This is a genomic window from Pseudomonas sp. SAR267 (genome assembly GCF_052077595.1).
Taxonomy (GTDB): Bacteria; Pseudomonadota; Gammaproteobacteria; order Pseudomonadales; family Pseudomonadaceae; genus Aquipseudomonas; species Aquipseudomonas vlassakiae.
Genome location: NZ_JBQIHU010000001.1, coordinates 548,642 through 603,430, shown reverse-complemented (window position 1 = coordinate 603,430; position 54,789 = coordinate 548,642). Strand labels below are relative to the sequence as shown.

The following is a 54,789-nucleotide window of genomic DNA, read 5'->3' as shown; positions in this document are numbered from 1 at the left end:
GCGGCAACGTGCTTGGCCGGCAGATGGGCGGCACTACGGGCAGCATGATCGGTGCAGCAGCCGGTGGCGGCGTCGGCGGTGCCCTGGGTAACCACATGGGCCGCGAATACGATGATGAAAGTGGTCATCGCGGCGGTGGTCGCGACTATGACGATGATGACGACGACCGTGGCTGGCGCCGTCACCACCACGACCGTGGTAATCACTATGGCTGGCGCAAACATCACCGCGACTGGCGCGACGACGACTGATCGGCGCCGAGGTTGGCGCGCCGTTCAAGGCGCGCCGAACAGCATCGTCCAGTACACCCCCTCATCACTGCTCGCATTCGCGACACAGGCCGCGCCAGCCTGGGTGAACATCGGGTTCATCAGGTTGGCACAATGCCCGGGGCTGGCCAGCCAGCCTGCCATCGCCTTGCTCGTGGACCCTTGGCCGGCGACAATATTCTCACCGATCTGACGCCCCCGGTAGCCGGCATCCCACGCCCGGTCTGCGGGCAAATCGCCGTTGGGGTCGCGGTGCGCGCCTGGATACCGGTTCACGAACACTGGAGAAAAATCTGGCGGTAGAAGCAGCATTGACGATGACGATCAATTGACCATGGTCGCCGGGGGGCATCTTCGATGGCCTGCTGACGGCTTTTGCAACTGAGGAATCGCAAGATGGTTGATACGCCCTCAGCAATAAGCGAGCAGCTGCCATCGCAAGCGACTCGGCAGCCGATCGGCCTGTATGAAGCCTTCCTGTTCTGGCTCAAGTTAGGCTTCATCAGCTTTGGCGGGCCTGCGGGGCAGATCTCGATCATGCACCAGGAGTTGGTCGAACGTAGGCGCTGGATCAGCGAGAAGCGCTTTCTGCACGCGCTGAACTACTGCATGTTGTTGCCCGGCCCCGAGGCCCAGCAGCTCGCCACCTATATCGGTTGGCTCATGCACCGCAGCTGGGGCGGGGTGATTGCCGGCGCATTGTTCGTGCTGCCTTCGCTGTTCATCTTGATCGGCCTGTCCTGGGTCTACGTTGCCTTTGGCGAGGTGCCGGTCGTCGCAGGGATCTTCTATGGCATCAAGCCCGCGGTCACCGCGATTGTCGTCCATGCCGCTCACCGGATTGGTTCACGAGCCCTTAAGAATGGCTGGCTGTGGGCAATAGCCGGCGCCTCGTTCGCGGCGATCTTCGCGCTCAACGTGCCGTTCCCGCTGATCGTGCTGGCGGCCGCCATCATCGGCTATGTGGGCGGTCGCGTCGTACCAGGCACATTCGTGATCGGTGGCGGTCATGGTGCGGCAAAATCCAGTTATGGCCCAGCCCTGATCGATGACGACACCCCAACCCCAGAACATGCGCGTTTCAGATGGGGTCACCTGGTACGCCTGCTGCTGGTCGGCGCAGGCCTGTGGGTGCTGCCCATGGGGTTGCTGACGCTGTCGTTTGGCTGGGACGGCACCCTGACGCAGATGGGCTGGTTCTTCACCAAGGCCGCACTGCTGACCTTTGGCGGTGCCTACGCGGTGCTGCCCTATGTTTATCAGGGAGCGGTTGGGCATTACGGCTGGTTGACCCCCACCCAGATGATCGATGGCCTCGCCTTGGGAGAAACGACGCCAGGGCCACTGATCATGGTGGTTGCCTTCGTCGGATTCATAGGCGGGTACGTGCATCCGATGTTCGGTGACCAGCACCCGTTCCTTGCCGGTGCAGTCGCGGCGAGCCTCGTCACCTGGTTCACCTTCCTGCCGTCGTTCATCTTCATCCTTGCCGGAGGCCCGGTGGTGGAATCGACCCACAACGAGATGAAATTCACCGCACCGCTGACCGGCATCACTGCGGCTGTGGTGGGGGTGATCTTCAACCTAGCCTTGTTCTTCGGCTACCACGTGCTTTGGCCGACGGGCTTCAATGGGGCGTTCGACTGGCCGTCCGCAGTGATTGCGCTCAGCGCTGCGATTGCTTTGTTCAGGTTCAAGCGCGGTGTGATTCAGGTGCTGTTCGCCTGTGCACTGGCAGGGCTGGCGGTGCACCTGTTGCGCTCATGAAGGCAGAGGCAACTTGTGCCCAGCAACCTTAGTCCGGATTTTCAATTGCCGGCGGCTGGCTGCCGGTTTCAGCCGATGTGCACACCATTGCGGCCTGCACCTTTGGCCTGGTACAGCGCCTGGTCGGCGCGCACCAGCAGGTCGTGGTAGCAGTGCAGTTCACCACCCTGGGTGCAGGCAATGCCAATGCTAACGGTGACCCGGGCAAAAGGGCTTTGCTGGTGGGCGATAGGCGCTTTGCTCAGGCATTCGAGCATTGCCTGGGCAACAATGGCCGCGCCAGCGCTGTCGGTGCCGGGCAGGATCGCCGCGAGTTCCTCGCCGCCATAACGGGCCAGCAGATCGGGCGGGCGACGCATGCAGGCCGCCAGCCGTTTGGCCACCTGTTGCAGACAGGCATCACCCGCCGGGTGGCCGTAGGTGTCGTTGTAGCGCTTGAAGTGGTCGATATCGATCATCAGCAGGCTCAGCACACCAGCGCTGCGCTGGGCCCTACCTGCCTCCTCGGCCAGGGCCTGGTCGAAACTGCGGCGGTTGGCCAGCCCGGTCAATGGGTCGTGCATGGCCAGGCGTTCAAGCTGCTGGTTACTGTCGAGCAGCTGTTGCTGGGCCACCCGCAGATCATCCTCGGCCAGGTTGCGCCGGCGCATGGCGCGGATCAGCAGCCAGCCGATGGCGCCGGTCAGGCCAAGCAGCGCGCACACCACCAGCACCGACAGTTGTGCCTCCATCCGCCAGGCTGCCAGTGCTTCATGCTGACCCAGGGCGACGGTGGTCACCAGCGGCAGCTGGTCGCTCTTGCGAAACGCATACAGGCGCTCGACACCGTCCAGGCTGGAGGTGAACGAGGCGGTACCGACCGTTTTTTCGACCAGGTACTTGGTGTAGATCGGCGACTGGGAGAAATTGCGCCCCATGTCCTGCTCGCGAAACGGGTAGCGCACCAGCAATGTGCCGTCGGTATAGGTCAGCCCGATGGCGCCATCCCGGCCGACGTCGATCTGACCGAACAGGTGCAGAAAAGTCTCGATCCCCAGGGTGACCGCCACCACGCCGGCGAAATCGCCGTTGGCATCATTGAAGCGACGACTGATTGTAATGACCCACTCCTGGTTGGCGCGGCTGCGGATGGGCGGACCGATGAACGACTCGCGCGAAGGGTCGTCGCGGTGATGGATGAAGTAGGCCCGGTCACTGCTGTTGGCGCCGACCGGGAACGGGCGATTGGACGACATCAGCCAGCGCCCGTCCCGAGCGTAGATGGTGATGCCGCTCAACTGAGGCATCAGCGGTTGTTGCCGGTTGATCAGCTGGCTCAGCCGTTCGATCTGTGCCGGCCCGCTGCCTTCGGTTTCCAGGCGTTCCACCAGGCCGAGCAGGAACATCGAACTTTGCCGCACGATGCCTTCGGAATAGGTGGAAAGCGCCTGGGTGAGGTTCAGGCCATGGGTGTTGATGTCTTCCAGTGCTTGTTCACGAGAAGCCATGACCTTCCATAGCGTCAACGAAGCGAGCGAGCAACCAATGACCGTTAGCAAAAGGACAACGAGGTGAATGTCACGCTTCACGTTAGTACCTGAAAGAAGTCCGGATTTCGACGTTGGCGCTCAATGGCGGAAGGCCATGGCACAAAGCCATTCCTGGCATGGTGCAAGAATACCGTGGAGTCGAAGTGAACCGCAGCAGTTAAACAACGTGTTGGTGCATCTCGTTGGGCTGGCTAAGGCTCGAGCCACTGCCCATAGAGTCTGGGCCATTGCTCCGGTGATACCGCCGCATGTCGAATACGATCTGACGCCTTCTGGCGAGAAAGCGGCGACCGATCGCGATCGCTCATCTCCTCAACCAGCCTGCGCCGCCAGGCTGTTACTGACCTTGCGCCCCAGCACCCATACCGTGACGAACCCGCAGCCCACCAGTGCCGTGGCCAGGCTCAGCAGCACCGAGCTGCCCAGCTGGTCGACGATGCGCCCACCGAAGAACGAGCCAAGGGCGATGATGACCTGGAACATGGCCACGAACAGCGGCATGCCGCGCTCGACGTCCTTGGGCGCCACGACGAACATCCAGATGCTGGCGCAGGCAGGGAACGCCCCAAAGGCGAAGCCCCAGAGGGCGATCAGCATCGCCGCGCCGGTGAGGCCGGTGGCGAAGTAGGGGAACAGCGCGGTGCTGACGCCAATCATCACCGCCACCAGCAACAGCGTGTGGCGCACGCTCTGGTTGGCAGCGTAGCCGGCGAACAGGTTGCCGATCACACCGGCCGCGCCGTAGAGCAGCAGCAGGGAACCGATGGTCGAGCCATCGAAGCCGGAACTCTGCTTGAAGAACGGTGCAACATAGGTGTATGCGGCAAAGTGCGCCAGGCCGATCAGCAGCACGGCGATCAAACCGACCCGGGCTTGCGGATTGATGAACAGCGCCGGCAGGTCACTTATGCGGATGGCCTTGTCCGGGTTGAGCCGCGGCAGCAGCAACAGCTGCGCCAACAGTACCGGCACGCCAAGCAGCGCGGTGGCCAGGAAGGTCATGCGCCAGCCCATCAGGCCGCTCAGCCAGGTGCCCACGGGGACCCCCAGCACGGTGGCCAGGGTTACACCGGCCATGATGATCGAAGTGGCGCGGGCCACGCTCACCCCCTTGGGCGCGAGGCGGCCGCTGAGGGCAATGGCGGTGGCCCAGAAGCCACCGATGCTGATGCCCAGCAGTACGCGACCGAACAGCAGCAGGCTGAAGTCGCTGGCGTAGGCCACCACCGAGTTGGCGATGATCATGATCAGCGTCAGGCCAATCAGCAAGTAGCGCCGGTCCATGGCGCCAATGCCGACCGACAGCAGCGGCGCGGCCAGGGCCGCCATGATGCCGGGCAGGGTCACCATCAGCCCGGCGTGGCCGGCGCTGATGCCCAGGTCGCTGGCCACATCGTTGAGCACGCCCACCGGCAGAAACTCGCTGGTGACCAGGGCGAAGGCGCCCACGGCGACCGAGAGAATCGCCAGCCACTGCTGTTTGACGCTTTGTTGATCATGTTCGGGACGGCCGTGAGAGGCCTGACTGACGCTTGGCATGTTCCTGATTCCAAGGTGAGGTCGCCTGTTGCAGGCGAAGGGGGGAGGGAAAATTGAAGGCGATTATAAAAGTCGGCAGTGGGACGTCGACAGGCGAGCCGCTCGATAGTATTCATCATCGTGATCGATGGGGCGCGCCGGGTAGAGCGCTCGCGCTGTGCTCAATGTCGAGACGTTTCGTTGAACAGTGCGCCGGTTTGTAGCTCCAGCGTATCCAGGGCTAATACAGCAAGCCGGGCTAGCGAGTGGATTTGGCAGTCTACCCTGTGGGAGCGGCTTCAGCCGCGAAGCAGCCACCGCGGTGGATGGCACCGGCTGTGCCGGTGTTCGCGGCTGAAGCCGCTCCCACAGGGTTTGCATCAGCCTTCAGACGAGTAGGACAGTACGTGGCTATTCCAGCGCCTCGGCTACCCCCTGATCCTCCCCCAGGAAACCCCCGCTCTGGTGCTGCCACAGTCGCGCATAGGTACCGTTATTCGCCAGCAATTCACTGTGCGTACCTTGCTCGATGATGCGCCCTTCATCCATGACAATCAGCCGGTCCATGGCGGCAATGGTGGACAGCCGGTGGGCGATGGCGATCACGGTCTTGCCCTGCATCATCTCGTCGAGGCTTTCCTGAATCGCCACCTCGACTTCCGAGTCCAGGGCACTGGTGGCTTCGTCCAGCAGCAGGATCGGCGCGTTCTTGAGCATCACCCGGGCAATGGCGATGCGTTGGCGCTGGCCGCCTGAAAGCTTGATACCGCGCTCACCGACCAGGGTGTCGTAACCACTGTGGCCGTCGCGGTCGCTTAGCTGGCGGATGAAGCCATCGGCCTGGGCGTTGATGGCGGCGCTCTGGATCTGCGCCTCGGTGGCGTCCGGGCGGCCGTAGGCGATGTTGTCGCGGATCGAACGGTGCAGCAGCGAGGTGTCCTGGGTGACCATGCCAATGGCGCTGCGCAGGCTGTCCTGGGTGACGTGGGCGATGTTCTGCCCGTCGATGCGGATCTCGCCGCTGTCCACATCATAGAAGCGCAGCAGCAGGTTGATCAGCGTCGACTTGCCCGCGCCGGAGCGGCCCACCAGGCCGACTTTTTCGCCAGCGCGGATGCTCAGGCTCAGGCCATCGAGCACCTGGCGTTCGCCGTTGTAGTTGAAGCGCACGTTGTCGAAGGTCACCGCGCCGCCCCGGGTTTCCAGCACGGTGGCATTCGGCACGTCCTGCACCTTGGGCCCACGGGTGAGAGTGGCCATGCCGTCCTGCACGGTGCCGATGTTTTCGAACAGCGAGGTCATTTGCCACATGATCCAGTGCGACATGCCGTTGACGCGCAGGGCCATGGCCGTGATCGCGGCCACCGCACCGGTACCGACCTGGCCCTGGTGCCACAGCCACAGGGCGTAGCCGCCCGCGCCGAAGATCAGCCCGACCACCAGCGCCTGGTTGACGATCTCGAACTGGCTGACCAGGCGCATCTGGCGGAAGCCGGTCTGCTTGAAGTCTTCCATCGCCGCCCGGGCGAAGTGCGCCTCGCGCTTGGAGTGGGAAAACAGCTTCACGGTGGTGATGTTGGTGTAGGCGTCGGACACCCGCCCGGTCATCGACGAGCGCGCATGGGCCTGTTCCTGGCCGACCTTGCCCAGGCGCGGCACGAAATACAGCATGGCCAGGCCGAACAGCACCAGCCAGGCAATGAACGGCAGCATCAGCTTGGCGGCAAAGCCACCGGCCAGGGCGATGATGGCGATGAAGTACACACCGATGCCCGGCACGATCTCGATCAGGGTAAACAGCACTTCACGCACTGCCAGCGCGGTCTGCATCACCTTGGTGGTGACCCGCCCGGAAAACTCGTCGGAGAAGAACGACAGGCTCTGGCGCAGCATCAGCCGGTGGAAGTCCCAGCGCAGGCGCAGCGGCAGGTTGATCGCCAGCACCTGGTGCTGCATCAATGTGCGCAAGGCCACCAGCACGATGCTGGCGATCAGCAGCAGGCCGACGCCCCACAGCACACGGCTTTCTTCCGGGCTCACTTCACCGCCAGCCTGCCAGTTGGAGAGCAAGTCCACCACCTGGCCGAGGAAGGAGAACAGCCAGGCTTCGTAGATCGAGACCCCGGCACTGAACAGTGCCAGCGCCAGGATATAGCCGCGTGCGCCGCGGGTGCAGGCCCACAGGAAGCGCAGCAGGCCGACCGGGGGTGGCGGCACCTCGTCGGGGGGGAAGGGGTCGAGCCAGCGTTCAAAGGCACGGAACATGAAGGTCTCCGGAGTTACTCGTTTGCGACAACCATACAGCACATTTTGGAAGGGGGCATGGCGGGCAGGGCTGTGGGGTCTGCTTGTCTTGGGATTGTGTGGAGGCCGCCAAGTGCCTGCCGGGAGATTTGCAGCGCCTGTGAGACCGAGCGCCGCCCGCGCGGCGCTCGGTCTCACAGGCGCTGCAAATCTCAAGGCGACCCCCCTGATTTTTTACGCTCTTTTTACGACTCTCCCAATGGACTGAAGGGATACTTGTCGCGCGATGCTCAAGGATGGCATGCACTTCTACCCGCCAGTCCAGAGAAGCCCTTTCGTGAGCCAGTCCGCCGTCGCAGCAAACCCTCCCCATTCCCGCAAGCCCGCTGCCATCGGCATGCTCGTCGCTGCCGTCGGCGTGGTCTATGGCGACATCGGCACCAGCCCGCTGTACACCCTCAAGGAAGTCTTCGCCGGGCACTACGGCGTCCAGGCCAATACCGCCGGTGTTCTCGGCGTCCTGTCATTGGTGTTCTGGTCGTTGCTGTGGGTGGTGTCGTTCAAGTACGTGCTGTTCATCCTGCGCGCCGATAACCAGGGCGAGGGCGGCATCATGGCCCTGACCGCGCTGGCACACCGGGCGGCGGCGCCCTACAAGCGGCTGAGCAGGATGCTGGTGCTGCTCGGCCTGTTCGGCGCTGCGCTGTTCTACGGCGACAGCATGATCACCCCGGCGGTTTCGGTGCTGTCAGCCGTCGAGGGGCTGCAACTGGCCTTCGACGGCATCGAGCATTGGGTCGTGCCACTGGCAGTCCTGTTGCTGGTGGCGCTGTTCCTGATCCAGAAGCACGGCACCGCGCGCATCGGCATTCTGTTCGGGCCGATCATGGTGCTGTGGTTCGTGGCGATCGGTGCGTTGGGCGTGCACGGCATCGTGCAGCGCCCGGAGGTCCTGCAGGCGCTCAACCCGGCCTGGGCGGTGAAGTTCTTCGTCTACCACCCAGGCATGGGCGTGGCCATTCTCGGTGCCGTAGTGCTGGCGCTGACCGGCGCCGAAGCGCTGTACGCCGACATGGGGCATTTCGGCCGCAAGCCGATTGCCCGCGCCTGGTTCCTGCTGGTGCTGCCGGGGCTGGTGCTGAACTACTTCGGCCAGGGTGCGTTGATCCTCGGCAACCCGGAGGCGGTGCGCAACCCGTTCTACCTGCTGGCGCCGGACTGGGCCCTGCTGCCCATGGTCGGGCTGGCCACGCTGGCGACCATCATCGCCTCCCAGGCGGTGATATCCGGCGCATTCTCCCTGACCCGCCAGGCCATCCAGCTGGGCTATGTGCCGCGCATGTTCATCCAGCACACCTCCAGTGAGGAGCAGGGGCAGATCTACATCGGTATGGTCAACTGGGCACTGATGGTCGGCGTGGTGCTGCTGGTGGTCGGCTTCGAGTCGTCCGGAGCACTGGCGGCGGCCTATGGTGTGGCGGTGACCGGCACCATGCTGATCACCACCTTGCTGGCTTCGGCGGTGGTGCTGTTGCTGTGGAAGGCACCCCGCTGGCTGGCAGTGCCGATGTTGCTGGCGTTTTTGCTGGTGGACAGCCTGTACTTCGCTGCCAACGCCCCGAAGATCTTCCAGGGCGGTGCTTTCCCGGTGGTTGCCGGGGTCGCGCTGTTCATGCTGATGACCACCTGGAAGCGCGGGCGCACGATCATCGTCGAGCGGCTGGACGAGAGCGCGTTGCCGCTGGAGCTGTTCATTGCCAGCCTGCAGGCGCAACCGCCATACCGGGTGAACGGCACGGCAGTGTTCCTGTCCGCCCGGCCTGAAGCCGTGCCCCACGCGCTGCTGCACAACCTGCTGCACAACCAGGTGCTGCATGAGCAGGTGGTGCTGCTGACCGTGGTGTTCGAGGACGAGCCGCGGGTCACTGCCGGCAAGCGCTTTGCAGTCGAGGCCTTCGGCGATGGCTTCTACCGGGTGAGCCTGCACTTCGGTTTCATGGAAGAGCCAAACGTGCCGCTGGCCTTGAGCCGTTGCCCGTACCCGGACCTGGCGTTCGGCCCGATGCGCACTACCTACTTCCTCAGCCGCGAGACGGTCATCGCCGGCAAGCAGAAGGGCATGGCCCGCTGGCGCGAGCACCTGTTCGCCTTCTTGCTGCGCAACGCCAACAGCAACCTCAAGTACTTCCAGCTGCCGCTGAACCGGGTGATCGAACTGGGTACTCAGGTCGAGATGTGAGACCGTTACAACCATCTGCAACGGCCCTTGCGTTCAAACCACCGCTTCGCGGCGATAGGCATAGGTTTCGGCAAAGCGCGACAGCATGTAGGCGCTGCACGACACTGCCGGGTACCTGGCCGGGTTGTCCGCGCTGGAGCAGTTGGGCAGGCAGCTGATCTCGGTGTCCGGGTGCGGTTCGGCGAAGAACGGCATCGAGTAGCGGTCCACGCCCAGCGGGCTGATCACCCGGTGCGGTGTGGAGGTGTAACGGTCGTTGCTCCAGCGCGCCATCATGTCGCCGATGTTCACGACATAGGTCCCTTCGATGGGCGGGGCGTCGATCCATTCGCCGTTCACGTTCTGCACCTGCAGGCCGCCGGCGTCGTCCTGGTACAGCAAGGTCACGCAGCCGTAGTCGGTGTGTGCTCCGGCGCCTTGCTGGTCGGCGCTGCTGGCGGTCTGGCGTGGCGGGTAGTGGATCATGCGGAACACGCTGATCGGCTCGGCAAAGCGTTGGTCGAAAAAGTCCTCTTCAATGCCCAGCGCCTCGGCCATGGCCCGCAGCAGGGTCAGGGACAGGGCGTGCATGTCCTGGTAATGCTGTTGCAGCAGCGCTTCCCAACCGGGGATGGCCGGGTGGCGGTTGGGGCCGCGCAGCGGTTTGCCCGCCAATACCTCAGGGTGTTCGGCGCTCATGTGCAAACCCATGTCGAAGGTTTCCTTGAGGTCACTCGGCCGGCTCGGGTCGAGCTGCTCGGTGGCGATGGCGCCATAACCGCGGTGGTGCGTGCTGCGGGTGATGTCGATGCGCAGCTTTTCCTCGATCGGGCGGGCAAAGAAATCTTCGGCGGCGGCCTTCAGTGCCGCGATGCGCGCCGCCGGGATCGGGTGCCCTTTGATGTAGTAGAAGCCCCATTGGCGGCAAGCGGCGTCGATCTGCCGGGCCACCGCCAGGCGGGCGGCGGCGTCGTGCTGGTACAGCGGGGCGATGTCGATGATGGGCAGTGTGTTCATCAGGGCTCCGGAATACGGAAGTTATGTGAGGTCACCAGGACGAAATGACTTTCAAGCGCTGGCGCGACCCTGTGGGAGCAACTGTCGTGCTCAGATGTTAAAAGCTGGCGCGATTCCTGTGGGAGCGGGCTTGCCCGCGAACACGGGCGCAGCCCGTGCCATCCACTACGTTGCCTGCTTCGCGGGTGAACCCGCTCCCACATGGGGCCGCGTTATGCCAACAGGGCCTTACTTGGGCAGTTGCGCAGTGATGCCCTTGACGTAGTAGTTCATGCCCGCCAGTTCGGCATTGCTGGCCACGGCGCCTTCGGCGATCTTCAGCGCACCGCTCTGGTCGTAAATCGGCCCGGTGAACGGGTGGAACGCGCCATCCTTGATGCTGGCGATGATCTGCTCGGCGCCGCTTTTCACGTCGGCCGGCACCAGCTCGCTGATCGGCAGTTCGACGGTGCCGTCAGCCAGGCCACCCCAGTAGTCCTGCGGCTTCCAGCTGCCATCCATGACCGCCTGGGTGCTCTTGATGTAATGCGGGCCCCAGTTGTTGACGATCGAGGTCAGCACGGCCTTGGGCCCGAAGTGGGCCATGTCCGAGGCGTAGCCCACCGCGTAGATGCCACGGCGCTCGGCGGTCTGGATTGGCGCCGGGCTGTCGGTGTGCTGGAACAGCACGTCGACGCCCTGGTCGATCAGGGCGTTGGCCGCATCGGCTTCCTTGCCCGGGTCGAACCAGGAGTTGACCCACACCACCTTGATCTCGGTGCCGGGGTTGTATTTGTCCAGCGCCAGCTGGATGGCGTTGATGTCACGCAGCACTTCCGGGATCGGGAAGGAGGCGACGTAGCCGATCTTCTTGCTCTTGGTCATCTTCGCGGCAAGGTAACCGCCGACGTAACGGCCTTCGTAGGAGGTTGCCAGGTAGGTGCCGAGGTTCTTGTCCTGCTTGTAGCCGGTGGCGTGCTCGAAGGTGACCTTGGGGAATTGTCTGGCGACCTTGGCAGTCGGGTTCATGTAGCCGAACGAGGTGGCGAAGACCAGGTCGTAGCCGCCCTTGGCCATGTTGCGGATGACCCGCTCGGCGTCGGCGCCTTCCGGTACGTTCTCGACGAAGCGGGTGTCGACCTTGTCGCCGAACTGCTTGATCAGCGCCTGGCGGCCCTGTTCGTGCTGGTAGGTCCAGCCGTGGTCGCCGATCGGGCCGATGTAGACGAAGCCGACCTTCAGCGGGTCGGCAGCGGCGGCAGAGAGCGCCGTGCTGAGGCCGAGCGCGGCGGCCAGGGTGCGTAGCAGCGTATTGCTTTTCTTCTGATGCATCGAGGGTTCACTCCTGTGGGGCTTGTGTTTTTTTGGGTTTATCGGCGCGTCGTCAGCGTCCCGCTTGCCAGGGCTGGCCGAGTGAAACCGGTGCATACAAGCGGGTCTTGATCGCATCGCGCGAGAGCACCACCAGCACCAGGATCGTTGCCACATAGGGCAGCATCGCCAGCAGGTTTGCCGGGACGCTCACACCGACGCCCTGGGCCACCAGGTGCAGGATGCTGGCCAGGCCGAACAGGTAGGCGCCGAGCAGCACGCGCTGCACCCGCCAGCTGGCGAACACCACCAGCGCCAGGGCGATCCAGCCACGGCCGGCGGTCATGTTTTCGGCCCACATCGGGGTGTAGGCCAAGGACAGATAGGCGCCGGCAAGGCCCGCCATGGCGCCGCCGAACAGCACCGCCAGGGTGCGCACGCGCAGCACCGGCAGGCCCATGGCGCTGGCGGCATCGGGGTTCTCCCCGACGGCCTGGAGAATCAGGCCGGTACGGCTTTGCAACAGCACCCAGGCGACCAGGGCGAAGAGGGCGAAGAACAGGTAGACCAGCACGTCCTGGTTGAACAGCATGTGGCCGATGATCGGCAGGTCGGCCAGCAGCGGAATCGCCAGCGGTTCGAAGCCGCTCAGCGGCTTGCCGACCCAGGCGCTGCCGATGGACGCCGACAGACCGACACCGAAGATGGTCAGGGCCAGGCCGGTCGCCACCTGGTTGGCCTGGCAGCCCAAGGCCACCAGGGCGAACAGCGAGGCCAGCAACATGCCGGCCAGGCACGCCAGCAGCACGCCAAGCCACAGGCTGCCGCTGGCAAAGGCTGCGATGAAGCCCACCACCGCGCCGAACAGCATCATGCCTTCCTGGCCGAGGTTGAGCACGCCGCTCTTCTCGCACACCAGTTCGCCCAGGGCCACCAGCAGCAGCGGGGTACCGCAACGCACCATGGCGTAGAGAATGTTGCCAAGCAGATCGAGATCCATAGTCGAAGCCTCAGGTCAAAGAAGGTCAGGCACTGGCCGTTTCGGCCATCGGCGTACGCCGCCGCCACTTCAGCGTCAGCCGCGGCCGGTAGAGGATCAGCACGTCGCAGGCGAGCAGGTAGAACAGCATCATTCCCTGGAACAGCCCGGTCAGCGCCTGGGGCAGGTTGAGGGTCATCTGCGCGTTCTCGCCGCCCAGATAGAGCAGGGCCATCAGCAGGCCGGCAATCAGGATGCCGAACGGGTTGAGCCGCCCCAGAAAGGCCACGGTGATCGCCGCATAGCCGTAGCCCGGCGACACCTGCGGCACCAGTTGGCCGATCGGCCCGCTGACTTCACTGACCCCGGCCAGGCCCGCCAGGCCACCGCTGATCAACAACGCCAGCCACACCAGGCGCTGTTCGCGAAAGCCGACGAAACCGGCGGCCCGCTGGTCGAGGCCGAGCACCTTGATCTGGAAACCCAGGAAGCTCTTGTGCAGCAGCACCCACGCCGCCACCAGCGCCAGCAGCACGAAGTACAGGCCCACATGCAGGCGGCCATCGTCCAGCAGCGCCGGCAGGCGGCTGGCATCGCCGAACATCGCCGACTGCGGGAAGCTGAAGCCTTGCGGGTCCTTGAGCGGGCCATGCACGAAGTACAACAGCAGGTTCAGGGCGATGTAGTTGAGCATGATGGTGGTGAGGATCTCGTTGGCATTGAAGTGCGTGCGCAGCCACGCCGCCAGTGCGCCCCACAATGCGCCAGCGAGGGTGCCGGCCAGCAGCACCCAGAGCAGGGCCCAGCGGCTTTCCCAGTCGATGAGCTGAATCGCCACGGCACTGCCGGCCAGGGCACCGATCAGCAATTGGCCTTCGGCGCCGATGTTCCAGATGCGCGCCTGGTAGGCCACCGCCAGGCCCAGGGCACAGAGCAGAATCGGCAGGGCCTTGAGCAGCAGCTCGCTGAGGCCATAGAGGTCGCTGACCGGTTCGATCAGCAACGTGTGCAAGGTCAGCAGCGGGTCATGGCCCAGGGCGCTGAACAGGATCGCCCCGCTGACAAGCGTCAGCAGCCCGGCCAGCAGCGGTGACAGCACCAGCATGGCCCGCGACTGCTGGCTACGGGGTTCGAGGGATAGCAACATGGCGGGTTCTCCTCAGGTGGCGGTGTGCGCGGTATCGAACTGGCCGGCCATCCAGCTGCCGACCTCCACGCTGTGGGTGTCGGCAGTGGCCTTGAGCGGCGACAGGCGCCCGCTGCACAGGGCGCCGATGCGGTCGCTGATCTGCAACAGTTCATCGAGGTCTTCGGAAATCACCAGGATCGCCGCGCCAGCATCGCGCAGGGCGATCAGGGCGCGGTGGATCGCTGCGGCGGCCCCGACGTCGACGCCCCAGGTCGGGTGGGCGGCGACCAGCAGCCTGGGGTTCTGCAGGATTTCCCGGCCAAGGATGAACTTCTGCAAGTTGCCGCCAGACAGGCTGCGTGCCGTTGCCTGCGCATCCGGCGCCTTGACTGCGAAGCGCTGGATGATCTGCTCGGCCAGCGCCTGCACTTTGCTCGAGCGGACCAGGCCACGTTCGACCAGGCCCTGCTGGAAGGCGGTAAGCAGGGCATTGTCGGCCAGGCTCATGTCCGGCACCGCGCCGTGGCCCAGGCGCTCGGCCGGGACGAAAGCCAGGCCCAAGGCGCGACGGGCATCCGGATGCAGGTTGGCCATGGGCTGGTTGTCGAGACTGATGCGTTCACGCTCGCTGGCGTTCAGGCGGGTTTCGCCGCTGAGCAAGGCCAGCAATTCCTCCTGGCCGTTGCCGGCAACTCCGGCGATACCGACGATTTCACCGCTGCGTACTTCCAGGCGCAGGTGCTCGAACGAGGTGCCGAACGGGTCCTGGTTGCGCCAGCTGAGGTCGTCTATCCGCAAGCGTGGCAGGCCACCGGCGCGCTTCGGGTAGCTGGCTTCGAGCCCTTCGGCATCGCCGACCATCAGCCGCGCCAGCTGCAGGTCGCTGCAGTCGGCAGGTACGCAGGCGCCGGCAACCCGGCCCGCACGCAGCACGGTGGCGCTGTGGCAAAGGGCACGCACTTCATTGAGCTTGTGGCTGATGAACAGGATGCTGCAGCCTTCGCTGGCCAGCGTACGCAGGGTGACGAACAGTTGCTCGACTTCCTGGGGCGTCAGCACCGAGGTCGGTTCATCGAGGATCAGCAATTTGATGTCCTGCATCAGGCAGCGCACGATCTCCACCCGCTGGCGCTCGCCGATCGACAGGCTGTGCACCAGGCGCTCCGGCTCCAGCGCCATGCCATAACGCTGCGAGACCTCACGGATGCGCGGCGCCAGCTGCTTCGGCGAGCCCGCCTCGCGGCCCAGTGCCAAGGCGATGTTCTGCGCCACGGTCAGGGTCTCGAACAGCGAAAAATGCTGGAACACCATGCCGATTCCCAGCTTGCGGGCCTGGCCCGGCTCATCCACTTGCACAGGCCGACCTTCCCACCACAGCTGGCCGGCGTCCGGCCGGGTGACGCCGTAGATGATCTTCATCAGGGTGCTCTTGCCCGCGCCGTTCTCGCCCAGCAGGGCATGGATCTCACCGGCGGCGATGCGCAGGTCGACGCGGTCGTTGGCCAGCGTACCCGGGTAGCGCTTGCTGATGGCACGTAGCTCGAGGCGCAGGTGCGCAGGGGTTTCGGACATGGGCTGCTCGACGTGGTGGAGGTGAGCAGCTTGCAAAGCAAAAACATGGCCAAGTGGTCAGATTCCCGTTCGACGGCCGTTGCATACGGGCCTACGGCCAGTCAGGGCAGGTTGCCGGGCAGGTGCAGCGGTAGGCGGGATGTGTGGTTTTGGGGCGTTGCGGGCGCCAAAGTGGGGCGAAATTCAAGCATGAGCTGCCTTGATGCATTCACATAATGCGACTAATACTAAAGAGCTGCCGAGAAGAGGGATGGTCATGCAGACGCGCTTCGTTGTGGTACCCGCGCTACCGCTGGAAAAGGAATACCTACCGAGAGGGGCGGGCTTCCCCACGTCCTTGGGCAGGGGCTACGACCTCTACGACACGCGCGACAAGCTCAGGCTGACGCTAAATTTTCCGACGCGGGCTGAAGCGGACTACGCCTGTGCCTGCCGTAACGGCCTGCTGAGCGCGCCAGATGAAGACGCCTGCGGCGGGCACTCAGGGTGGTGTGCCGCCGAAACCTGACGCGCCAAGGCAGCTTCGCCACCTTGGCGTAGCCACACTTTCCTCGCCGCTTTGCTGCACCACCCGCTGCTCAACCGCAGCCATGGGTGGGTCGAGCACGATTCCCGCTGATGCTGCACGAGACCTCACGCCTGAGCATGGCGCAGGTCGACGAAGAGGCCGCCGACCACGTTGCGGTTGAACGTTGCCAGGGTGCAGTGCTCATACATGCAAAGGGCACAGCGAGGAGTGTCACCCATGAGCATCGAACGCAGCATCCCCGAGCTTGAGGCCTGGTACGCCCAGTACGATGACATCAGCTACCGCCGCGAGTCGCCGGATGCCTACTATCATGAACTGGTTCGCACAGCGGAGGCCTTGCGCGACGATGGTGCCATCGACTGGGATGACTGGCTGGCACTCAAAGCGCTGGCTGATGACGCCCATGTCCATGCCCTGGCAGATGCCGTGCAGGCCCACGTGAGCGACCCGGACGCATGAAAGCGCTGAAGATTGCCACCTTCAACATCAACGGCATCCGCAGCCGCTTGCCGGCGCTGCTGGCCTGGCTGGAACGGGAGCAGCCAGATATCGCCTGCCTGCAGGAACTCAAGGCGCCTGACGTGCAGTTCCCTCGTCAGGAGCTGGAGGCAGCAGGGTACGGCTGCCTTTACCAGGGGCAGCCGTCCTGGAACGGCGTGGCGATCCTGGCCCGTGGCAGCGAACCGCTGGAGGTCCGCCGCGGCTTGCCTGGCATGGAGGATGACAGCCAGAGCCGCTATCTGGAGGCAGCGGTGCATGGCGTGCTGGTGGCCTGCCTGTACCTGCCCAACGGCAACCCGCAGCCGGGGCCGAAGTTCGACTACAAGCTGCGCTGGTTCGAATGCCTGATCAAGCATGCCAAAGGGCTGTACGCAAGCGGCCACCCGACGCTGCTGGCCGGTGATTTCAACGTGGTGCCGACCGACCTGGACATCTACAGCCCCCGCTCGTGGCTGAAGGATGCGCTGCTGCAGCCCGAGTCCCGCGCGTGCTATCAGCAGTTGCTGGACCAAGGCTGGGTCGATGCCATTCGCCACCTGCACCCGGACGAGCGCGTGTACACCTTCTGGGATTACTTCCGTAATCACTGGGCACGCAACGCCGGGCTGCGCATCGACCACCTGCTGCTCAACCCGGACCTTGCGCCTTACCTGAAACGGGCCGGGGTCGACGCCTGGGTGCGTAACGAAGCCAAGGCCAGTGACCACGCGCCGGTGTGGATCGAGGTGGGTGGGCGCAAACGATAGCTCACAGCAGCGTGTCCAGGGTGATCGGAAACGCCCTGATGCGCTTGCCCGTGGCGTGGTAGACCGCATTGGCGACTGCCGCCGCCACCCCGACCACGCCGATTTCACCCACGCCTTTGGAACCCAGCTCGTTGACGATGTCGTCCTGCTCATCGACAAATATCACCTCGACATCGGCGACGTCGGCGTTGACCGGAATGTGATACTCGGCCAGGTTGTGGTTGAGTATCCGGCCCAGCGCGTGGTCAGTCTGGCTCTGTTCCTGCAGGGCCATGCCAAGCCCCCACACGACACCGCCCAGGATCTGGCTGCGAGCGGTTTTCGGGTTGACCACACGCCCGGCCGCGATGGCACTGACCACGCGCCTGACCTTGATCGTGCCCAGCGCCTCATCTACCTGGACTTCAACGAACACTGCCGAGTGCGTTGCGGTGGAAAACGCGTCACGCTTGGTGCTCGGCTCTGCATCGATCTGTATCTCGAAACAGCCTTTTTCCGCAGTGGCGGCAATGTCCGCAAGCGCGATGCGCTGGTTGCCGAAATGCAGGTGGCCATCGGCGAAGCGGACGTCCTCCGCGGGTAGGCTGGCCAGTGCAGGGTAGGCCATGCGTGCGTGCTCCAGCACCTTGCTGCGCAGGACCTGGCAGGCTTGCAGGACTGCCGCACCGACGGACGAGACGGTGAACGAGCCGCCCTGCAAGGGCGCGGTGGGCAGTGAGGAGTCGCCCAGCACGAAGGTCACGTCCGCGACCGGCAGGCCCACCGCGTCGGCGGCGATCTGGGTCATGACCGTGTAGGTGCCAGTACCGATATCGGTGGTCGCGCTGCTGACCGTCAAGTGGCCTTGAGCGTCCAGCCGCGCCTTGGCGCTGGCCTTCATCTGCATGGCTTCCCACACGCCGCCCGCCATGCCCCAACCGATCAGTTGCCGGCCTTCTCGCATACTACGTGGTACGGCAGTACGGCTGCTCCAGCCGAAGCGCCTGGCGCCTTGGTCATAGCAGGCCAGCAATGCCTTGCTGGAGTACGGTTTGCCTTCGTTGCCGTTATGGTCGGCGAAGTTGACCCGCCGCAATTGCACCGGGTCGATGTCGAGCGCACAGGCCAGTTCATCCATCGCGCATTCCAGGGCAAGGACACCGGAGCCTGCACCGGGCGCACGCATGTCCAGGGGGGTGTACACGTCGAGCGGGGTCAGGCGATAGCTCAGGGCAACGTTATCGCAGCGGTACAGCATGCCGCTCCATTCCACCAGGTGCTCGGTGAAGTCTTCGAAGCGAGACGTCTGGCCAGTCGCGTCATGGGCAACCGCCAGCAACCGGCCGTCGGTATTGGCCCCCAGGCGCAGGCGCTGCAGCGTGCGAGGCCGGTAGCCGAAGGTGAACATCTGTTGGCGGGTGAGGGTGACCCTGACCGACCGTTTCAGTTGCAGTGCGGCCATGACCGCAAGCGGTAACTGGTACTGCGGACGCAACCCTGAGCCGAACGCCCCACCGACATACGCGGCCAGCACCCGGACGTTGTCCTTGGGCAACCCGAACACCTTGTGCAGGTAGTCCTGGCAGTTCTGCGTGCCTTGGGTCTTGTCGTGTATCTCGAGCTGATCGCCGGGTTTGTAGAAGACCGTCGAGGCATGCGGTTCCATGGGGTTGTGATGCTCGTTGGCGGTCTGGTAGGTCGCATCGACCTTGACCGGCGCATGGGCGAACTGCCCGGCGAAGTCGCCACGCGGCGCGGGCGTCTCGGCCGGGGCCGGGTGGCTGTGATCGAGGACGGCCAGCAAGTCGGTCTGGTGCGCCTCCTGGCTGTACTCGATGCTGATCAGCGAGCCTGCGTAGCGGGCCAGCTCGAGGTTTTCCGCCACCACCAGGGCCAGCGGCTGCCCGCTGTACAGCACGCGGTCATTGAACAATGGGCGAAAGGGCGCGCCTTCGGCCGAGTCTGCGTCGCTGTAGTCATCGTCGTAACTGGAAACCCGAGGACGGTGGGCATGGTCCAGCACGGCGATGACGCCGGGTACCTTGAGCGCCTCGCTGCTGTCGATGCGAAGCACCCGGCCACGGGCGATGGTGCTGCAGACGACGCTGCCATGCAGCAGGCCGGTGTCGGGGTATTCGCCGGCATAGCGAGCCTGCCCGGTGACCTTTGCCAGGCCATCGACACGGTCTATGGGCTGGCCGACAACGGGGGTAATGCCATTCATGGGGTGGCTCCTGGGTAGGTTTTACCAAAGGCGGCTTCACTCAGCGCACGGACGATGGCCCGCTGTGCGAGGGGGACCTTGAAACCGTTGTGGTTCAGCGGCCTGGCACCTTGCAGCAAGAGGTGGGCGGCTTGCGTGAACAGTGCCTCGGAAGGCGCCTGGCCCAGCAATGCCTGTTCAGCGGTGGCTTCGCGCCAAGGCTTGTGCGCTACACCGCCGAGCGCCAGGCGGGCCTGCTCAATAAGGCCGCCCTTGATACTCAGGCCCGCCGCGACCGATACCAAGGCAAAGGCATACGATGCCCGGTCGCGGATCTTCAGGTAGCTGCAATGCGCCGCGAAGTGTGGCGGGGGCAGCTCGATGGCGACGACCAGTTCATCATCGCTCAGGTGATTGTCGCGCTCGGGTGCGTTCCCCGGCAGGCGGTGGAACTGGGCGAAGGCGATCTGGCGCTCACCGCCCGTACCCTGCACATGTACCACCGCGTCCAGGGCGGCCAGGGCGACGCACATGTCAGAGGGATGGGTGGCGACACAGGCGGCGCTGGCACCGAGGATCGCGTGCATCCGGTTCAGCCCGCTGCGCGCCGGGCAGCCGCTGCCGGGCTCGCGTTTGTTGCACGGCGTGCCGGTGTCGTAGAAGTAAGCGCAGCGTGTGCGTTGCAGCAGGTTGCCACCGGTGGTCGCCATGTTTCGCAACTGCGGCGAGGCGCCTGCCAGGATGGCCTGGGACAGCAGTGGATAGCCTTGCTCGACCCGTGGGTCCCAGGCCAGTTCGGCATTGCTGACCAGTGCGCCGATGCGCAAGCCACCGTTTGCAGTGGCTTCGATTTCCCTGAGCGGCAGGCCCGAGATGTCGATCAGGCGCTCAGGCCGTATGACGTTTTCCTTCATCAGGTCGACCAGGTTGGTGCCGCCGGCAATGAACCGGGACGACAGGCTGGCGAGGTGGATGGCTTCGTTGACGGAGGCAGGTTTGTGGTAGCTGAAGGGGTTCATTTGCCTGCCTCCTGCATCAGCGGCAGGGCTTCTTCAACGGCCGCGACAATGTTGCTGTAGGCGCCGCAACGGCACAGGTTGCCGCTCATCTGCTCGCGTATGGCTTCGCGGTTGTCAGCCCGCCCTTCGCGGGCCAGGCCGACAGCCGAGCAGATCTGCCCGGGGGTGCAATAGCCGCACTGGAAAGCGTCATGGGTGATGAACGCGCGTTGCATGGGGTGCAACTGGTCGCCAGTGGCAAGACCTTCGATGGTGACCAATTCGGCGCCGTCGCACATGACCGCCAGAGTCAGGCAGGCATTCACCCGCCGGCCGTCACGCAACACGGTGCAAGCGCCGCACTGGCCGTGATCACAGCCTTTCTTGGTGCCGGTCAGGTCCAGCTGTTCACGCAGCAGATCCAGCAGCGTCGTCCATGGCAGGACCTGCAGCGAGCGGGCCTGCCCGTTCAGTGTCAGGCTGATGGGGTGCGCCTGGGCGTCTTCGGGAGTGATTGCACGCATGGGAGGTCCTCACGGTAGGTCATTTCTTGCCCGGCAATACCGAGCTGAGCACTTGTTTGGCCGTCTGCACGATGACGCCGGCCTGGTCCGGGTCGCCCTGCAGCAGGGTGCTGGCGAACTTCTTCGCTTGTTCCAGCTTGATATGCGGCGGCAGCGGCGGCACGTCGGGGTCGGTCTTGAATTCGATCAATACCGGCCGGTCGGCGGCCAGGGCCCGCTCCCAGGCGCCGGCGATGTCTTCTTCGCGCTCGACGTAGATGCCTTGCAGGCCGATGGAGATGGCGAACAGGTGGTAGGGCACGTCGGGTATCGATTGCGACGCCTCGAACTTCGGGTCGCCCTCCATCACCCGCTGCTCCCAGGTGACCTGGTTGAGGTCTTCGTTGTTGAACACGGCGCAGATCCATTGCGGGTTGTCCCACTGCTGCCAGTACTTGGCCACGGTGATCAGCTCGGCCAGGTTACTCATCTGCATCGCGCCATCACCGACCAGGGCGACCACGGCGCGCTCTGGCCGAGCGAACTTGGCGGCGATCGCGTAGGGCACGGCCGCGCCCATGCTGGCCAGGCCGCCGGACAACGAGCACTGCATGCCCTGGCGGATTTGCAGGTCGCGGGCGAACCAGTTGGCGCAGGAGCCGGAATCGCTGGTGATGATCGCGTTGTCGGGCAGGCGTGGAGAAAGCTCGTGCACCACGCGTTGCGGGTTGATCGGCTCGGCCTTGACCAGTGCGCGTTTTTCCAGGGTCTGGTCCCAGTGCGCCCGCCAGCTTTCGACCTTGTCACGCCAGCGCCGGTCCGCCTTGTGCTCCAGCAGTGGCAACAGCGCGTGCAGGGTTTGCGCGGCGTCGCCCACCAGGTTCACCTCCATCGGGTAGCGCAGGCTGAGCATGTCGGGTTGCAGGTCGATCTGCACGCCACGGGCCTGGCCTTCCTTGGGCAGGAATTCGGAATACGGGAAGCCCGAGCCGATCATCAGCAGGGTGTCGCACTCGCTCATCAGCCGGTAGCTGGGTTCGGTGCCGAGCAGGCCGATGGAACCGGTGACCCACGGCAGATCATCGGGCAACACAGCCTTGCCCAGCAGCGCCTTGGCCACCCCTGCGCCGAGTTTTTCCGCAGTCGCAATGACCTGCTCGGTGGCTTGCAGCGCGCCGGCCCCAACCAGTATCGCCACCTTGCGCCCAGCGTTGAGCACGTCGGCGGCGCGCTGCAGGTCCTCGTCGAAGGGGACTACCTTCGGCTTGCTGTAGCCAATGCCGGAATGCACCGTGCCATGGGCTCTGGGCGGCTCGTTGTAGGGCAGGTCCTGCAGATCGTTGGGCAGGATGATGGCGGTGACCCGGCGCTCACCGACCGCGGTGCGCACAGCGCGGTCGAGCAGGTGGCGGACCTGTTCCGGCGTGGATGCTTGCTGGACGAAGGCACCGGCCACATCCTTGAACATCGACAGCAGGTCGAGCTCTTGCTGGTAGTGCCCGCCAAGCGCGGCGCGCGCCTGCTGACCGACGATGGCCAGCACCGGCTGGTGGTCCATGCGCGCATCGTACAGGCCGGTGAGCAGGTGCGAGGCACCCGGGCCGGAGGTAGCGATGCACACGCCCAGTTCGCCGGTGAACTTGGCGTGGGCGCTGGCCATGAACGCGGCCATTTCTTCGTGGCGGGCCTGGATGAACTCGATCTTGCCGTTGGCCCGCCTCAGGGCACCGAACACGCCATTGATGCCATCGCCGGGGTAGCCAAAGATGCGCCGCACCCCCCATTGATACAAGCGCTCAACCAGAAAGTCGCCTACCGTGCCAGTCATCGTCTTCTCCCGGAATGTCCTCGATAGGGGTCTGGACTTGGCCGGCTTCGGGAAAGTTTCACCCGTGTTCACGTCTGTCGGCTGACCGGAACCTCGTCGTCCTCGCAGGCTTCCCAGGCACATCGACCCACTGATCAGGACCCATGCAGATGAGCGCTATCGACACTACCAGCGGCAACTTGCAGACCCTGCTTTTCGACGATGACGGGGCCACACCCAACAACCGTTTTCCGGTACTGCTGTACCGGTTTCAGCTCGACCCTGCAGAGGACAATGCCAGTGCGTTCGAGGCGCTGTTCTCGGCCCACCAGTGGGCACCGCTATGGCGTGCCGGCATCTTCGACTACCACCATTTTCACCCCAACGCCCACGAGGCCCTGGGCGTCGCCAGGGGCCATGCCCAGGTCACCCTTGGCGGCGAAGCGGGGCAGACGCTGAGTGTCAAAGTGGGGGATGTGCTGGTGTTGCCGGCGGGTACCGGTCACCGTTGCGTAGAAGCCAGCGATGACTTTCTGGTGGTCGGCGCCTATCCGCACGGGCAGGAGCAGTACGACATCCAGCGTCCCGATCGGGCAAGGCACCAACAGGCGTTGGCGCGTATCGCTGCCGTGCCCGTCCCCGCGCAGGATCCGGCTACAGGCATGCAGATGACCCACTGGCATAACCGAACCTCAAACGCTGAGTAGCCTTTGCGCCCATCAATGCGAAAGCCGTCGCCTTCGGTCACCAGGCGTGTGTTGCAGCCAGCCTGGGGCGAGCGTTCCTGTGTGGATCGCCGCCAACTGTTGGCCGGCTGTTGCCTGCGCAACAGTGTCAGGCGTTGTTGCGCAGGGCTGCCACCAGTTCGGCCTTGGTCATGGTCGAGCGACCTTTGATGTCCTTGCTGCGCGCCTCCTTGAGCAGGCTTGCCTTGGTCTGGCTTTCCAGCGAGCTGCCGGATGCGCGGGCGTGCCCTTCGCGTGACTTCGCTGCACGCCTGGAAGAGTCCGAACGGGCAGTCTTCTTCTCGCCAGCGGAGGTCTTGCTGCCAGAACCGCCTGACTTCTCGCCACCCCCGGACTGCTTGTTGACGGTGGCCCAGGCGCGCGCCTCGGCTTCATTCTTCGACACGCCCTTGTGCTCGTAGCTCTCTTCGATATGCTCGGCCTTGCGCTTCTGCTTGTCGGTGTATTTGTCCTTGTCGCCGCGTGGCATGGCATTCACTCCTGCGTGGTGTACCTGAACGGTTGAAGGCCTGGGGGCGCCCGGAGTGCCATTGAATGGACGGACGGTGCGCTCAGGGTTCGCTCATCTGCGACAGCGGCCTGGCCACCTGCTCGAGCAAACACCGCTCGGCCGCCACGCCCCATAGCGCCTGGGTCAGGCCGGCAATGATCATCAGCGCCGCGCCGATCAGGTAGCCGTACAGCACGTAGGCGCGTTCACCGGTTTCGATCAGCGCACCGAACAGGGTCGGCCCGACCAGGCCGCCCAGACCGGTGCCGAAGGCATAGAACACCGCAATCGCCAGGGCACGGATTTCCAGCGGGAAGGTCTCCGCCACGGTGAGGTAGGCGGAACTGGCCGCCGCCGAAGCGAAGAAGAAGATCACCATCCAGGCCAGGGTCTGCTGGGTCACGTCGAGCAGCTCTCGCTGGAACATGTAGCCGCTGATGGCCAGCAGCACCCCCGACAGCAGATAGGTCGAACTGATCATCATGCGCCTGCCGACCACGTCGAACAGCCTGCCCAGCAACAGCGGGCCGCAGAAGTTGCCCAGCGCGAACGGCAGGATATACCAGCCCACCTTGGCCGCCGGCACCTGGTAGAAGTCGGTCAGCACCAGCGCATAGGTGAAGAAGATCGCGTTATAGAAGAATGCTTGTGCGCTGAGCAAGGTCAGGCCTACCAGGGCACGACGCCGATGCTCGACGAACAAGCTCTGGAACACCTCGCGCAAAGGCGTATGGTCGCGCGCGCGCAGCTTCAGCGGAGGGTCTTGAAGCGGTGGGATCGCGATCCCGCGTTCGTGGTAATGCCGCTCGATATCGGCGACGATGCGCTCGGCGTGTTGCGGCTGGTTGTGGATCATCAGCCAGCGCGGGCTTTCCGGGACCCACAGGCGCATCAGCATGATCAGCAGGCCCAGCACTGCGCCGATGCCGAAACACAGGCGCCAACCAAGGTCACCACCGGCAATCGCCGGGTCGAGCAAAAACACCGCACCGGCCGCGCCGAGCGCTGCGCCGATCCAGAAAGTGCCGTTGATGGTCAGGTCGACCCAGCCGCGGTAGCGCGCCGGGGTGAATTCCTGGATGGTCGAGTTGATGGCCGTGTACTCGCCGCCGATGCCGGCACCGGTGAGAAAGCGGAACAGCAGGAAGCTCCACAGGCTCCATGAGAATGCCGTGGCTGCTGTGGCGCCGATGTACAGGAACAAGGTGATGAAGAACAGCCTGCGCCGCCCCAGGCGGTCGGTCAGCCAGCCGAAGAACAGCGCACCGATGACCGCACCGGCGATGTACGTAGCGCCTGCCAGGCCGATGTCGGTGTTGCTCAGGTGCAGCGCAGGGCTGGCCCTGAGCGCGCCCGCCACCGAGCCCGCCAGGGTGACTTCCAGGCCATCGAGCAGCCAGGTGATGCCCAGCGCCAGCACCAGCAAGGTATGAAAGCGCGTCCACGGCAGGCGGTCGAGGCGGGCAGGGATGTCGGTGCTGTACACGGGGGCAGCACCGCGCTCCTGCAAGGCTTGGCTCGTCACTGCAATGCCGTCACTCAGCCGTCCGATTGCTCTTCTGGCGGCACCTGCCCTTCAGGCCAGTCTGGAGCCTCCTGTTGCGGTTCGGGTCGCGGCTTGGGTACGGGCTCGCCCGGATTGTGCGGTACCTCGTCGACATACGGGTCAGGGTGGTTGGGGTCGATCATGGCCTGTCTCCTGAAAGCATGGTTACCTTCCGTTAGGGCGCGCAGGGGCGTTGCTGTTCAATCCGATTCGCCAGTGGCTGCCAGGGAGTCTGCCCGGGCGCGAATGGATCAAACTTTTGCGTGCCGCAGGGCTCTTCTTAAAAGACACCACTGCCCCGAGGAGCAACCCATGAAGCACACCGACGGCAAGACCGGCGACAAAGTCCCCCGGCCGATTTCCTCTGAGGAGGCGCAGCGCGGCGAGAAGGCGCCGGACCCGGTGCTTGAAAATCCGGACCCTGATACCGAAGCCGTGGACAAGGTGATTACGCCGACATCGGTCAAGGAGCAGGAAGCGCTGACCCGCGCGACCAGGAAGCGCTTGGCTGAGGTTGATGAGAAAGCTCGGCACTGAACCTGGCGTCCAGCGAGGTTTGTGCTTTGGGCGAGCGGCGTAGGCTGTGATAATGGAGGACCATCCCAAGGGCCATGCCATGCTGACCATTTCCAATAACGTGCATTTGCCAGATGCCGACATCGAGCTGACTTACATCCGCGCGCAAGGCGCGGGTGGGCAGAATGTCAACAAGGTATCCAGCGCCGTGCACCTGCGCTTCGACATTCGGGCCTCGTCGCTGCCCGAGTTCTACAAGGCGCGGCTGCTGGCGCTGCGTGACAGCCGCATCACCGGTGATGGCGTGTTGATCATCAAGGCCCAACAGTACCGCACCCAGGAACAGAACCGCGCTGACGCTTTGGCGCGACTTGCCGAGTTGATCGTCGCTGCCGGCAAGGTCGAGAAGAAACGCCGGCCTACCAAGCCGACCCTCGGTTCGAAGACCCGACGCCTGGAAGGAAAAGCCAGGCGCAGTACTGTCAAGGTGGGACGGGGGAAGGTGGAGTTCTAGCCACTCTGTAGGTTGAAGTCCTGATTCAGCCGCCTCGCTAACTCGCCAGCTCCATACTATCTTGCGGCAGCCGAACCGCTTTGGAAGACTTCGGCCTCGTTCAAAGCAAACTCACCTTTAGAAGGCTCTGCCGAATAAAGGCGTTACAAAATGACTGACAATCGCACTGGCCTGCGCCCCAGGCAGCCAGCGTGCCTGGCCGCCTGGGGCGTCGCGCTGTCAGCTGGCCAAGCGCTTGAGCAATGCCTTGGCCACCGCCTCGGATGAGGCAGGGTTCTGCCCGGTGATCAGATGGCCGTCTTCGACCACATGGCTTGCCCAGTCCGCTGCCTTGGAGTACTCGCCACCTTTGGCCTTGAGCATGTCTTCCACGAGAAAAGGTACCACGTGGGTCAGCCCGACGGCCTCTTCCTCACTGTTGGCGAAGCCCGTGACCCGCTTGCCTTTTACCACCGGGTGGCCGTCTGGCGTGTTCACGTTCTTCAGAACGCCTGGGGCATGGCATACCGTCGCAATCGGCTTGTTGGCGGCATAGAACGCTTCGAGCAAGGTTTTCGAATCGGTATCCTCGGCCAGGTCCCACAGCGGTCCGTGGCCACCGGGGTAGAACACCGCATCGAAGTGATAAGGGTCGACCTCGCCCAGCGGCACGGTGTCGGCGAGCGCCATCTGCCCCTCGGTGTCGCTGGCGAAGCGCCGGGTGGCGTCGGTCTGGGCGTCCGCTTCGTCGCTTTTCGGGTCCAGTGGTGGCTGGCCACCTTTGGGCGAGGCGAGGGTGACGTCGGCATTGGCGTCGACGAACACGTAATAGGGCGCGGCGAATTCTTCCAGCCAGAAGCCGGTCTTCTTGCCGGTGTCGCCAAGCTGGTCGTGCGAGGTCAGTACCATCAGGATCTTTTTCATGCGAGCCAGTCCTCCAGGGGTAAATGGGCAGTGCGTCGTTCGTCCTGCATGATCATGGGAGGGCAGGGCGCAGCAGGCGTTCCATGATAGCCCTCGAAAAGAATGCGGGGTTTGCCGCTCAGCTCTATTACCCTAGTGGCACGATCATTTCATTGATGGATGCCTACCCATGAGTAACACCTCATTCCGCCAGCCCGTCATCGCTGACGCCGAGCGCTGCTACGCGATCGAAATCGGTGCCTACGAGGGCGACGAAGCGGCCACGCTGGAGAAGATCCGCACGCGCATCAGCCAATACCCCGAAGGCTTCCTGCTGCTCCAGGACCCCCACGGCATCGTCGGCTTCATCAACAGTGGCTGCGCCCACGAGGTGGTGATGTCCGACGAGGCATTCAAGGAACTGGTCGGCCACGACCCGCAGGCGCCGAACGTGGTGATCATGTCAGTGGTGGTGGACACGGCCCACCAGGGCAAGGGCTACGCCAAGCGGCTGATGCGCGAGTTCATCAGCCGCATGCAGGCCCAGGGCAAGCAGACCATCAACCTGATGTGCAAGGAACAGCACGTCGAGCTGTATCGCAAGATGGGCTACCAGTATGTGCGGCCTTCGCCCTCGGACCACGGTGGCATGGCCTGGCATGAAATGGTCATGGCGCTCTGACCCAGGCCAGTTGTGCTTCGTGATCAGCGCAGGCAGCTGATGACAAGGTATCGAGTCACATTTGGTTACCAAGCAATGACAGCCCGCTGACTGTGTGCCCCGTTCTAGAGGGGGTTGAAAGGTTCACTGCCATTCAACAGTCACAAAGCTGTAACACAGCTGCTGCAAAGTGTGTCGGCCATCACACGGAGCGCTTTTCCATGATACGCCTGATGAAGTCTGCTGCACTCGCCGTTGCCGTCTCGCTCAGCGCCACTTCGGCCTTTGCCGCAGACAACGTTCGCCTGACCGGTTCCGGCGCCAGTTTCCCTGCACCGATCTACCTGACCTGGTTCAAGGACTTCAGCAAGAACACTGCTGGCGTCACCGTCGACTACCAGTCCAAGGGCAGCGGGGCAGGCGTTCAGGACTTCCTGAACAAGACCGTCGACTTTGCCGCCAGCGACTCGGCCATGAGCGAAGCAGACATTGCCAAGGTTGGCGAAGGCGTGCAGCTGCTGCCGATGACCGCCGGTGAAATCGTCCTGGCCTACAACCTGCCAGGCAACCCGAAAGGCCTGAAGCTGCCACGCGATGTGTACTCCAACATCTTCCTCGGCAAGATCACCCAGTGGAACGACCCACAGATCGTCAAGGCCAACCCAGAGCTGAAACTGCCTGACATGCCGATCACCGTGGTCGTGCGTGCCGATTCCAGCGGCACCAACGCGGTCTTCACCAAGCACCTCTCGGCCATCAATGCCGACTTCAAGAAAGACCTGGGTGAAGGCAACACCGTCAACTGGCCGGCCACCGACAAGTTCATCAAGTCGCCGAAGAACGACGGCGTGACCGCCACCGTTCGCCAGACCCCGGGCGCCATCGGCTACATCGAATACGGCTTCGCCAAGCTGGCCAAGGTCGATTTCGCCTCGCTGCAGAACAAGGCTGGCCAATACGTCGTGCCGAACGCCGAAAGCGGTGCTCAAGCGCTGGCTGCAGTGAAGATGCCGGAAAACCTGATCGCTCACCTGCCAGACCCGGAAGGTGCCAAGTCCTACCCGATCACTTCCTACACCTGGATGATCTTCCGCAAGGACAACGGCAGCCCGGAAAAGGCCAAGGCCATGCGTGACATGGTCGAGTACGGCCTGACCAAGGGCCAGCAGATTGCCGACTCGATGGGCTACATCCCGCTGCCGCCGTCGGTGGTCGATGAAGTGCGCAAAGCCTCGCAAAGTATCCAGTAATACCTTCAGGCGCTCCCGGCGCGGTGTGACAGCCGTGCCGGGGGTGTTTGCCCTTAGTCCCGGAACCCGCTAAATGAACACACCTTTTGCCATACCGGATAACCCAGACTCCGCGTGCCAGCCGCCGTCCACCAAGGACTTCCTGGTCGATCGCACCTTCCGTGCCCTTGCGCGCATCGGTGTGGTGCTGATTCTCGCGCTGGTATTCGCATTGGTATACGAAGTAGGACGCAAAGCACTTCCAGGAATGGAAAAGCACGGTTTCGACGTGCTGTTCGGCAGTGTGTGGGACGTCAACCAGGGCAAGTACGGCATTCTGCCCGCCATCTGGGGCACGCTTTACAGCGCCCTGATCGCCTTGTTGATCGCTGGCTTCTTCGGCGTCAGCATGGCCATATTCCTTACCCAGGATTTCCTGCCGGCGAGGCTCGCCGCGGTGTTTCGCACCATCGTCGAGCTGCTCGCTGCCATCCCCAGCGTCGTTTACGGCCTGTGGGGCATCTACGTAGTGATTCCGGCCATCCGGCCGCTGACCGCCTGGCTGAACAGCGAGCTGGGCTGGATCCCGTTCTTCGGCACCTCCCTGAGTGGCCCCGGCCTGCTGCCGGCGGCGTTGGTGCTGGCGATCATGATCCTGCCGACCATCGCCGCGGTTTCCCAGGATGCGCTGACCAGCGTACCGATGAAGACCAAGCAGGCTGCCTACGGCATGGGCACCACCCACTGGGAGGCCATCCTCAAGGTCATGGTGCCGTCGGCCGCCACCGGCATCTTCGGCTCCCTGGTGCTGGGCCTTGGCCGTGCACTGGGCGAAACCATGGCCCTGGCGATGCTGGTGGGTAACGCCAACACCATCACCCTGTCCCTGTTTGCCCCGGCCAACACGCTGGCGGCCTTGCTGGCGCTGAACTTCCCGGAAGCCGGGCCGAACGAGATCGAAGTACTGATGTACGCCGCACTGGTCCTGATGTTCATCACCTTGCTGGTGAACGTGTTCGGGTCGCTGATCATGCTCTACGCCCAGCGGGGTAACAAATAATGACTGACCTCTCTGCAGCCACTACCGCCTTGCCCAGCCTGCAGCGCCGCTTCGAAGGCCGCGCCCTGCGCAGCCTGGTGCTGACCAGCATGGTCTGGTGCGTGGCCCTGTTGGCCAGCGTGCCGCTGATTTCCGTGCTGTACATGCTGATCACCCGGGGCGGTGCGCGCCTGAGCCTGGAAGTGTTCACCGAACTGCCACCCACCGGTTTCGAGATGGGCGGGGGGTTCGGTAATGCCCTGGCCGGTACCTTCGTCATGGTCGGCATCGCCGCCGCCATTGCGGTTCCGGTCGGTATCCTGGCGGCGGTCTTCCTCGCCGAACTTGGGCCTGAGAGCAAGCTGGCCAACGCCTCGCGCTTCGCCGCGAAGATGCTCACCGGCCTGCCGTCGATCCTTGCCGGTGTATTCGCCTACGCCCTGGTGGTGATGACCACCGGTACCTACTCGGCCCCGGCCGGTGGTGTGGCGTTGGCGGTGCTGATGCTGCCGATCGTCGTGCTGACCGCTGAAGAAGCCATGAAGATGGTGCCCAAGATCATGAAGGACGCCGCCTACGGCATGGGCTGCACCCGCGCGCAGGTGATCTGGAAGATCGTCCTGCCGACCGGCATGCCGGCCATCCTTACCGGCGTCATGCTGGCCGTGGCCCGCGCCGCAGGCGAAACCGCGCCGCTGCTGTTCACCGCGCTGTTCAGCAACTACTGGATCTACCACGACGGCAGCCTGGCCGTCATGAACCCCACGGCCTCGCTTGCCGTACTCATCTACAACTTCTCCGGCATGCCGTTCGACAACCAGCTGGAGCTCGCCTGGGCGGCCTCGCTGGTGTTGGTAATGATCGTGCTGGTCGTCAATATTCTTAGCCGCATTTTCGGCAAGCCCAAGTACTGAGAAAGGGAGCATTCGACCGTGAACGTATCAACTGCACAGAGAGCCGCTCCCATGGTCAGCGAAGCGCCAATCGTCATGGACTGCAAGCTGGACAAGATTTTCTACGGCAACTTCATGGCGGTGCGTGACAGCCATGTACCGATCCGCAAGAACGAAATTACCGGCTTCATCGGCCCGTCGGGCTGCGGCAAGAGTACCGTGCTGCGTAGCCTCAACCGCATGAATGACCTGGTCAAAGGCTTCCGCTTCGAAGGCCATGTGCACTTCCTTGGCCAGGATGTCTACGGCAAGGGGGTGGACCCGGTGGTGGTGCGCCGCTACATCGGCATGGTGTTCCAGCAGCCGAACCCGTTCTCCATGAGCATCTTCGACAACGTCGCCTTCGGCCTGCGCCTGAACCGCTACAAGGGTGACATCGGCGACCGCGTCAAGCACGCCCTGCAAGGCGCCGCGCTGTGGGACGAGGTCAAGGACAAGCTCAAGGTCAGCGGCCTGTCGTTGTCCGGCGGCCAGCAGCAGCGCCTGTGCATCGCCCGTGCCATCGCCACCGAGCCAGAAGTGCTGCTGCTCGACGAGCCCTGCTCGGCACTCGACCCGATCGCCACCCGCCGCGTGGAAGAGCTGATGGTCGAGCTGAAGAAGGACTACACCATCGCCCTGGTGACGCACAACATGCAGCAGGCGATCCGTGTCGCCGACACCACTGCGTTCTTCTCGGTCGACATCTCCCAGGGCACCCGCACCGGTTACCTGGTGGAGATGGGCCCGACCACGCAGATCTTCCAGAATCCGCGTGAGCAACTGACCAGTGACTACATCAGCGGCAAGTTCAGCTGAAATGGGGGCGACCTGTCGTCTTCACCTGCCAGCGGTAGAGCGCGCACTGCGCGAAGTGCAGGGCCGCTTTGGCGAACTCAGCCAGCATTTCACCGAACCGCGTGATCCGTTCACCGACGAGGTGCTGCTGAATGTGCTTGAAGGCTATGCCTTGATTGACGACTATGTCGCACGGGGCGTTGACCTGTTCGACCTGCAGCAGCTGAACCTGATGCTGGAGATCAACGCCACCGTGCTGTGCGGCAGCGACCCAGCGCGCCGCCGCGAGTTCGCGCCGCACCTTGCGGCCACCGAGGCACGCTTTTTCAACAACGTGGAAGGCGGCATCAAGGACCTGTACAACTGGTATTGCTCGTACCGCAGCGAGTCGATCTGGAAGCGCGCCGCCGGCGTTTATGTACGTATCCTCAGCAAGCCGCAATTGTTCATCGAAGGCAACAATCGCACCGGGTCGCTCATCGTCAGTTATCTGCTGATGCGGGCCGGGCTGCCGCCGTTCGTGCTGACGCTGGACAACGCCGAGGGTTACTTCAACCCGTCCTCGGTCATTCGCAACTCCGCCAAGCATGGTGTGAAAGCTTTGTACGAATTGCCCAAGATCAAGAAAAAGTACGCCGCCTTCCTCGAAGCGCAGGCGCCTGAACCCGAAAAGTTCTTCCTGCCCGGCACCGGTGTGCCGGCCCGCCAGGGGAGCCGATGATGGAAAGGTATTCGATGCTGGAGCAAGGCAAGGCCGGTGGCCGACGCGCGTGGCAAGCCATCGGGCGTACATTCAGGCGCCCGCAGATGCGCATATCCTTCGATATCGATGACACGCTCGCCTGCCTGCCACACCACGCCGATGAAGAACACAGCAAGCTGCCGGCGTTCGTCCACCGCTGGTTGGGCGAGCCGCTGCGCCGCGGCACGCGGTCGCTGATCCGCGACCTGCGCCGCCAAGGCTGCAGCATCTGGATCTACACCTCGTCGGGCCGCACACCGGCCTATATCCGCCGCTGGCTGATGCTTTACGGCATTCACGTCGACGGCGTGGTCAACAGTGATCGCCACCAACATGTGCTGGCGCAGCGCCGGCTTGAGAATGCCCCTTCGAAATACCCGCCGGCGTTCGATATCGACTTGCACGTCGACGATTCCGAAGGGGTGGGGATCGAGGGCTTCGATCACGGTTTCCGGGTGGTCGTGGTCGACCCGCAAGACGGCAATTGGGCGCAGAAGGTGATGGATGCGGCGGAGCAGGTGCAGGCCCAGCTGGCCTGGCAGCAACCGCAGCGGTTTGCGGCACCGGTGCGGCGGCGTGAGCAAGCGCTGGCTTCCTGACCGCCTCTTTCGGCATTGGATTTGTAGCGCCTGTGAGATCGAGCGCCGCCCGCGCGGCGCATCGCGGGCAAGCCCGCCCCACATTTGTTTCGGGCCAGTTACTCCTGTGCCGCCAACAGGATCCGCCTTGGTGCATGACTGGAGATAGGTGGAGCGGCAGCAGCGCCCACCGAGATGCATCGACATGCCAACAAGGCGGTCCCTGTTGGCTTCACAGGAGAGATTGGCCCGAAACAGATGTGGGAGCGGCGGTGCGGCGATCCGACTTGCCCGCGATGCGCCGCGCGGGCGGCGCTCGATCTATGCCTCACCTCCAATCTCAAGGCAGGCACTTGCTTTACCGGCACCAATCAGTGGTGCGCGGCGTCCACGGCAATGCTCTCCCCAGACACTTCCTCATACCGGGCACTGCGGTTGGCGATGGCGTAGTGGATCAGCCCGCCCAGCCCGGCGCCGAAGAACCAGGAGAACTGCGACAGCGTCTCGAACGCCGGCACCAGCGCCAGCAGGATGGCAATCAGCGAGGCCGGGATGAACGCCGCCACGGCGCGCAGGTTGACCCCGCCACGGTAGTGATAGGCGCCTTCAGGGCTTTCGCTGTACAGCTCCGGCAGGTTCACCCGGCTACGGCGCACCAGGTAGTAGTCAGTGACCATGATGCCGTACAGCGGGCCGAGCAGGGCGCCCAGGCCACCGAGGAAGTACACGATCACCGACGGGCTGTTGTACAGGTGCCACGGCAGGATCACCACCGCGATGGTGGCGCTGAGCAAGCCCGCGCGGCGGAAGTTCAGCACCTTGGGTGCCAGGTTGGTGAGCACGAAGGCCGGGGCGACGAAGTTGGCCATGATGTTCACCGCCACGGTGACCAGCAGGAAGGCCAGGCAGGCAAGCACCAGGCCGGCGGTGTTGGGTATGGCGGCGACGATTTCGCTGGGACTTTGCACCAGCTTGCCGTCGATGCTGAATTGCGCACCGGCAAGCACCACGGCGATCAGCGCGAACCCCAGCATGTTGACTGGCAGGCCCCAGAAGTTGCCAACGCTGATGGTCCGCCGGTCTGGGCAGTTACGCGTGAAATCGCAGAAGTTGAGAATCATGGTGCCGTACAGCGATACCCATAGCGCGGCAGCACCGAACACCTTCAGCCACATGCCGGCGCCGGTCGGCGCGTTACCACTGGACCAGGCGATCGACAGGCCGCTGCGCCAGTACATCCAGGCCGCCAGGGCACTGAAGGCGATCAGGATGATCGGCCCGGCGAGCGATTCGAACCGGCGCACCATCTCCATGCCATAGGCGAAGATTGCGACCTGCACGCACCAGATGGCCACGAAGGTGACCCAGCCCAGGGTCGACAGGCCGAGTATCGAGTTCTGGTCGTAGGGCCTGAGGTCTGGCGCGATGGCGGTGAGCAGCACGCGCAGGACGACCGAGGCGAGGTAGGTCTGGATGCCGAACCAGGCGATGGCGATCACTGCACGGATCAGGGCCGGGATCTGCGCGCCATGGATGCCGAAGCTGATCCGGCACATGACGGGGTAGGGCAGGCCGGTCTTCTGCCCCATGTAACCGGACAGGTTCATCAGGCCGTAGATCACCAGCGCACCGAGCGCGAAGGCGGCGAGGATCTGCGCGCCGCTCATGCCCAAGGCGAACAGGCCGATGGCGAAGGAGTAGTTGGCGATGTTGTGCACGTCATTGGTCCACAGCGCGAACAGGCTGTAGCGCCCCCAAGTGCGATTGGCCGCCCGGGTCGGTGCAAGGTCGTTACTGTACAGCCGCGGGCTCAGCTGCGACGCACTGGAGCCGGCCGATTCGGCGGAGAGATCGGCAAGCTGGCCAACATCGGAACGGGAAATCGACGCCATCGGGACTCCATGATGGTTGTGTACTTTTATTGTTTGTATTTGTATACAAACAAGATTCGTACCAACCCATGAAAGTGCTGGATTACAAGCCCTCTGCGCGTTCTCGCCGTTATTTGCGTTGTGGATTACGCTTTGAAGTGGGAAATTTGTGCACGTTTTCGTGCACTGTTGTTACCGCAGGATGCCATGAGGATCAGTTCGATGTTGCATGCACCGCTCGCGCTGGGGCTGTTGCTTGCCACCACCTGGGTTGAAGCGGCGCCGCTGCAGGTGCCCACCCCGGCTGCACTGAGGAGCCAGATCGACAACCTCAAACCTGGCCAGTTTCTCTGGTACCCGCAGGTCTCGCCGGCGGGGCCGGTGACCGTAGTGGTCAGCCTCACCGAGCAACGTGCCTACGTTTATCGCAATGGCATCGCCATTGGCGTCAGCACCGTGAGCAGCGGCAAGGCCGGGCGGGAAACCCCCACCGGCGTATTCAGCATTCTGCAGAAGAAGGTCGAGTACAACTCCAGCCTCTACAACAACGCACCGATGCCCTACATGGAGCGGCTGACCTGGGACGGTATCGCCTTGCACGCCGGGCATCTGCCAGGCTACCCGGCTTCCCATGGTTGCGTGCGCCTGCCATTGGAGTTTGCCAAGAAGCTGTATGAGGTCACCGGCTTCAGCTCTACCACCGTGATCGTCTCCGATACCCAGAGTGCACCGGTGGAGGTCTACCACCCTGGCGTGCTGGCTCCCACGGTCAGCGCTGGCAAGGCCCAGGGCCCGCTGGTATTGAACAACGAGCAGTTCTGGAACGACCCGGACCCGACGGCCGGGCCGCTGTCGATCCTGATCAGCCGTGCCGACCTGCGCGCCTACGTGTATCGCGGTGGCCAACTGATCGGCTCGGCGCCGGTACTCTCGCTTGAAAGCAGCAAGCACCGCAGTGGCATGGCGGTGTACTCGTTGCTGCAAAAACCCTCCGCCCTGGCACTCGAGGGTGAACTACCCTTACGTTGGTCGGTGGTCGCCCTGAGCAACCCGGAATACGGGAATACGCCCTATGAACAGTTAGGGCAATTGACCATCAACCCGGAGTTCCGCCAACACCTGCGTGCGGCGATGGACGTCGGCACGATGCTGGTGATCACCGATTGGGCGTCGACCCGGGATACCCGTAGCGACGGGAAATTCACCGTGATCAGCACCGACGACGTCAAGGAACACAAGCCATTGGTCAAGAAATGATCGGCAATCCCGAAGAATTCAAGCAAAGTGGTGGCTTTTGGCCGCAAGCCAGCTGACTTTTTGCTGACAGGCCTTTACCCGGGGTAGTCCATGTCGATGTTTGAATCTTTGCGGGGAGCTTTCCGGCTCTCAGTGGCCAGTTTTGGCCTGTTTTTCCTCAGCGCCTGGCAAGCCGCCCACGCGCAGCCCCTGCCCAGCGCCGCCGAGTTGCAGCAGCTGGCACCCAACGCCAGCCTGTCGGCGCTGGGCATGGCCCTTACGGCCTACGCCTGTGCCAGCCACGGCGAGGCAGGCAAGCTGCTGACGGTGATCGATTACTCCAAGGCCTCGCGTGACAAGCGCCTGTGGGTGTTCGACTTGCGCGCGCGCAAGCTGTTGTTCGAGGAGTGGGTTGCCCATGGCAAGAACAGCGGCGCCGATGTGCCGACCACGTTCTCCAACGCCCCGAACAGCTACCAATCGTCCATCGGCCTGTATGAAACCGGCCAGATCTACAGCGGCAAGCATGGCCGCTCACTGCGCCTGCAGGGGCTGGAGCCGGGGTTCAACGACAACATCATGTCACGGGCGATTGTCATGCATGCCGCCGCCTATGCCGACCCCAAGGTGGTTCCGGGCCTCGGGCGCCTGGGCCGCAGCCAGGGCTGCCCGGCCGTGCGGCCGGCCATTGCCGGCAAGCTGATCGATACGCTGCAACGCGGCAGTTATGTGTTTGCTTATTACCCGCAGCAGCACTGGCTGAAGACATCGCGTTTTCTCAACGCCCAGAGCTGCCCGCTGACGAATCAGTCGATCGCCAGCAAGTAGCCACGCGTTCTAAGTGGCTTGTGGATCCATAAATATTCTCAAGCTACTTTTCTGTTGACTGATTTCCTGTTTTTGGTTGTTAATGGATCCACAAAAACAATCAATCGGAGAATCGGATGTTCCCGAAAAACGCCTGGTACGTTGCCTGCACCCCTGACGAAATCACCGAAAAACCCCTGGGCCGGCAGATCTGCGGAGAAAAGATGGTGTTCTACCGCGGTCAGCAGAACCTGATCCGCGCCGTCGAGGATTTCTGCCCGCACCGTGGGGCACCGTTGTCCCTGGGCTATGTCGAGCATGGCAACCTCGTCTGCGGTTACCATGGCCTGGTCATGGGCGGCGATGGCAAGGCCGTCGAGATGCCAGGCCAGCGAGTTCGGGGCTTCCCCTGCAACAAGGCCTATGCCACGGTCGAGCGTTATGGCTTTGTCTGGGTCTGGCCCGGCGATCAGGCACTGGCCGACCCAGCCAGCCTGTGCCACCTGCCATGGGCAGAGAGTGACGAGTGGGCTTACGGCGGCGGGTTGTTCCACATCAATTGCGACTATCGCCTGATGATCGACAACCTGATGGATCTGACCCACGAAACCTACGTTCATGCCTCCAGCATCGGCCAGAAGGAAATCGACGAAGCACCGCCGGTCACTACGGTCAACGGCGACGAGGTGGTCACCGCCCGCCACATGCAAAACATCATGGCGCCACCGTTCTGGCGCATGGCACTGCGGGGCAATCAGCTGCCCGACGACCAGCCGGTCGACCGCTGGCAGATCTGCCGTTTCACCCCACCCAGCCATGTCCTGATCGAAGTGGGCGTGGCGCTCGCCGGCAAAGGGGGCTACCACGCGGCCGCCCAGGACAAAGCGTCGAGCATCGTGGTCGACTTCATCACACCGGAGACCGAGACCTCGATCTGGTACTTCTGGGGCATGGCGCGCAACTTCAACCCTGAGGATCAGGCCCTGACCGCCAGCATTCGCGAAGGGCAGGGCAAGATCTTCAGCGAAGACCTCGACATGCTTGAACAGCAACAGGCCAACCTGCTGGCGAACCCGCAGCGCAACCTGCTCAAGCTCAATATCGATGCGGGCGGCGTGCAGGCGCGACGCATACTCGAGCGGTGGGTCGCCCAAGAACAGACCGGCGCCGCTGCAGCGCTGATCGCAACCGCGCAGTAACCGTCCCCGTCGATGCCCAGACCGGCCATCCCGGTGGCCGTCCATGCAAGGTGAGCCATGATTGAAGTCGTCGTCACAGCCCGAACCCGTGAAGCCGAAGGTATCTGCAGCTACGAATTGCGCTGCGCCCAAGGCCGGCCGCTACCCGCATTCAGTGCCGGGGCGCACATCGATGTGCACTTGCCCGGCGGCCTGGTGCGCCAGTACTCCTTGTGCAATCACCCGCAGGAGCGTCACCGCTACCTGATCGGCGTGCTTAATGATGCAGCATCGCGCGGCGGCTCCCGCTGCCTGCACGAGCAGGTCGAAGCGGGGCAGCGGCTGCTGATCAGCGAGCCGCGCAATCTCTTTGCCCTGGCGCCCAGTGCCCGCCGCAGTTTGCTGTTTGCCGGCGGCATCGGGATCACCCCGATCCTGTGCATGGCAGAGCAATTGTGGCTGCAAGGCGATCATTTCGAGTTGCACTACTGCGCCCGCTCCAGCGAGCGTGCGGCATTTCTCCAGCGCCTGGCGGCGACACCGTTCGCCGGCCGGGTCCATCTGCATTTCGACGCGCTCCCGCAGACCCGGCTTGACCTGGCCCAGGTACTGGCTGTGCCCGGCGCGGAGGATCACCTGTACGTCTGCGGCCCGGCTGGCTTCATGCAGCAGGTACTGGACGATGCCCGCCGTCAGGGTTGGCAGGACACCCAGCTGCACCGCGAGTACTTCGCCGCCGCGCCAGTCGACAACGCGGGTGACGGGGTGTTTTCGGTGAGGCTCGCCAGCACCGGCCAGGTATTCGAGATTCCCGCGGACAAGACCGTGGTTCAGGTTTTGCAAAGCCACGGCGTGCCGATGGCGGTGTCGTGCGAGCAGGGGGTCTGCGGCACCTGCCTGACCCGGGTGCTGGAAGGCGTGCCGGAGCATCGCGACCTGTACCTGACCGAAGCCGAGCAGGCCGCCAATGACCAGTTCACCCCGTGCTGTTCACGGGCCAGGACGCCCATGCTGGTGCTGGACCTGTAGGGTGCGCCTAGTCGCCCCTGGAAATCACCTGGACGCCACTTGCCGTGCTGGCCGCGCCGAACACTTCGGCATAGCGCAGCGTGGCATTGGCGTGTTCGCGCATGATGTTTTCGGCGCGTGCGCCCTGGCCGTTGCGCAGTGCATCGACCAATGAGTGGTGCTGCATGTGGGCGTAATTGAAGCGCCGGTACTCGCGGGCCATGTCGTCGCGGTCGAAGGCCAGCGCCGACACCGAGGCGAACGGGCGATGGTCATTGCGCGCCAGCGCCTCGGCAATGGCGGGGTTGCCGCTGCCCGCCACGATCACCTGGTGCAAGCGCACGTTGAGGTCGTGATAGGCCGCCAGGTCCTGTTCGGTGATGTAGCCCTTGGCGAACAGGGCGTCGCCCTCATCGAGGCATTGCACCAGGGTGGCCATGGCTTGTGCGTCCAGGCCACGTTCGGCGCACAGGCGGGCTGCCAGCCCTTCAAGAACGCCGCGGACCTCCACGGCGCCGGTGAGGTCATCGACGCTCAACGTACGTACCTGGAAGCCCTTGCCGCCATGGCGCACCAGCAGGCCTTCCTGTTCCAGGGTGCGGAACGCCATGCGCACCGGCATGCGGGAAACGCCGAAACGTTCTGCGGTAGGGACTTCCATCAACCGTTCACCGCCGGCCAGTTCGCCGGAGGCGATCATCTTGCGCAGGGCGACCAGGATGGTCTGGCCGTGTTTGCTCATTGCACGCGACCTCAACGAAGGGGCCGCCATGGTAACGCAAGCGGCACGGACGTTGCACTGCGCAGGTGGTGCTTGCGGTAATCTGTGCGCGGCATGGAACTGGCCCGCTGACAACAAGGTAGAGACCTTTGAAACTTCACCAACTCAAGGCGCTGGTCGCCATCCACAACGCAGGCAGCATTCTCGAAGCGTCCAAGCTCATGCATATCACCCAGCCTGCACTGAGCCGGTCGATCAAAGAGCTGGAGCGCGAGGTCGGTTTCAGCCTGTTGCAGCGCTCATCCAAAGGCATGGCCCTGACCGAGGAAGGCAAGCGCGTCATCCGCCATGCCAACCTGGTGGTGGAAAGCATTCGCCGCCTGCAGATCGAAGCGGCCAGTATCCAGGACGCCGCGGTGGGCGCAGTGTCCATCGGGGTGACTTCGCTGACGGCGATGCTGGACGGGGTCGAAGACAGCATCCTGGCCTTCCGGCGCAAATACCCGCGGGTGAAGATCACCATCACCGACCTGCGCCCCAGTCAGATTCTGCAACGGCTGCGCGATGGCAGCCTGGATTTTGCCATTACTTCGCAGCAGCCGTTGAACCGGCTCAACCTGGACTGGGAAGCGCTTGGCAGCATCAAGGGCCGGGTGATCTGCCATGCGTCGAATCAGCAGAAGTTCGCCAAGTCACTGCGCACCTTGCAATACGCCCCGTGGATCAGCCTGGATGAACTCTCGGACCCGGCATCGCAGTTTCACCAGCTGTTCGATAGCAACGGCCTGCGGGTGCCGCAGAACACCGTTGAATGCACGTCGGTGATGATGGCGCTGAAGCTGTTGAAGAACACCGAATCATTGATGACCATCAGTGAGCTGGCCGTGGACCAGGGGTTTGCCTTTGGCGTTGATGGCGAGTACCTGGCCGTGGCAGTGCAGGAGCTGATTCCGGATTACCCGGTCAACCTGGTCTGCATCGACCGCCACAGCCTGACCGCACCCGCCCAGGAACTGTTTCACAGCTTGCGCGGGCAGGTGCTCAGGCAAACCCGCCCGGCGCCGTCAGAAGTGGTAGTACATGCCTAGGGAGAGGTTGCTGGGGTCGTCGCCCAGCTGGTCCAGCGGGGTGCCAGCGTAGGTGACCGAGGACGCAGGCTGGTTGAAGATCTTGCCAACCCGCCCATACACAGCCCAGCGCGGGTTGATGAAATGATCGTAGCCGAGCATCACCCCTTGGGCATTCTTGTCGCGCGCCGTGACCTGGCGCTGCATCACGGCCAGGCGCAGCACGTCCAGTTGGCCAACCGGTGCCATTACGCCGAAGGTGTACAGCGTGGTACTGGGGGTGCCGTGCTGTTCGACAGCCTGGTGTTGCCAGGTCAGGCTGGTGGCCAGCGGGCCGAAATCGTAGAACGTCGACAGGCTCTTGTAATGGTTGGCGGTCTGGCGTGAGGTGCCGCCGTCGTCCCAAGGGTCGCTGTAATACAGGTTGTAGGAGGCCAGCAGCATCAGCGTACTGGTGCGGTATTGCAGCCTGGCGCCGCCACCGCGCACGGTACGCCCCTGGCTGGCGGCATCATCGAAGCCGAAGGTCACTGCGGTGCCGAGGCTGAAGCCGTTCAGGGTCGGGCTGGTGTAGGCCAGGGTATGTTTCGGCCGCAGGTCCAGGTTATAGGCACCTTTGCCGGCCGCAGGCAGGGCCAGGAAGGTGTAGGGCGAGCCATACGTGGCGAGGAACGGGTCGGCGTAGGTCGGTGTGCCCATGCTGTAGGTCTTGCCGAACTCAAGCTTGCCCAGGGTTCGCGAGCGCAAGGCCAGCGTGGCCAGGCGCAGGCTGCCGATCGTGTCCCAGGTCCCTGCCAAGGCTTTGCCGTTGACGTTGAAGCCCTCTTCGACATCCAGTTCCAGGACAGTATCGGTGCCCACTGCCTTCCTGGCATACAGCCCGAGCTTGTTGGTCCATGCGCCGCCACCGGCCAGACGAAAACCCGAATGGTGCTGCGAGTCGTGATAGCTGGTGAAGGCGTCCACGGTGCCGTAGACCTTGAGCTTGTCATCGAAGCCGTTATCCACCCCGTAATAACCGAAGCCTGGCGCAATCCGGCCCAGGCTCGGGAAGCCCTCGGCGTGCGCCTGCACGGCAAGGCCGGCACATTGAATCATCAACAGCATCGAGGTAGTGCGAGTGTTCATTCACGACTCCAGGCCAACTCACTGATGGGGTGGCCCGTAGCGTCGGTGAACAGATCGTTTCAGTGCGATTGCTTATTCGGCAACCCTATGCAACTTGGTTAATCAACTGCTGGCGCTGCCCACGTCTGGCGGCGACGCCTGCTGCAGAGCGCCTGCCAACACCCGGCAAGGTGCCGTGCGGTGGGCCGCTCAATGTGCGTTAACGGGGCAGCGGGTACAGGCAGGGCGAATGGTGCGCCACTTCTGGGCATGTTGGCCGTCGACTGCGCCGAGTGATTAACCCTAGGTTAGGTGTATGCCGAAACTGCAAGTGTGTTGCTTGCCCGATTGGCCGATAGTCGTTGCACGCCGCGATTTGCCATCGGAGAAAACCATGACGACACCGCTACCCGCATCGACCGCCGTGCAGCCCGGCGCGCATAGCGCCGCACAAGGGGGGCATGCTTCGCGCAAGACCTTGGTCGCCTGTTCGCTGGGCAATGCGTTGGAAATGTACGACTTCACCATCTACAGCTTTTTCGCCGTGCTGATCGGCAAGCATTTCTTCCCCGCCGAATCGGCGACGGCGTCGTTATTGATGTCGCTGGCCACCTTTGGTGTGGGTTTCCTCATGCGTCCCATCGGGGCAATGGTCATCGGCCGCTATGCCGACCGGCATGGGCGCAAGGCCGCCTTGAGCCTCACCATAGGCCTGATGACCCTGGGCACCGCGTTAATCGCCTTTGCGCCCACCTATTCGCAGATTGGCATTTTCGCCACGCTTTTGCTGGTGCTCGGTCGACTCATTCAAGGCCTGTCGGCAGGCGGGGAGGTCGGGACGGCATCGGTGTTTCTGATGGAGTCGAGTGCGGTCAGCAACCGTTGTCGGAATGTCAGCTGGCAGGCCGCCAGCCAGGGGTATGCCGCCTTGGTGGGCGCCGCCTTCGGCTTTGCGCTGCACCAGTCGCTTGACCCTGTGGCCCTGGAAAGCTGGGGGTGGCGGCTACCCTTCATCGTCGGGCTGCTGATCGGCCCGGTCGGTTGGTACATTCGCACGCGCCTGCCAGAAACCCACGAGGCGACGCCAGTGTCGCATGGCGGACAAGGGCTCGATGCGCAACTGCTCAAACGCATTGCCCTGGGCATCGGCCTGATGGCCAGTTCGACCATCGGCATGTACCTGTTGGTGTTCTACATGCCCACGTACCTCTCCACCACCTTGCAGTATCCGCCTGGCAGCGCCATGGCCATCGCCTGCATCAGCAGCGGCTGCATGGCGGTGATCTGCCCGCTGGCGGGCAAGTTTGCCGACCGGTACCAGCTGCGCAAGCGCCTGCTGGCCTGGACGGTGGCCACGCCGGTGGTGCTGATCCTGCCAGTGTTCCACCTGCTTGGGCAGGTGCGCGACATGGGCCTGGCCATGATGTGCGTCGCGGTGTTGATCTTGCCGACCTGCATCGGTGCGGGCGCATTCTTCGCGCTGATCATGGAGGGCTTTCCGAAAGCCCGGCGCTCCTTCGGCACCTCGGTCAGTTACAGCCTCGGCGTGACCCTCTTCGGCGGCTTCGCGCCGCTGGTGGCCACCTGGCTGATCGCCGCGCTACAGACCCCGATGGCGCCGGCCTATTTCCTCCTGGCGGGTGGCGTGGTCAGCCTGGCCTGCCTCCGTTATTTCCCTGAAAACAAAGGATGCGAGTGACATGGGTACGTTCCTGAGCAAACCGCCTCAGTGCGAGGCCGCGGCACTGGATGAGTTCGTCACGCTGCGCCGACAGATCCACGCCGCGCCGGAACTGGGCGGCGACACCCCCGACACCGCCGCGCTGGTGGCCGACAGGCTCCAGGCGTGGGGCTACGAGGTCCATCGCAACGTGGGCGGGCATGGTGTGGTCGGCGTGTTGAAGGTGGGCGACAGTCCACGCAGCATCGGTTTGCGCGCCGACATGGATGCCTTGCCCATGACCGAGAAAAACCCCTTCGCCCATGCCAGCAAGATCCCTGGTCGCATGCATGCCTGTGGCCACGACGGGCATACTGCCATCCTCCTGGCCGCCGCTTCGCAGCTGGCTGCCACGCGCGATTTCAATGGCACGTTGAATGTGATCTTCCAGCCGGATGAAGAAGGCCTGGCCGGGGCCAAGGCCATGCTCGACGATGGCCTGTTCGAGCGTTTTCCGTGTGATTCGGTGTACGCCCTGCACAACATGCCCGGCTTGCCGGTGGGCACCTGCGTGGTTCAGGCCGGGCCAACCATGGCGTCTTCGCAGCGCGTCAGCATTCGCATCACCGGCAAGGGTGGCCACGGTGCGATGCCGGAACTGTCGGTCGACCCGGTGATGGCGCTGAACAGCCTGATCAGCGCCATCCAGACCATCAAGTCGCGCAACCTGAGTGTCGAGGAATACGCGGTCATCAGCATTGGCATGATCCAGGCCGGCACCGTCTACAACATCATCCCCGATGAAGCGTGCATGCTGTTGAGCGTGCGCACCGACACGGCCGAAACGCAGCAGAAAATCAACAGTCGCATCGACGCCCTGGTCAAAGGCCATGCTGAAAGCTTCGGCGTGCAGATCGATGTGCAGTTCACTCAACTGGCGCCGGCGCTGTGCAACAGCGACCAGGAAAGCGCGTTGCTGCGTGACAGCCTGAGGCCGTTGTTCGCTGACGGTGCGCTGCTGGACACGATGCCGAAAAAAGTCATGGGCACCGAAGACTTCGCCTACATGCTGCAGGCGCGGCCAGGCTGCTATTTCATGCTGGGCAACGGTACCGGCGAGTTCCATGGCTGCTCGGTGCACAACCCGCACTATGACTTCAACGATGCGCTGGTGAAGATAGGCGCCGATTGCTGGGTGAAATGGGTCCAAGACTACCTGCGTTGAGGTGCAGCATCAGGCTGGCGGCTGTTGAAACAACTCGCGGATCACCCCTCTGATCCAGCGATTGCCAGCGTCCTGGTGATAGCGCGCATGCCAATGTTGCTTGACGGTGAAGCGCTCCACGGCAAACGGGCAGTCATGCAGCCGCAGCCCGTGCATGTCGGCAAGCGTCTGGCCGATGTGCCGCGGCAGCGTGGCGACCAGGTCGGTGGTCCCGACGATCATGCCCAAGCCGAGAAAGCCGGGCAGTTCGAGCATGGTTTTGCGCTCGATCCCGGCCCGCGCCAAGCCGGTTTCGAGCAGCTTCTGCCCGGTCCCGGCACTGATCTGCACGTGCCCCTCGGCCCGGTAGCGCGCCACGCTCATGCCATCGCCCAACCGCGGATGCTGTGCGCTGCTCAGGCAAACCCAGTCCTGTTCGAACAGCACCTGTTGATACATGCCCGCGCCAAGCCCGGGCACCAAACCGATGGCCAGGTCCGCTTCACCGGATTCCAGCGCGCTCTCGGTATTGCCATCGATCCGCGCCGCTTCCAGGCGAATGCCCGGCGCATGGCTGCGCAGATGGTTGAGGATGCTGGGCAGCAAGGTGATATGGCTGGCATCGCTGACACACAGGCGAAAGCGCCGTTGTGCCGTGGCCGGCATGAACTGCGGCGCCCAGTCGCTGAGGCGGCGCAGCGACTCCAGCACTTCCCGGCACGGGCCTATCAGCTGGTCGGCCCGCGGGGTAGGGGCCATGCCGCCCGGCGTGCGCACGAACAACGGGTCGTTCAACTGCTCACGCAGGCGCGCCAGCCAGATGCTCAGGGTCGGTTGGCTCTGGCCAAGCTGCTCGGCGGCGCGGGTCACGCTTCGGCACTGGTAAAGCACCTCGAACAACTGCAGCAGCTTGGGTTCCGGCAAGGGCTCGAGCGGGGTCATTATTGCGGATCTCAATAGTTCTATTGAGGCCATTGTATAGCCCAAATAAGCCTCGCTGCATAAGGTAGTCGCAAACCACAGGAGGTCTGCGACGTGAAAATCTGCATTCTCGGTGCCGGTGCCCTGGGTTGCGCCATTGGCGCGGCCTTGAGCGAGGCGGGGCATGAAACCTGGCTGTTGAACCGTGGCCGTGCGCATGTCGAGGCCATGAACCTGCACGGGCTGCAGGTGCAGGACGAACGTGGCGAGCGCCAAGTGCGGGTCAACGCCGCAATTGATGCCGAGGTCGTCGGCGTGGCGGACCTGGTGGTGGTGCTGGTCAAGTCGTTCCACACCGCCGAGGCGATTGCCGGTGCCAGCGCGCTGATCGGGCCGCAGACGCTGGTGCTGTCGCTGCAGAACGGCCTGGGCCATGAGGACATCCTGGCCGAGGCGGTTGGGCGCGAGCGGGTGCTGGCGGGCAAGACCTACGTCGGCGGCGTGCTCCTGGCGCCGGGTGCGATCCGTGCCGGTGTGGCGGGCAAGCAGACCTTCATCGGCGAGCTGGACGGCCAGCTCACGCCCCGTGTGCAAGCCATTGCCGCCGCCTTCAACGGCGCCGGGCTGGCCACCACGGTCAGCGACAATATCCTCGGCACCATGTGGGACAAGCTTCTGGTAAACGTCGCCACCGGCGCGCTGAGCGGCATCACCATGCTCAGCTACGGCCAGCTGTACAGCGAACCGCTGCTGGCGAGCACCGCCAAGGCCGCCGTGGCCGAGGCCATCGCCGTGGCCGAGCGCGCCGGCATCCGCCTGAGTCTGACCAGCCCCGAGGCTGCCTGGACGCTCGCTGCCGAAGGCCTGCCGGCGAGTTTCCGCACCTCAATGCTGCAAAGCCTGGAAAAAGGCTCGATCACCGAAATCGACTTCATCAACGGCTCCGTCGTGCGCTGGGGCCAGCGCCATGGCGTGGCCACACCGGTCAACGCAACCCTGGTGGCCTGCATCAAGGGCATCGAACGCGCCATGGCCGATCACCAGAAGAGGGACAACCCATGAGCCAGCCAAAAGCCTACCTCGAACATGTCGCGTTCTGGGTGCGCGACATCCAGTGGCATATCCGTTTCTTCAGCGAAGTGTGCGGCATGACCATGCGCGAAGTGCAGGGCGACGTCGAGCGGCCCGCGCAGTACTGGACCCTGGGTGGCCTGCAGTTCATCCACCAGCCGGACTTCGCCGGCCCGGAAGGGCGCATGGCGCACCTGGGCATCATGTGCGAAGACCTCGAAGCCGCCTTGGCGGCGGCCCAGCGTTTCGGCGTCAGCGAGATGCCCCAAGGGCGTAACTGGTTGCGCCTGCCCGACGGCCTGGCCGTGGAATTCATCCAGGCGTTGCCAGCGGCCTGCGTCGCCCAGGCCTTGGCCATCGACCCCCGCGCGGAGGTTCAGGCATGAGCGTGGTGGAAAAATACTGGGACGACGCCCGCGAAGGCGATGAATGCATCAGCCCGACCTACACCGTGACCCGCGAACGGATCCTGGCCTACGCCGACCTGACCGGTGACCACACCCCGGTGCACGTCGACGAGGCGTACGCCAACGCCAGCCACTTCGGCTGCCTGGTTGCCCACGGCCTGTTCGGGCTGTCGATTGCCGACGGCCTGAAGACCCAGTGCGACTACCGTTTCCTGCCGGGCATGTCGCTGGGCTGGACCTGGGACTTCGTGCTGCCGATCAAGGTCAACGATGTGTTGCACGTGCGCATGCGCGTGGGGGCGATGCGCCCGAGCAAAAGCCGGCCAGGGTGGGGCATCGTGGTGCTGCCCTCGGAGCTGATCAACCAGCACGGCGAAGTCGTGCAGCGCGGCGAGCACCGGCTGATGGTGCCGCGGAGGGCCGAAGCATGAGCCAGGCATTGCCATTGGCGGGTATCCGCGTCATCGACTACAGCCACTTCCTCGCCGGCCCTTATGTCGGGCGCTGCCTGGCAGCCCTGGGCGCAGAGGTGATCAAGGTCGAGCGGCCGGGCAGCGGCGATGCCGGCCGGCAGCATGCATTCACCCTGGACGACCAGCAGAGCGGTTACTTCCTGCAGCTGAACATGGGCAAGCAGGGCGTCAGCGTGAACATGAAGGACCCGCGCGGCAAGGCCTTCATGCAGCGCCTGACCGATTCGGCCGACGTGTTCATCGAAAACTACCGCCCCGGCGCCCTGGACAAGCTGGGCCTGGGCTACGCCGAACTCGCGGCGCGCAACCCGCGCCTGGTGTACTGCTCGATTTCCGCCTACGGCCATACCGGGCCGGACGCCCACCGCGCCGGCTTCGGGCTGATCGCCGAGGCCAAGAGCGGGATCATGCAGATGGTCGGCGTGCCCGGCGAAGCGCCGCCGCTGCTGCGCATTTCGCTGGGCGACATGTACACCGGCATCCATGCCGTGGCGGCAATCAATGCGGCGCTGCTGGGCCGGGTCAGCAGCGGCCGCGGCCAGCACATCGACATGGCCCTGTACGACACGCTGGTGTCGATGCATGAGTACGCGGTGCAGTGCTACACGTTGTCCGATGGCACCGTGTTGCCGGAACAGACGGGCCATGACATGCCCACCTCGACCCTGTACGGCGTGTTCCGCGCTGCCGATGGCGACCTGGTGATCGCCGCCCAGGTCGACGATGCCTGGCAACGCTTTGCCGCCATGCTAGAAGCCAACGGTGGCCCGAGCGGGTTTGGCAGCGACACGCGCTACCACAGCCTCAACGGTCGCAACGCCCACCGCCAGGCGATCCTGGCCGTGGTCCGCGACTGGGTCGGCGCGCGCCAGGTGGCCGATATCCTGCAGCTGCTGGATGGCATCGACATCCCCAGCGCCAAGGTGCAGCGCATCGACGAGGTGCTGGCCGACCCGCAGATCCAGGCCCGCAACATGGTCATCGAACAGCAACACCCGCGCTACGGCACCTTGCGCCTGCCCAACCTGCCGTTTCGCTTTTCCGACTGCGACACCACGATCCACCAGGTGGCTCCGGACCTCGGCCAGCACAACGCCGAAGTCGCCGCGGCACTTGGCTTCAGCCCCGAAGAGATCACCGTCATGCAGGCAGATGGTGTGCTGTTCACCCACGGAGATGCACGATGAGCGACCGCTATGCAGTGATCGGCCGGCCGATCAACCACACCAAGTCCCCATTGATCCATGGCCTGTTCGCCGAGGCCACTGGCCAGGCCCTGGAGTACGGCGCCATCGAGGGCGAGCTTGAGGGCTTCGAGACCCAGGTGCTGCAATTGCGCAGCGAGGGCGGGCTGGGCATGAACATCACTGCGCCGTTCAAGCTGCGCGCCTTCGAGCTGGCCGACCGGCGCAGCGAGCGTGCGCAGCTGGCACGGGCGGCCAATGCGCTGAAGTTCGAGGATGGCAGCATCTACGCCGAGAACTTCGATGGCATTGGCCTGCTGCGGGATATCGAGCAGAACCTCGGTGAGCCGCTGCGCCAGCGCCGGGTGCTGTTGCTCGGTGCCGGCGGCGCAGTGCGCGGCGCCTTGCTGCCGTTCCTGCAGGCCGGGCCGCGTGAGCTGGTGATCGCCAACCGCGACATGGCCAAGGCACTGGCCTTGCGCAACGAACTGGATCACCCCCGGCTGCGCATCAGCCGTTATGAGGAACTGGACGGGCAAGCCTTCGATATCGTCGTCAACGCCACCTCCGCGAGCCTGACCGGTGAGTTGCCGCCGCTGCCTGCTGGCGTGCTGGGCGGCGCGCGCCTGGCCTATGAGCTGGCCTATGGCAAAGGCCTGACACCGTTCCTGCGCATGGCGCAGGCGCAAGGTGTGGCGCGCTTGGCCGATGGCGTCGGCATGCTGGTGGAGCAGGCGGCAGAAGCATTTGCCTGGTGGCGCGGGGTACGGCCTGAAACCCGTGCCGTGATCGACCGCCTGACCATTCCCCTGGAGTGAGCCATGCCCGCCAATGTCCTGATGCTGCATGGCATCAACCACAACATGTTCGGCAAGCGCGACCCGCGCCAGTACGGCACGGCCACCCTGGCCGACATCGACCAGGCCCTGCAGGCGCTGGGCGAGGAACTCGGTGCACAGGTAGAGTGCTTCCAGACCAACTACGAAGGCGCAATGTGCGAACGCATCCATCGGGCCTATGAGCAACGGGTGGATGCCGTGCTGATCAATGCCGGGGCCTGGACCCATTACAGCTACGGCATTCGTGACGCACTGGCGATTGTCGAGGCGCCGGTGGTCGAAGTGCATATGTCGAACATCCACGCCAGAGAGCCGTTCCGCCATCATTCGGTATTTGCCGAGGTGGTGCGCGGGCAGATCTGCGGGTTTGGCGTCGAGACCTACCTGCTGGCATTGCGTGCGGCGCTGAACATGATCTGATGGCCGGCGCGCCTGCACAAAGCGCGCAGGTCCGGACCCATCAATCACCGGAGGGACTTGTGAACGCGTCTCGGCACACCACTTTCATCGCCTTGCTGGTCGCCATTACCTTTTTTATGGAGAACCTCGACGCCACCGTCATCGCCACGGCGTTGCCGCAGATGGCCCGTGACTTCGCCGAGCACCCGGTCAGCCTGAGCATCGGCATCAGCGCCTACCTGCTGGCGGTGGCGGTGTTCATCCCGCTCAGCGGTTGGCTGGCCGACCGCTTTGGCGCGCGGCAGGTGTTCGCCGGGGCCATCGGCCTGTTCACCCTGGCGTCGTGGCTCTGCGGCCTGGCGACCGATCTGGAGACCTTCGTTTTCGCACGGGTGCTGCAAGGCATCGGCGGGGCGCTGATGGTGCCGGTCGGCCGCCTGGTGGTGTTGCGCACCACCGACAAGCAGGACCTGGTGAAGAGGCTCGCGGTGGTCACCTGGCCCGGGCTGGTAGCGCCGGTACTGGGGCCACCCATCGGCGGGCTGATCGTCACCCACCTGTCGTGGCCGTGGATCTTCTACCTGAACATACCGCTTGGCGTGCTGGCCATTGCGGCAGCATGGTGGCTGATTCCCGCTGGCCGCCCTGGCGAAGCACGCCGCTTCGACCTGCTCGGCTTCGGCTTGCTCGCCTCGGCCTGCGCCGCGTGGTTGATCGGCCTGGAAATGCTCGGATCGCTGGCCGCTGGCAGCCTGCCTGGCGGGGCGGTACTGGTGGCAGCGGGCGGCTTGCTGAGCTGGCTCGCGGTTCGCCATTGCCAGCGCCACCCGGCGCCGCTGTTGCCATTGGCAGCCATGGGCATCGCTACGTTCAGGGCCAGCATCGTCGGCGGTACGCTGTTCCGCCTGTCGATCAGCGCCTTGCCGTTCCTCATTCCGCTGATGCTGCAGGTCGGCTTCGGCCTGTCACCGGTGGATGCCGGCTGGCTGGTGCTGGCGATCTTCGCTGGCAACCTGGCGATGAAGCCGTTCACCACCGGTTTGCTGCGCCGCTATGGTTTCCGCCGCGTATTGCTGGTCAATGGCATGATCGGTGTCTGCAGCATTCTGGCCTGCCTGGGCTTGCAGCAGGGCATGCCGTGGTACTGGATGGCGCTGGTGCTGTTCATGGGCGGGCTGTCACGTTCGATGCAGTTCACCACCTACAATGCCGTCGGTTTCTCCGAGGTGCCCAAGCCACAGATGGGCGAGGCGTCGACACTGTTCAGCATGTTCTTCCAGCTGGCGATGGCGCTGGGGGTCGCCGTGGTGGCGCTGTTGTTACGGGTAGCGATGATGCTGCGTGGCGGCGAGGGCGGGATGACGGTCAGCGACTTCCATTGGGCGTTGTTCGGCGTGGCGCTGATTGCCTGCCTCGCGCTGGTCGATGCCGTGCGCCTGCCCGGCAATGCTGGCGAGCAGGTATTGCGCACGTAATCGGCGTGCCGGCTCAGGCACCCTTGCGCGATACCATCGCGGTCAAGGCTGCCCTGGCTGCATCGCTGTTGAGCCGCTCGATGAACAGCAGGCCTTCCTTGGCCACCGTTGCAGCCAATGCTTCGCGCTGCCCATCCTTGAGCAGACGCCTGCTGATGCGCAGGGCATCGGCCGGCAGCTGCTGCAGGCGCCGCGCCAGTTTGACGGCGGCGGCCAGGCATTGCGCGCCATCGTCGAACAGTTCGCTCGCCAGGCCCCACTGCACCGCCTGTTCGCCATTCAGCGCCTGGTTGCACAGCAACAGTTGCGCCGCCCGCACGTGCCCCAGCATCTGTGGCAGCAACAGGCTCGCGCCAAACTCCGGGCATACCCCCAGTGCCACGAACGGCGTGCGCAGCTTGGCGTCACGGCTGACCAGCACCTGGTCGCAGTGCAGCAGCAGCGTGGTACCGATGCCGATCGCCGGCCCTGCAACCGCCGCGATCAGCGGCTTGTCCAGCGCCAGCACCGCCCACATCATGCGGAACACCGGGCTTTGCAGGTCGGTCGGGGGCTGGTCGAGAAAGTCCGGCAGGTCGTTGCCGGCGGTGAAGCACCCGGTGCTGCCGGTGATCAGGATCACCTCGACCTGCGGGTCGCTGTTGGCGGCCTCGAACAGCTCTGCCAGCCGCGTGTACATGGCGTTGGTCAGGGCGTTGAGTTTATCCGCCCGGTTCAGGCGCACGGTCAGCAGGCCTTCGTCGAGCTGCTGCTGGATCAGGTCGGTCATGGCAGTGCCTTTGTTATTGTCAGGGTGGCCGAGTATAAACAGGCTTTCGCGACCGAGGCGAGTTGCTATACAGTCGTTCAACTATTCGACCCACGAGAGCCCCCGATGACCCAGGAAGCCCGCTTCAGCCGCATGCTGCCCGAACTGCGCAAGGCCAATCTGGTCGAGGCCACCCTGGCCTGCCTGAAGCGCCATGGTTTCCAGGGCGCATCGATCCGCAAGATCTGCGCCGAAGCCGGTGTCTCGGTAGGCCTGATCAGCCACCATTATTCGGGCAAGGACGAGCTGGTCGCCGAAGCCTACATGGCGGTCACCGGTCGGGTCATGCACCTGCTGCGCGAGGCCATGGCCCAGGCCGCGCCCAACGCCCGCGAGCGGTTGTCGGCCTTCTTCCGTGGCTCGTTCAGCGCCGAACTGCTCGACCCGCAGCTGCTCGATGCGTGGCTGGCGTTCTGGGGCGCGGTGAAGACCGCCGAGGCGATCAACCAGGTGCACGACCACTCCTATGGCGAATACCGCCGCGAACTGGGCACGCTGCTTGCCGAACTTGCGCGGGAGGAGGGCTGGCAACACTTCGATGCCGACCTCGCGGCCATCAGTCTCAGCGCCTTGCTCGATGGCCTGTGGCTGGAGTCCGGGCTGAACCCGGGCACCTTTACCCCGGCCCAGGGCGTGCAGATCTGCGAGGCCTGGGTCGATGGCTTGCAGGCCGGCGGTCGGCAACGCTTCAGTACCGCCACCGAGGGCTGTTGATCGACCGTTCAGCAATCGCTAGTCTTGGCTCACTCTAATAAAAATATCGCCTTCGGGCACTTCAGGACTAACCGCAATGACCTCTCAGGTACTGGTCGTCGATGACGATCCGCTGATTCGTGACTTGCTCCAGGCTTACCTGTCCCAGGAGGGCTATACCGTCCACTGTGCCGCTACGGCGGAACAGGCCGAAACGCTGCTGAGCGAGCAGCCGGTGGAACTGGTGATGCTCGACATCCGCCTGCCCGGCAAGGACGGCCTGACCCTGACCCGTGAACTGCGGGTGCGTTCGGAAGTGGGGATCATCCTGATCACCGGGCGCAACGACGAGATCGACCGCATCGTTGGCCTGGAATGCGGCGCTGACGATTATGTCAGCAAACCGCTCAACCCTCGCGAACTGGTATCCCGCGCCAAGAACCTGATCCGTCGCGTGCGCCACGCCCAAGGCGCGCGGCCAGCCAGCGTGGCTAGCGTCACCCTCAAACAGTTCGGCGACTGGTCGCTGGACTGCGACCGCCGCCGCCTGATCGATGCGCAGGGCGGCGAAACCCTGTTGACCCACGGCGAGTTCCAGCTGCTCAGCGTGTTCTTGCGCAACAGCGGCCATACCCTGAGCCGCGACCAGCTGATGGACCAGATCCGCAACCGTGAATGGGTGCCCAACGACCGTTCCATCGACGTGCTGGTCGGCCGCCTGCGGCGCAAGCTGCACGACGACCCCGCCGAGCCTGAACTGATCATCACCATCCACGGCGCCGGTTACCTGTTCACCGCCAGCGTGGCCGCGTGAGCCCGTTCCTGTTCGGCCTGCTGGCGCTGTTGGCCAGTGCTGCGCTGCAGGCCGCCGACAGCGTGCGCTATTGCGATTACCCGGTTTACCCACCGGTGTCCTGGAGCGATGGCAAACAGCCGCGCGGGCTGGCACCCACGGTGGTGCGCGAGCTGTTCGGGCGGCTGGGCTATCGGGTCGAGATGGTGGTGTTGGGCAACTGGCAACGCTGCCTGCTCGACGCTGCCGAAGGGCGGGTGGATGTGGTGCTGGCCTACGCCTCGGAGCAGCGTGCCAAGTCGATGCGCTTTTCCCAGGTGCCGGTGCTGCGCGAGGAGGTGGCGGTGTTCGCCAACCGGCAGCATCCGCTGCAGTTCGACCAGCTCGAAGACCTGG

At 64.1% G+C, this 54,789-nt stretch carries 54 protein-coding genes and 1 pseudogene (2 of these 55 only partly in view); 33 read left to right on the top strand and 22 right to left on the bottom strand.

Translation table 11 applies throughout. The features are described from left to right. On the top strand, positions 1-251 hold the 3' portion of the coding sequence (locus ACTORR_RS03205) for a glycine zipper domain-containing protein (protein WP_099813510.1). Its footprint begins 250 nt before the window's first position; the window shows 251 of its 501 coding nt (coding positions 251-501); its start codon lies off the left edge, out of view; its stop codon occupies positions 249-251. Between the two features lie 24 nt (positions 252-275). Here ACTORR_RS03205 and ACTORR_RS03200 read toward each other — a convergent pair. After that, a pseudogene (locus ACTORR_RS03200) lies at positions 276-527 on the bottom strand (CAP domain-containing protein); the annotation flags it as partial. Positions 528-665: 138 nt separating this feature from the next. Here ACTORR_RS03200 and chrA point away from each other — a divergent pair. After that, complete coding sequence (gene chrA, locus ACTORR_RS03195) at positions 666-2,036, top strand: chromate efflux transporter (protein WP_313364947.1); 1,371 nt, start codon at positions 666-668, stop codon at positions 2,034-2,036. 68 nt (positions 2,037-2,104) lie between these two features. Here the strand turns inward: chrA and ACTORR_RS03190 are convergent, their stop codons facing one another. From ACTORR_RS03190 to ACTORR_RS03180, 3 genes are all read right to left on the bottom strand, one after another. Then, positions 2,105-3,604 (bottom strand): sensor domain-containing diguanylate cyclase, encoded by a 1,500-nt coding sequence (locus ACTORR_RS03190; RefSeq protein WP_313364946.1) that lies wholly within the window; start codon positions 3,602-3,604, stop codon positions 2,105-2,107. A gap of 273 nt (positions 3,605-3,877) precedes the next feature. After that, positions 3,878-5,104, bottom strand: a complete 1,227-nt coding sequence (locus ACTORR_RS03185; RefSeq protein WP_054883815.1) for an MFS transporter — start codon at positions 5,102-5,104, stop codon at positions 3,878-3,880. 390 nt (positions 5,105-5,494) lie between these two features. Continuing rightward, complete coding sequence (locus ACTORR_RS03180) at positions 5,495-7,348, bottom strand: ABC transporter ATP-binding protein (RefSeq protein ID WP_099813514.1); 1,854 nt, start codon at positions 7,346-7,348, stop codon at positions 5,495-5,497. 376 nt (positions 7,349-7,724) lie between these two features. Here ACTORR_RS03180 and ACTORR_RS03175 point away from each other — a divergent pair, with 376 nt between their 5' ends. Then, positions 7,725-9,566 (top strand): potassium transporter Kup, encoded by a 1,842-nt coding sequence (locus ACTORR_RS03175; protein WP_262108443.1) that lies wholly within the window; start codon positions 7,725-7,727, stop codon positions 9,564-9,566. Between the two features lie 33 nt (positions 9,567-9,599). Here the strand turns inward: ACTORR_RS03175 and ACTORR_RS03170 are convergent, their stop codons facing one another. The 5 genes from ACTORR_RS03170 to ACTORR_RS03150 all read right to left on the bottom strand — a co-directional run bounded on the left by ACTORR_RS03170 (position 9,600) and on the right by ACTORR_RS03150 (position 15,532). Further along, positions 9,600-10,562 (bottom strand): 2-oxoglutarate and iron-dependent oxygenase domain-containing protein, encoded by a 963-nt coding sequence (locus tag ACTORR_RS03170; protein ID WP_054883813.1) that lies wholly within the window; start codon positions 10,560-10,562, stop codon positions 9,600-9,602. A gap of 228 nt (positions 10,563-10,790) precedes the next feature. Continuing rightward, complete coding sequence (locus ACTORR_RS03165) at positions 10,791-11,873, bottom strand: BMP family ABC transporter substrate-binding protein (RefSeq protein ID WP_099813517.1); 1,083 nt, start codon at positions 11,871-11,873, stop codon at positions 10,791-10,793. Positions 11,874-11,925: 52 nt separating this feature from the next. Next, entirely contained in the window at positions 11,926-12,852 is a 927-nt protein-coding gene (locus tag ACTORR_RS03160; protein WP_441343539.1) for an ABC transporter permease, read from the bottom strand. 25 nt (positions 12,853-12,877) lie between these two features. Continuing rightward, positions 12,878-13,978: an ABC transporter permease gene (locus tag ACTORR_RS03155; protein WP_313365144.1), complete on the bottom strand. Its 1,101-nt coding sequence runs from the start codon at positions 13,976-13,978 to the stop codon at positions 12,878-12,880. A gap of 12 nt (positions 13,979-13,990) precedes the next feature. After that, positions 13,991-15,532, bottom strand: coding sequence for an ABC transporter ATP-binding protein (locus ACTORR_RS03150; RefSeq protein ID WP_099813520.1), 1,542 nt, complete (start codon positions 15,530-15,532; stop codon positions 13,991-13,993). Positions 15,533-15,782: 250 nt separating this feature from the next. Here ACTORR_RS03150 and ACTORR_RS03145 point away from each other — a divergent pair, with 250 nt between their 5' ends. From ACTORR_RS03145 to xth, 3 genes are all read left to right on the top strand, one after another. Further along, complete coding sequence (locus tag ACTORR_RS03145) at positions 15,783-16,040, top strand: hypothetical protein (protein ID WP_054883808.1); 258 nt, start codon at positions 15,783-15,785, stop codon at positions 16,038-16,040. A 237-nt stretch (positions 16,041-16,277) separates the two neighbouring features. Next, positions 16,278-16,520: a hypothetical protein gene (locus ACTORR_RS03140; RefSeq protein ID WP_054883807.1), complete on the top strand. Its 243-nt coding sequence runs from the start codon at positions 16,278-16,280 to the stop codon at positions 16,518-16,520. Beyond that, a complete protein-coding gene (gene xth, locus ACTORR_RS03135) occupies positions 16,517-17,308 on the top strand; it encodes an exodeoxyribonuclease III (protein WP_313365143.1) in 792 nt (263 codons plus the stop codon). Before ACTORR_RS03140 ends, xth begins: the two co-directional genes overlap by 4 nt. Before the next feature lies 1 nt (position 17,309). Here the strand turns inward: xth and ACTORR_RS03130 are convergent, their stop codons facing one another. Genes ACTORR_RS03130 through ACTORR_RS03115 form a run of 4 tightly spaced genes read right to left on the bottom strand, consistent with a single transcriptional unit; the run spans position 17,310 to position 22,819 of the window. Further along, a complete protein-coding gene (locus tag ACTORR_RS03130; protein ID WP_313365142.1) occupies positions 17,310-19,511 on the bottom strand; it encodes a xanthine dehydrogenase family protein molybdopterin-binding subunit in 2,202 nt (733 codons plus the stop codon). Then, entirely contained in the window at positions 19,508-20,509 is a 1,002-nt protein-coding gene (locus ACTORR_RS03125; RefSeq protein WP_099813522.1) for an FAD binding domain-containing protein, read from the bottom strand. The genes ACTORR_RS03130 and ACTORR_RS03125 overlap by 4 nt, the downstream gene beginning before the upstream one ends. Then, entirely contained in the window at positions 20,506-21,012 is a 507-nt protein-coding gene (locus tag ACTORR_RS03120) for a (2Fe-2S)-binding protein (protein ID WP_054883803.1), read from the bottom strand. Before ACTORR_RS03120 ends, ACTORR_RS03125 begins: the two co-directional genes overlap by 4 nt. A 19-nt stretch (positions 21,013-21,031) precedes the next feature. Next, the gene (locus ACTORR_RS03115; RefSeq protein ID WP_441343538.1) at positions 21,032-22,819 is read right to left on the bottom strand and encodes a thiamine pyrophosphate-requiring protein; all 1,788 of its coding nucleotides are present in this window, start codon (positions 22,817-22,819) and stop codon (positions 21,032-21,034) included. A gap of 149 nt (positions 22,820-22,968) precedes the next feature. On the opposite strand from ACTORR_RS03115, the gene ACTORR_RS03110 reads away from it, so the two are divergent. Then, complete coding sequence (locus ACTORR_RS03110; protein ID WP_313365140.1) at positions 22,969-23,505, top strand: cupin domain-containing protein; 537 nt, start codon at positions 22,969-22,971, stop codon at positions 23,503-23,505. A gap of 127 nt (positions 23,506-23,632) precedes the next feature. On the opposite strand, the gene ACTORR_RS03105 is transcribed toward ACTORR_RS03110, so the two are convergent. From ACTORR_RS03105 to ACTORR_RS03095, 3 genes are all read right to left on the bottom strand, one after another. Beyond that, the gene (locus ACTORR_RS03105; RefSeq protein ID WP_313365139.1) at positions 23,633-24,013 is read right to left on the bottom strand and encodes a termination factor Rho; all 381 of its coding nucleotides are present in this window, start codon (positions 24,011-24,013) and stop codon (positions 23,633-23,635) included. An 82-nt stretch (positions 24,014-24,095) separates the two neighbouring features. Next, on the bottom strand, positions 24,096-25,559 hold the full coding sequence (locus tag ACTORR_RS03100) for an MFS transporter (protein WP_441343537.1): 1,464 nt from the start codon (positions 25,557-25,559) through the stop codon (positions 24,096-24,098). A 14-nt stretch (positions 25,560-25,573) separates the two neighbouring features. Further along, a complete protein-coding gene (locus ACTORR_RS03095; RefSeq protein ID WP_156351877.1) occupies positions 25,574-25,723 on the bottom strand; it encodes a hypothetical protein in 150 nt (49 codons plus the stop codon). A 169-nt stretch (positions 25,724-25,892) separates the two neighbouring features. Here ACTORR_RS03095 and ACTORR_RS03090 point away from each other — a divergent pair, with 169 nt between their 5' ends. Then, positions 25,893-26,117 (top strand): hypothetical protein, encoded by a 225-nt coding sequence (locus ACTORR_RS03090; protein WP_054883794.1) that lies wholly within the window; start codon positions 25,893-25,895, stop codon positions 26,115-26,117. A gap of 79 nt (positions 26,118-26,196) precedes the next feature. Continuing rightward, the gene (arfB, locus tag ACTORR_RS03085; protein WP_313365604.1) at positions 26,197-26,610 is read left to right on the top strand and encodes an alternative ribosome rescue aminoacyl-tRNA hydrolase ArfB; all 414 of its coding nucleotides are present in this window, start codon (positions 26,197-26,199) and stop codon (positions 26,608-26,610) included. A 219-nt stretch (positions 26,611-26,829) separates the two neighbouring features. Here arfB and ACTORR_RS03080 read toward each other — a convergent pair whose 3' ends face one another. Further along, a complete protein-coding gene (locus ACTORR_RS03080) occupies positions 26,830-27,513 on the bottom strand; it encodes a type 1 glutamine amidotransferase domain-containing protein (RefSeq protein WP_054883793.1) in 684 nt (227 codons plus the stop codon). A gap of 169 nt (positions 27,514-27,682) precedes the next feature. Between ACTORR_RS03080 and ACTORR_RS03075 the strand changes: the two genes are divergently transcribed. The 7 genes from ACTORR_RS03075 to ACTORR_RS03045 all read left to right on the top strand — a co-directional run bounded on the left by ACTORR_RS03075 (position 27,683) and on the right by ACTORR_RS03045 (position 33,492). Beyond that, positions 27,683-28,174 (top strand): GNAT family N-acetyltransferase, encoded by a 492-nt coding sequence (locus ACTORR_RS03075; RefSeq protein ID WP_313365605.1) that lies wholly within the window; start codon positions 27,683-27,685, stop codon positions 28,172-28,174. 200 nt (positions 28,175-28,374) lie between these two features. Next, positions 28,375-29,403, top strand: coding sequence for a phosphate ABC transporter substrate-binding protein PstS (gene pstS, locus ACTORR_RS03070; RefSeq protein ID WP_054883791.1), 1,029 nt, complete (start codon positions 28,375-28,377; stop codon positions 29,401-29,403). A gap of 73 nt (positions 29,404-29,476) precedes the next feature. Further along, the gene (gene pstC, locus ACTORR_RS03065) at positions 29,477-30,442 is read left to right on the top strand and encodes a phosphate ABC transporter permease subunit PstC (RefSeq protein ID WP_054883790.1); all 966 of its coding nucleotides are present in this window, start codon (positions 29,477-29,479) and stop codon (positions 30,440-30,442) included. Beyond that, positions 30,442-31,335: a phosphate ABC transporter permease PstA gene (gene pstA / locus ACTORR_RS03060; protein ID WP_054883789.1), complete on the top strand. Its 894-nt coding sequence runs from the start codon at positions 30,442-30,444 to the stop codon at positions 31,333-31,335. Before pstC ends, pstA begins: the two co-directional genes overlap by 1 nt. Positions 31,336-31,410: 75 nt before the next feature. After that, on the top strand, positions 31,411-32,172 hold the full coding sequence (pstB, locus tag ACTORR_RS03055) for a phosphate ABC transporter ATP-binding protein PstB (protein ID WP_050437214.1): 762 nt from the start codon (positions 31,411-31,413) through the stop codon (positions 32,170-32,172). Between the two features lies 1 nt (position 32,173). Beyond that, complete coding sequence (locus ACTORR_RS03050; RefSeq protein WP_054883788.1) at positions 32,174-32,872, top strand: hypothetical protein; 699 nt, start codon at positions 32,174-32,176, stop codon at positions 32,870-32,872. After that, complete coding sequence (locus ACTORR_RS03045) at positions 32,872-33,492, top strand: hypothetical protein (RefSeq protein ID WP_054883787.1); 621 nt, start codon at positions 32,872-32,874, stop codon at positions 33,490-33,492. Before ACTORR_RS03050 ends, ACTORR_RS03045 begins: the two co-directional genes overlap by 1 nt. 350 nt (positions 33,493-33,842) lie before the next feature. Here the strand turns inward: ACTORR_RS03045 and ACTORR_RS03040 are convergent, their stop codons facing one another. Further along, complete coding sequence (locus ACTORR_RS03040; RefSeq protein ID WP_441343536.1) at positions 33,843-35,363, bottom strand: NCS1 family nucleobase:cation symporter-1; 1,521 nt, start codon at positions 35,361-35,363, stop codon at positions 33,843-33,845. A 201-nt stretch (positions 35,364-35,564) separates the two neighbouring features. On the opposite strand from ACTORR_RS03040, the gene ACTORR_RS03035 reads away from it, so the two are divergent. The 4 genes from ACTORR_RS03035 (at position 35,565) to ACTORR_RS03020 (ending at position 39,592) form a co-directional block, all read left to right on the top strand. Then, positions 35,565-36,599 carry a L,D-transpeptidase gene (locus tag ACTORR_RS03035; RefSeq protein WP_441343535.1) on the top strand — a complete coding sequence of 345 codons (1,035 nt, stop codon included), beginning with the start codon at positions 35,565-35,567 and terminating at the stop codon, positions 36,597-36,599. A gap of 90 nt (positions 36,600-36,689) precedes the next feature. Then, a complete protein-coding gene (locus tag ACTORR_RS03030) occupies positions 36,690-37,406 on the top strand; it encodes a murein L,D-transpeptidase catalytic domain family protein (protein ID WP_313364293.1) in 717 nt (238 codons plus the stop codon). A gap of 116 nt (positions 37,407-37,522) precedes the next feature. Next, on the top strand, positions 37,523-38,584 hold the full coding sequence (locus tag ACTORR_RS03025) for an aromatic ring-hydroxylating dioxygenase subunit alpha (RefSeq protein WP_054883784.1): 1,062 nt from the start codon (positions 37,523-37,525) through the stop codon (positions 38,582-38,584). Between the two features lie 57 nt (positions 38,585-38,641). Continuing rightward, entirely contained in the window at positions 38,642-39,592 is a 951-nt protein-coding gene (locus ACTORR_RS03020; protein ID WP_054883783.1) for a PDR/VanB family oxidoreductase, read from the top strand. Positions 39,593-39,599: 7 nt separating this feature from the next. Here the strand turns inward: ACTORR_RS03020 and ACTORR_RS03015 are convergent, their stop codons facing one another. Beyond that, the gene (locus ACTORR_RS03015) at positions 39,600-40,313 is read right to left on the bottom strand and encodes a GntR family transcriptional regulator (protein ID WP_054883782.1); all 714 of its coding nucleotides are present in this window, start codon (positions 40,311-40,313) and stop codon (positions 39,600-39,602) included. A gap of 128 nt (positions 40,314-40,441) precedes the next feature. On the opposite strand from ACTORR_RS03015, the gene ACTORR_RS03010 reads away from it, so the two are divergent. Beyond that, positions 40,442-41,380 (top strand): LysR family transcriptional regulator, encoded by a 939-nt coding sequence (locus tag ACTORR_RS03010; protein ID WP_313364294.1) that lies wholly within the window; start codon positions 40,442-40,444, stop codon positions 41,378-41,380. Here ACTORR_RS03010 and ACTORR_RS03005 read toward each other — a convergent pair. Next, on the bottom strand, positions 41,357-42,487 hold the full coding sequence (locus tag ACTORR_RS03005; protein ID WP_099813531.1) for a porin: 1,131 nt from the start codon (positions 42,485-42,487) through the stop codon (positions 41,357-41,359). The genes ACTORR_RS03010 and ACTORR_RS03005 overlap by 24 nt on opposite strands. Before the next feature lie 373 nt (positions 42,488-42,860). On the opposite strand from ACTORR_RS03005, the gene ACTORR_RS03000 reads away from it, so the two are divergent. Together ACTORR_RS03000 and ACTORR_RS02995 are read left to right on the top strand one after the other, a co-directional pair. Then, the gene (locus ACTORR_RS03000; RefSeq protein ID WP_099813532.1) at positions 42,861-44,165 is read left to right on the top strand and encodes an MFS transporter; all 1,305 of its coding nucleotides are present in this window, start codon (positions 42,861-42,863) and stop codon (positions 44,163-44,165) included. Between the two features lies 1 nt (position 44,166). After that, positions 44,167-45,351: a M20 aminoacylase family protein gene (locus ACTORR_RS02995; RefSeq protein WP_099813533.1), complete on the top strand. Its 1,185-nt coding sequence runs from the start codon at positions 44,167-44,169 to the stop codon at positions 45,349-45,351. A 9-nt stretch (positions 45,352-45,360) separates the two neighbouring features. Here the strand turns inward: ACTORR_RS02995 and ACTORR_RS02990 are convergent, their stop codons facing one another. Beyond that, positions 45,361-46,272, bottom strand: coding sequence for a LysR family transcriptional regulator (locus tag ACTORR_RS02990; protein ID WP_054883777.1), 912 nt, complete (start codon positions 46,270-46,272; stop codon positions 45,361-45,363). 93 nt (positions 46,273-46,365) lie between these two features. On the opposite strand from ACTORR_RS02990, the gene ACTORR_RS02985 reads away from it, so the two are divergent. Genes ACTORR_RS02985 through ACTORR_RS02955 form a run of 7 tightly spaced genes read left to right on the top strand, consistent with a single transcriptional unit; the run spans position 46,366 to position 52,099 of the window. Continuing rightward, positions 46,366-47,313, top strand: a complete 948-nt coding sequence (locus tag ACTORR_RS02985; RefSeq protein ID WP_262108334.1) for a ketopantoate reductase family protein — start codon at positions 46,366-46,368, stop codon at positions 47,311-47,313. Further along, positions 47,310-47,708, top strand: a complete 399-nt coding sequence (locus ACTORR_RS02980; RefSeq protein WP_176509352.1) for a VOC family protein — start codon at positions 47,310-47,312, stop codon at positions 47,706-47,708. Before ACTORR_RS02985 ends, ACTORR_RS02980 begins: the two co-directional genes overlap by 4 nt. After that, the gene (locus ACTORR_RS02975; RefSeq protein WP_099813535.1) at positions 47,705-48,160 is read left to right on the top strand and encodes a MaoC family dehydratase; all 456 of its coding nucleotides are present in this window, start codon (positions 47,705-47,707) and stop codon (positions 48,158-48,160) included. The genes ACTORR_RS02980 and ACTORR_RS02975 overlap by 4 nt, the downstream gene beginning before the upstream one ends. Continuing rightward, positions 48,157-49,389, top strand: a complete 1,233-nt coding sequence (locus ACTORR_RS02970) for a CaiB/BaiF CoA transferase family protein (protein WP_054883773.1) — start codon at positions 48,157-48,159, stop codon at positions 49,387-49,389. The genes ACTORR_RS02975 and ACTORR_RS02970 overlap by 4 nt, the downstream gene beginning before the upstream one ends. Next, positions 49,386-50,204 carry a shikimate dehydrogenase gene (aroE, locus tag ACTORR_RS02965; protein ID WP_054883772.1) on the top strand — a complete coding sequence of 273 codons (819 nt, stop codon included), beginning with the start codon at positions 49,386-49,388 and terminating at the stop codon, positions 50,202-50,204. Before ACTORR_RS02970 ends, aroE begins: the two co-directional genes overlap by 4 nt. Positions 50,205-50,207: 3 nt before the next feature. Then, entirely contained in the window at positions 50,208-50,645 is a 438-nt protein-coding gene (gene aroQ, locus ACTORR_RS02960; RefSeq protein ID WP_176509356.1) for a type II 3-dehydroquinate dehydratase, read from the top strand. Next, a complete protein-coding gene (locus ACTORR_RS02955) occupies positions 50,645-52,099 on the top strand; it encodes an MFS transporter (RefSeq protein ID WP_313364296.1) in 1,455 nt (484 codons plus the stop codon). Before aroQ ends, ACTORR_RS02955 begins: the two co-directional genes overlap by 1 nt. A gap of 13 nt (positions 52,100-52,112) precedes the next feature. Here ACTORR_RS02955 and ACTORR_RS02950 read toward each other — a convergent pair whose 3' ends face one another. Continuing rightward, positions 52,113-52,868, bottom strand: coding sequence for an enoyl-CoA hydratase-related protein (locus tag ACTORR_RS02950; protein WP_099813539.1), 756 nt, complete (start codon positions 52,866-52,868; stop codon positions 52,113-52,115). 105 nt (positions 52,869-52,973) lie between these two features. Between ACTORR_RS02950 and ACTORR_RS02945 the strand changes: the two genes are divergently transcribed. From ACTORR_RS02945 to ACTORR_RS02935, 3 genes are all read left to right on the top strand, one after another. Then, entirely contained in the window at positions 52,974-53,621 is a 648-nt protein-coding gene (locus ACTORR_RS02945) for a TetR family transcriptional regulator C-terminal domain-containing protein (protein ID WP_054887809.1), read from the top strand. Between the two features lie 76 nt (positions 53,622-53,697). After that, complete coding sequence (locus tag ACTORR_RS02940) at positions 53,698-54,414, top strand: response regulator (protein WP_054887808.1); 717 nt, start codon at positions 53,698-53,700, stop codon at positions 54,412-54,414. Further along, positions 54,411-54,789: the start of a substrate-binding periplasmic protein gene (locus ACTORR_RS02935; RefSeq protein WP_054887807.1), read on the top strand. The gene runs 386 nt beyond the window's last position; only the first 379 of its 765 coding nucleotides appear in the window; the start codon lies at positions 54,411-54,413; its stop codon lies off the right edge, out of view. The genes ACTORR_RS02940 and ACTORR_RS02935 overlap by 4 nt, the downstream gene beginning before the upstream one ends.

What these genes read in the sequence shown, in the direction of transcription:
- pstS (WP_054883791.1), top strand. Translation starts at nt 28,375, where the DNA reads ATGATACGCCTGATGAAGTCTGCTGCACTCGCCGTTGCCGTCTCGCTC.
- ACTORR_RS03075 (WP_313365605.1), top strand. Translation starts at nt 27,683, where the DNA reads ATGAGTAACACCTCATTCCGCCAGCCCGTCATCGCTGACGCCGAGCGC.
- aroQ (WP_176509356.1), top strand. Translation starts at nt 50,208, where the DNA reads ATGCCCGCCAATGTCCTGATGCTGCATGGCATCAACCACAACATGTTC.
- arfB (WP_313365604.1), top strand. Translation starts at nt 26,197, where the DNA reads ATGCTGACCATTTCCAATAACGTGCATTTGCCAGATGCCGACATCGAG.
- aroE (WP_054883772.1), top strand. Translation starts at nt 49,386, where the DNA reads ATGAGCGACCGCTATGCAGTGATCGGCCGGCCGATCAACCACACCAAG.
- ACTORR_RS03150 (WP_099813520.1), bottom strand. Translation starts at nt 15,532, where the DNA reads ATGTCCGAAACCCCTGCGCACCTGCGCCTCGAGCTACGTGCCATCAGC.
- ACTORR_RS02995 (WP_099813533.1), top strand. Translation starts at nt 44,167, where the DNA reads ATGGGTACGTTCCTGAGCAAACCGCCTCAGTGCGAGGCCGCGGCACTG.
- ACTORR_RS03130 (WP_313365142.1), bottom strand. Translation starts at nt 19,511, where the DNA reads ATGAATGGCATTACCCCCGTTGTCGGCCAGCCCATAGACCGTGTCGAT.
- ACTORR_RS03090 (WP_054883794.1), top strand. Translation starts at nt 25,893, where the DNA reads ATGAAGCACACCGACGGCAAGACCGGCGACAAAGTCCCCCGGCCGATT.
- ACTORR_RS03175 (WP_262108443.1), top strand. Translation starts at nt 7,725, where the DNA reads ATGCTCGTCGCTGCCGTCGGCGTGGTCTATGGCGACATCGGCACCAGC.
- ACTORR_RS03145 (WP_054883808.1), top strand. Translation starts at nt 15,783, where the DNA reads ATGGTCATGCAGACGCGCTTCGTTGTGGTACCCGCGCTACCGCTGGAA.
- pstB (WP_050437214.1), top strand. Translation starts at nt 31,411, where the DNA reads ATGGACTGCAAGCTGGACAAGATTTTCTACGGCAACTTCATGGCGGTG.
- ACTORR_RS03125 (WP_099813522.1), bottom strand. Translation starts at nt 20,509, where the DNA reads ATGAACCCCTTCAGCTACCACAAACCTGCCTCCGTCAACGAAGCCATC.
- ACTORR_RS03180 (WP_099813514.1), bottom strand. Translation starts at nt 7,348, where the DNA reads ATGTTCCGTGCCTTTGAACGCTGGCTCGACCCCTTCCCCCCCGACGAG.
- ACTORR_RS03000 (WP_099813532.1), top strand. Translation starts at nt 42,861, where the DNA reads ATGACGACACCGCTACCCGCATCGACCGCCGTGCAGCCCGGCGCGCAT.
- ACTORR_RS02975 (WP_099813535.1), top strand. Translation starts at nt 47,705, where the DNA reads ATGAGCGTGGTGGAAAAATACTGGGACGACGCCCGCGAAGGCGATGAA.
- ACTORR_RS03025 (WP_054883784.1), top strand. Translation starts at nt 37,523, where the DNA reads ATGTTCCCGAAAAACGCCTGGTACGTTGCCTGCACCCCTGACGAAATC.
- ACTORR_RS02980 (WP_176509352.1), top strand. Translation starts at nt 47,310, where the DNA reads ATGAGCCAGCCAAAAGCCTACCTCGAACATGTCGCGTTCTGGGTGCGC.
- pstA (WP_054883789.1), top strand. Translation starts at nt 30,442, where the DNA reads ATGACTGACCTCTCTGCAGCCACTACCGCCTTGCCCAGCCTGCAGCGC.
- ACTORR_RS03165 (WP_099813517.1), bottom strand. Translation starts at nt 11,873, where the DNA reads ATGCATCAGAAGAAAAGCAATACGCTGCTACGCACCCTGGCCGCCGCG.
- ACTORR_RS03040 (WP_441343536.1), bottom strand. Translation starts at nt 35,363, where the DNA reads ATGGCGTCGATTTCCCGTTCCGATGTTGGCCAGCTTGCCGATCTCTCC.
- ACTORR_RS02955 (WP_313364296.1), top strand. Translation starts at nt 50,645, where the DNA reads ATGGCCGGCGCGCCTGCACAAAGCGCGCAGGTCCGGACCCATCAATCA.
- ACTORR_RS03050 (WP_054883788.1), top strand. Translation starts at nt 32,174, where the DNA reads ATGGGGGCGACCTGTCGTCTTCACCTGCCAGCGGTAGAGCGCGCACTG.
- xth (WP_313365143.1), top strand. Translation starts at nt 16,517, where the DNA reads ATGAAAGCGCTGAAGATTGCCACCTTCAACATCAACGGCATCCGCAGC.
- ACTORR_RS03160 (WP_441343539.1), bottom strand. Translation starts at nt 12,852, where the DNA reads ATGGATCTCGATCTGCTTGGCAACATTCTCTACGCCATGGTGCGTTGC.
- ACTORR_RS02950 (WP_099813539.1), bottom strand. Translation starts at nt 52,868, where the DNA reads ATGACCGACCTGATCCAGCAGCAGCTCGACGAAGGCCTGCTGACCGTG.
- ACTORR_RS03080 (WP_054883793.1), bottom strand. Translation starts at nt 27,513, where the DNA reads ATGAAAAAGATCCTGATGGTACTGACCTCGCACGACCAGCTTGGCGAC.
- ACTORR_RS03170 (WP_054883813.1), bottom strand. Translation starts at nt 10,562, where the DNA reads ATGAACACACTGCCCATCATCGACATCGCCCCGCTGTACCAGCACGAC.
- ACTORR_RS02940 (WP_054887808.1), top strand. Translation starts at nt 53,698, where the DNA reads ATGACCTCTCAGGTACTGGTCGTCGATGACGATCCGCTGATTCGTGAC.
- ACTORR_RS03120 (WP_054883803.1), bottom strand. Translation starts at nt 21,012, where the DNA reads ATGCGTGCAATCACTCCCGAAGACGCCCAGGCGCACCCCATCAGCCTG.
- ACTORR_RS03105 (WP_313365139.1), bottom strand. Translation starts at nt 24,013, where the DNA reads ATGCCACGCGGCGACAAGGACAAATACACCGACAAGCAGAAGCGCAAG.
- ACTORR_RS03020 (WP_054883783.1), top strand. Translation starts at nt 38,642, where the DNA reads ATGATTGAAGTCGTCGTCACAGCCCGAACCCGTGAAGCCGAAGGTATC.
- ACTORR_RS03035 (WP_441343535.1), top strand. Translation starts at nt 35,565, where the DNA reads ATGTTGCATGCACCGCTCGCGCTGGGGCTGTTGCTTGCCACCACCTGG.
- chrA (WP_313364947.1), top strand. Translation starts at nt 666, where the DNA reads ATGGTTGATACGCCCTCAGCAATAAGCGAGCAGCTGCCATCGCAAGCG.
- ACTORR_RS03015 (WP_054883782.1), bottom strand. Translation starts at nt 40,313, where the DNA reads ATGAGCAAACACGGCCAGACCATCCTGGTCGCCCTGCGCAAGATGATC.
- ACTORR_RS03115 (WP_441343538.1), bottom strand. Translation starts at nt 22,819, where the DNA reads ATGACTGGCACGGTAGGCGACTTTCTGGTTGAGCGCTTGTATCAATGG.
- ACTORR_RS03030 (WP_313364293.1), top strand. Translation starts at nt 36,690, where the DNA reads ATGTCGATGTTTGAATCTTTGCGGGGAGCTTTCCGGCTCTCAGTGGCC.
- ACTORR_RS03185 (WP_054883815.1), bottom strand. Translation starts at nt 5,104, where the DNA reads ATGCCAAGCGTCAGTCAGGCCTCTCACGGCCGTCCCGAACATGATCAA.
- pstC (WP_054883790.1), top strand. Translation starts at nt 29,477, where the DNA reads ATGAACACACCTTTTGCCATACCGGATAACCCAGACTCCGCGTGCCAG.
- ACTORR_RS03140 (WP_054883807.1), top strand. Translation starts at nt 16,278, where the DNA reads ATGAGCATCGAACGCAGCATCCCCGAGCTTGAGGCCTGGTACGCCCAG.
- ACTORR_RS02970 (WP_054883773.1), top strand. Translation starts at nt 48,157, where the DNA reads ATGAGCCAGGCATTGCCATTGGCGGGTATCCGCGTCATCGACTACAGC.
- ACTORR_RS03045 (WP_054883787.1), top strand. Translation starts at nt 32,872, where the DNA reads ATGGAAAGGTATTCGATGCTGGAGCAAGGCAAGGCCGGTGGCCGACGC.
- ACTORR_RS03005 (WP_099813531.1), bottom strand. Translation starts at nt 42,487, where the DNA reads ATGAACACTCGCACTACCTCGATGCTGTTGATGATTCAATGTGCCGGC.
- ACTORR_RS03110 (WP_313365140.1), top strand. Translation starts at nt 22,969, where the DNA reads ATGAGCGCTATCGACACTACCAGCGGCAACTTGCAGACCCTGCTTTTC.
- ACTORR_RS03095 (WP_156351877.1), bottom strand. Translation starts at nt 25,723, where the DNA reads ATGATCGACCCCAACCACCCTGACCCGTATGTCGACGAGGTACCGCAC.
- ACTORR_RS02990 (WP_054883777.1), bottom strand. Translation starts at nt 46,272, where the DNA reads ATGACCCCGCTCGAGCCCTTGCCGGAACCCAAGCTGCTGCAGTTGTTC.
- ACTORR_RS02945 (WP_054887809.1), top strand. Translation starts at nt 52,974, where the DNA reads ATGACCCAGGAAGCCCGCTTCAGCCGCATGCTGCCCGAACTGCGCAAG.
- ACTORR_RS03155 (WP_313365144.1), bottom strand. Translation starts at nt 13,978, where the DNA reads ATGTTGCTATCCCTCGAACCCCGTAGCCAGCAGTCGCGGGCCATGCTG.